The organism is Pseudonocardia tropica (assembly GCF_040105315.1).
In the GTDB taxonomy this organism is placed as follows: Bacteria; Actinomycetota; Actinomycetes; order Mycobacteriales; family Pseudonocardiaceae; genus Pseudonocardia; species Pseudonocardia alni.
The window spans coordinates 1-56,650 of record NZ_JBEDNP010000006.1; the positions used below are offsets into that span (position 1 = coordinate 1).

Genomic DNA, 56,650 nt, shown 5'->3' on the forward strand with positions numbered 1-56,650 from the left:
AACTCCGACTCGGACAACGCGCAGGTGTCGGCGCTGAGGGCCTGTTCGACGAGGAACCGGAGCAGGGTGAGGTCACCGGAGGGAAACCCGCCGCCGTGCACGCCGGTGGCGTGGGCGGGTGGCTCCTGGGTGGCGGTCACACCATCGACGATAATCGAACGTGTGTTCGATTGCTAGTTTCCGTTCGCTATCGCGAATTCGTGAACTGCAACGATGGTGCTCCGTGAGGTGGTGCGATGTCTCGGGACGGTCGGCGACCAGCGGACGTGCTCAGGGGCTGACGTCGGCCGGTGCTCCCCCGGACCGCGCCGGGCCCGACCACGGCGGCCGACCCGCGGTGATCGAATGCGACCGGGTCGCCGGGATCAGGCGGACATCGTCCGCGCCCGCGCCCCCTCCACGAGCCCCCGCACCATCACCGGTCCGAGGTCCCGGGACCGCCGCACGAGCCACGGCACCCCCTGCACCACCAGCCACGCCCCCCGCTGCCAGGCCGTCACCTCCCGCCCACCGGCGGCGGTGAGCCCGATCTCCCCCGGCACCGCGAACCCGGCGGCGCCGAGCAGCGCGGCGAACCCACGCGCCAGCAACCGGTGCCCGAGCTCGGACGGGTGCAACCGGTCCACGCTCCACGCCGCCGGGTCGTAGCTGCCGACGGTGTCGAGGTCGAGGATCCCGACGGCGGACCGTCCCGTCGTGGCGACCGCGTCGGCCACCGCCCCGTCGACGGCCCCGTTCAGGGCGGCGATCCGGGCGGCGAGCGCCCGCTGCAGCGGTCCCGGCAGCGGCCAGACGCGCGCGTGGTCGTGGAAGCGGAGCAGCAGCACGGTCGCACCGGCCCGCAGCAGCAGCTCGAGCGACTCGGCGCAGTCCCGCCGGATCGCGGCCGGGTCGAAGTCCGAGCGCAGGGTGTCGTTCATCCCGGCGCACAGTACGACGACGTCGGGCCCCGACGCCGCGGCCGCGGGCACCTGCCCGTGCCGTGCGTCGGCCATCCGCGCCCCGGTCCGGGCGTGGTTGTCCAGCCGGACCGAGCCGGGATGGGCGGGGTCGTCGAGGGCGTCGCGCAGCAGCGGCCCGAACCCACGCCAGCCACCGCCGGGCAGGGGGTCACCCAGCCCGACGGCGGTGGAGTCGCCCAGCAGCACGAGGTGCCGGACGGGCCGCCCGGTCGCGCGCGGTACGGCGACGGGACGGACGGGGCGCAGGACCGGATCGACGACGGACGGGCGCGCGGTCATCGGGGACACGCCGACACGATCACCGCCGCAGCCACCGTCTCCGTGTGCAACCGGTGACGGGTCCCGTACCGCCGTGGGAACTCTCGGGGCGGGGCCCTACCACTCGCCGCCGCGGAAGGCGGGGAACAGCGGCAGCGTCGACGACGCGTCCGGGAAGCGGGTGTCGAGCGCGGTCACCACGGCCTCGGCCAGCGCGGCCGTGCCGGGCCGGGCGGTCGCCTCCGCGGTGGCGCCGAGCCCCCGCCAGTAGTGCCGCAGCGCCGTGGAGGTCCGCGGGGACCGCCCGGCGTCGGGACCGATCGGCCCGTCGCGCTCGGGCACCCGCGGCAGCAGCAGCCAGGTCGACCACCACACCCACAGCACCTGGGCGTCGGCCAGGCGCGACTCCAGCAGCTCGGGGTCGTCCAGCTCGGGCCACACCGGCGCGACCTCGGCCCGCCAGGCGTCGAGCATGGCGCCGGCGACGGCGTCGGGCAGTGCGAAGCTCGACGAGCAGCCGGGGAACGGCACCCGCACGTAGGCGGCGTCGAGGACGACGTCGCGGAAGCAGCCCCACTCGAAGTCGACGAACCGCACCCCGCGGCTGGTGACCAGGTTGTTGTCCGGGCAGGTGTCGGACGGGCTGAACGCACGGAACCCGGTGCCGCCGAGCAGGCGCACCCCGCCCTGGGCCTCGAACAGCGCCATCTCCGGCACCTCGACGCCGAGGATCCCGGCCAGCAGCTCCGGCAGACCGGCCAGCGCGGCGCGGGCCTGGTCGGCGACCGGGTCCCGGCGCGCCTTCTCCCCCAGCCGGCGCAGCAGCGCCCCGAAGTCGCCCTCCCGGCCGGCGGTCGCGGCCTGCATCCGGCCCAGGCCGCGGGCCCAGCCGAGCAGGCAGGTCCGGGCGGCCTGGGGGTCCGGGCCGAACAGCTTGTCGGCCAGGGTCAGGCTGCGGCCGAGGTCCTCCAGTACGAGCAGCCGCTGCACCGGGTCGTGCGCGATGATCACAGGGCTGGGCCGGACGTCGCTCGGCAGCGCGGTGAACAGCTGGCAGGACGCGACCTCGTAGCGGAACGGGTCCGACGCCAGGTCCGTGCCGTCCTCGGGCGGCGCGTAGTGCTTCACGACGACGCTGCGCCGGTCGGAGAACGGGTTCTTCGCCATCCGGGCCCGGGCGACGACGGAACGGCCGCTGCCGCCCAGGTCCTCGGGCTCGAACAGCTCGACCTCCGAGCCCGCCCGCCGCGACAGCAACCGCGCGGCCCCGGCCACCGCCGCGACCGCGCCGGGAGTCGACTGCGGATCGGTCATCGAAGGGGACCCTACCCGTCGGAGAGCGCGCGGTCCGCGCCCCGACGACGCGATCCGCGACGGGCGAGCACCAGCACCGCGGCCGCCGCACCGATGGCGCCCACCAGGTTGACCCCCAGCTGCAGCACCGACTGGGCCGCCTCGCTCCAGCGTCCCTCGATCACCGCGACCGAGGCGTAGGCGGCTGCCGGGACGGTCGTCACCGAGATGAACACCCCGACCAGCGCCGACGAGCGCGCCGAGGTCAGCGACAGCATCCCGGCCGCCCCGGCGAGCACGGCGACGACCAGCGAGAACGGCCCCACCTCGTAGATGAAGTCCATCTGCTCGAGGTCGTCGAGCCCGGCGGAGGACAACCAGCCGAGCAGGTCGAACACCAGGGTCGCGACGGCGGTGACGGCCATCGCCAGCGGGAACCCGGCGGCGAGCGCGAGCGCACCGCGCGAGACCAGGTCGCGGCGGCGCAGCACCAGCCCGATCGCCATCGCCGCCATCGGGCCGAACTCCGGGCCCAGCACCATCGCCCCGACCACGGTGACCGGCGAGTCGGTGACCGCGCCGACGGCGGCGAGCAGGCAGGCGATGGTGAGGAAGGTCAGGAACGTCGCGGACAGCCGCGACTCCTCGCCGGTGCGCTGGATCAGCTCGTCCCAGACGACGGCGTCGGCCCCGTCCCCCGGCGCGGCCTCCTCGGCGGCGTCGGCCCGGTCGGACAGCACCGTGTCGAGCTGTTCGAGGGTGATGCCGCCGTCGTGGTCGACGCCGAGGTCGGCGAGCCGGCCCAGCAGGTCGTCGGCGCACTCCCGGGCGACATCGGCCTCGACCAGGTCACCGGCCGGGTGCACCGCCACCCCGGGGTGGACCACCAGGTGGGCCACCCCGGGTTCGGCGTCGAGGACGCTGCGGACCTCGACCGTCCGCCCGGGTGGGCAGACCACCCGCAGGTGCAGCACCTACGCGGCCGGGCCGGACTTCTCCGGGGCGCGCTCGGGCTTGGCGTCGACGCCCGCCTCCTTGCGCTGGGCGGCGGTGATCGGCGCCGGGGCCTGGGTCAGCGGGTCGAACCCGCCACCGGTCTTCGGGAACGCGATGACCTCGCGGATCGAGTCGACGCCGGCGAGCAGCGCGGTGATCCGGTCCCAGCCGAACGCGATCCCGCCGTGCGGCGGCGGGCCGAACGAGAAGGCGTCGAGCAGGAAGCCGAACTTCTCCTGCGCCTCCTCCGCGGACAGGCCCATGATCTCGAAGACGCGCTTCTGCACGTCGGCCGAGTGGATACGGATCGAGCCGCCGCCGATCTCGTTGCCGTTGCAGACGATGTCGTAGGCGTAGGCCAGGGCGTTGCCCGGGTCCTTCTCGAACGTGTCGATCCACTCCGGGGTCGGCGAGGTGAACGCGTGGTGCAGCGCGGTCCACGCACCGCCGCCGACAGCGACGTCGTCGGTGTCGGCGGCCGACTCGAACAGCGGCGCGTCGACGATCCAGACGAACGACCAGGCCGACTCGTCGATCGCACCGGTCCGCCGCGCGATCTCGCCGCGGGCGGCACCGAGCAGCGCGCGGGCCTCGGCGGGCTTGCCGGCGGCGAAGAAGATGCAGTCGCCGGGGTGCGCGCCGACGGCCTCGGCCAGCCCGGACCGCTCGGCCTCGGACAGGTTCTTGACGACGGGGCCACGCTCGTCGACCCGGCCGTCCTCACCGATCAGCACGTAGGCCAGCCCGCGGGCGCCGCGCTGCTTGGCCCACTCCTGCCAGCCGTCGAGCACCTTGCGGGGCTGCGACGCCCCGCCGGGCATGACGACGGCGCCGACGTAGGGGTTCTGGAAGACCCGGAACCCGGTGCCCGCGAAGTACGACGTGAGCTCGGTGAGCTCGATGTCGAAGCGCAGGTCGGGCTTGTCCGAGCCGTAGCGGGCCATCGCCTCGGCGTAGGGCATCCGGCGGATCGGGGCCTCGATCTCGTACCCGACGAGGCGCCACAGCGCGGTGAGGACCTTCTCGGCGAGCGCGATGACGTCGTCCTGCTCGACGAAGCTCATCTCGATGTCGAGCTGGGTGAACTCCGGCTGGCGGTCGGCGCGGAAGTCCTCGTCGCGGTAGCAGCGCGCGATCTGGTAGTACCGCTCCAGCCCGCCGACCATGAGCAGCTGCTTGAACAGCTGCGGGCTCTGCGGCAGCGCGTACCAGGAGCCGGGGCGCAGCCGGGCCGGGACGACGAAGTCGCGCGCGCCCTCCGGGGTGGACCGGGTCAGGGTCGGCGTCTCGACCTCGATGAAGTCCTCGGCGGCGAGCACGTCGCGGGCGGCCTTGTTCACGTCGCTGCGCAGCCTCATCGCCGCGGCGGGCCCGGAACGGCGCAGGTCCAGGTAGCGGTGGGAGAGCCGGATCTCCTCGCCGACGCCGGTGTGCTCGTCGATCGGGAACGGCAGCGGCGCGGACTCCGACAGCACGGTCAGCGCGGTGACCGTGACCTCGATGTCGCCGGTCGGCAGGTCGGAGTTCTCGTTGCCCGCGGGCCGGCGGACGACCTCGCCGACGACCTGGATGCAGAACTCGGAACGCAGCCGGTGGGCCCGCTCGGCCATCTCGCCCTCGCGGAACACGACCTGGGCCGATCCGGAGCGGTCCCGCAGGTCGATGAAGATCACGCCACCGTGATCGCGGCGGCGGGCCACCCATCCGGCGAGGGTCACGGTCTGGCCGGCGTTCTCGGCACGCAGCGTGCCGACGGGGTGGGTTCGCATCACGGCGGTCAAGGCTATCGGCACCCCCCGGGCCGCCTGCCACCAGGTTTCCGGCGGGTTCTCACAGCAGGCTCAGCTGCCCGTCCCCGGGCTCCGCAGCCCGCGGCGCCGCGACCGGCTGCCGGGTCCACCCCGGGTCGCGCGGGTTCGGTTCGGGCCGGTCCAGGCCGTGCCGGGCCAGCAGCGGGGCGACCCGCCGGGCCAGGGCACCGCGGTAGTCGCGGGTGGCGTAGGCCCCGCCGCGGTAGAGCCGCTCGTAACGCGGCAGCAGCGCGGGGTGGGTCCGCCCCAGCCAGGCCAGGAACCACTCCCGGGTCCCGGGACGCAGGTGCAGCGCGAGCACCGTGGCCCGGCTCGCCCCGGCGGCGGCGATCTCCGTCAGCAGGGCGTCGAGGGCCTCGGTGGAGTCGGTCAGCCACGGCAGCACCGGGGCCACCATGACCCCGCAGGGCAGGCCGGCGTCGGTGATCCGGCGGACCAGGTCGAGGCGGGCCCGCGGGCTCGGGGTGCCCGGCTCCAGGTGCGACTGCAGCTCCCGGTCCAGCAGCGCGATCGACACCCCGGTGCCGACGCGGACGTCGGCGTTCGCGGCCGCGAGCTGCGGCAGGTCCCGGCCCAGCACGGTGCCCTTGGTGAGGACGGAGAACGGTGTGCCGGAGCGGGCCAGCGCGGTGATCACCCCGGGCATCAGCCGGTAGCGGCCCTCCGCCCGCTGGTACGGGTCGGTGTTGGTGCCCATCGCGACGTGCTCGCGCCGCCACGACGGCCGGGCCAGCTCCCGTTCCAGCACCCGCGCGACGTTCACCTTGACCACGATCTGGGAGTCGAAGTCCGCGCCCGCGTCGAGGTCGAGGTAGGTGTGGGTGGTGCGGGCGAAGCAGTTGTGGCTGACCACCCCGGCGGCGACGAAGTCCCCCGTGCCGGTGGTGATGTCGACCATCGGGCGGAGGGTGCCGGTGTCGCGGACGGCCACCACCCGCGGCGCTCCCCCGGGCGGCTCCTCGACGCGGGCGCCACCGACGTCGCGCACCCGGGCCACGGCCGGGTCGGTCACCGCGACCAGCCGCAACTGCTCGGCGACCCCGCCCAGCACCCGCAGCGCCCGCACCCCGGGCCGGGCCGACGGCTCCGAGGCCACCCGGAACCCGAGCCGGCGCAGCGCGTCGACGCAGGCCCGGGCGAGCTCCTCGTCGCCGGGCACGATCCGCAGCACCCCGGCGGAGACCTCACCGCAGGCGTCGACGATCCCGCCGACGAACCCGGCCGACCAGCCGCGGGCGGGCCGCTGCGGCCACTCCGTCGGCGACGGGGCGGGCGCCGCGAGCACCCCGGCGGCCACGGGCACCGGCCGCGCGGTCAGCAGGTGGTGGGCGCGGGCGAGCGCCTCCAGCTCGACCCAGCCGGTCGGGAACGGCTCGGCCCGCACCCGGCCGCGCACCGCGTCGGCCCGGACCAGCCCGCACAGCCAGCCCTCGGCGTATCCGTCGGGCCGGGCCCCGCCCGGGACCGCGGCCGCACCGGGCCCGACCAGCGCCGTCCCCGGGCTCAGGTGCGGCCGGTCCGCGGAGGCCCGGCAGCGCCCCGGTCGCACGTGCGCCCAGCCGGAGGTGGTGAGGAAGCGGTGCTCGGCGGAGGTGACGAGCCGCGTGCCGTCGTCGAGGGTCACCTCCTGGGCGCGGCGCCGCGTCGACCAGCGCGCGAGCACCGGGGTGCGGACGAAGCGGCGCCGACCGCCGCCGTCGGTGACGGTGCCGACCACCTCGTCGCCCGGGCGCAGCTCCCCGATCGGCCGCGACCGGCCGTCGGCGGTGAGTACCGGGGTCTCCGGGACGAGGCAGTAGGTGCACGCGTGCGAGCAGCCGCGGTAGGGGTTGACCGTCCAGCCGAACGGCACCGGTGACGACGACGGCACCCGGTTCAGCACCGAGCGCGCCTCGACCTCGTGGAACACCGTGTCCGCGAACCCGGGCGTGCGCACCGAGCGCAGCAACCCCCGCATCCCCGGCAGTGCCGTCGCGTTCCCGACACCGTCCGCCCCGACCTGCTGTCCGTCCCATCGCACGGGTCGAGTCGAACACAAGTTCGAACGACGGGCAACCGGTCGTCGCCGGGCGGTCGCGTCCGGGCGAACGGCACCCCGCAAGTCGAAGATCGTTTGCGAGGATGCGGACGTGCCCCCGCCCCCGCCCGTCCCGCGCGACCCGTCCGCCCCCGACGGCGGGCGGCCCGCCGCCCCGCGGACGGGTGGGCGGCGGCGCGCCGAGGACCGGCCCCCGGGCGCCTCGGGCGGGCACCGGCTCCCGGGTGGCGAACCGGCGCGGCACCGGGCCCGCCACGCTCCGGCCCCGCGCCGTCCGCCCCCCGTGGAGCACCGCCCCGGGCCCGCACCGGCGGGCGGCGCGGCGACGGACCCGGCCGACGGCGCCGAGACCGGTCCGATCCCCCATCCCGGGCACCCGGGCGGCTGGGGCGACTGCCCCGGCCGGACCGACCTCGGCGCCACACCCGGCCCGGCGGCCCCGCCCGCCCCCGGCCGGGGACTCGGGCAGGGGCACGGTCACGGGCACGGGCACGGCGCCGCCTCCCCGGCCGGGCGACGGGTGCGCAGGCTGCTGGTCGCGCTGCTCGTGCCGTGCGTCCTCGCGACGCTCGCCGGGGTGGCCCTGCTGTGGCCGGGCGCGACCCCGGTCCCGGAGATCCCGCCCACCCAGCAGGTGCACGGCACCGTCACCGCGGTGCAGGTCGCGGACTGCTCCCCCGGCGCCGGGGACCGTCGCTGCACCGGGGTGACGGTCGCACTGTCCGACGGGCCGCGCGCCGGACGGGACCTGGTGCAGCTGGTGCCGAACGAGCCGTCGACGCCGCGGTTCGCGGTGGACGACCCGGTCACGCTGTCGTGGTCGGGCGCGAACCCCGACGACGCGGGCTCCTACCAGCTCGTGGACTTCCAGCGCGGCGCCCCGCTGGGGTGGCTGGCGGCGGCGTTCGCGCTGGCCGTCGTCGTGCTGGGGCGGCTGCGCGGGTTCGCGGCGCTGGTCAGCCTGGCGCTGAGCTTCGTCGTCCTGCTGTGGTTCGTGCTGCCGGCGATCCTGTCCGGCGGCTCCCCGCTCGCGGTCGCCGTCACCGGCGCCTGCCTGATCATGTTCGTGGTGCTGTACCTGACCCACGGGTTCACCGCGCGGACCTCGTGCGCGGTGCTCGGCACGCTGGCCTCGCTGGCCCTGATCGGGGTGCTCGGCTACCTGTTCACCGTCACCTCGCGGCTCACCGGGCTCGACGACACCACCGCCACCCTGATCGGCACGCTCGGCCCCGGCGTGCCGGTCGACCCGCGCGGGCTGGTGCTGGCCGGGCTGGTGATCGGCGCGCTCGGGGCCCTCGACGACGTCACCGTCACCCAGGCCTCCGCGGTGTGGGAGCTGGGCGCGGCGAACCCCGAGCTGGGGGTGCGCGAGCTGTTCGCGGCCGGGATGCGGATCGGGCGCGACCACGTCGCGTCCGCGGTGAACACCCTGGTGCTGGCCTACGCCGGCGCCGCGCTCCCGCTGCTGCTGCTGTTCACGGTGGCGGCGGGCGGCGTGACCCAGGTGCTCACCAGCCAGGACGTGGCGACCGAGATCGTGCGGACCCTGGTGGGCAGCATCGGGCTGGTCGCCGCCGTCCCGGTGACGACCGGGCTGGCCGCGCTGGTCGTCGGCCGGCGCTGAGTCCGGTCCGGCGACCTACCCGGCGGGCTGGAGCACGAGGTCGTAGCGGGCCTCGTACCAGGGGACCTCGCTGTGCCCGCCGTCCGGCGTGGGGCCGGGCCCGCGGCGGGTGAAGCCGACGACGAGCTCGCGCTTGACCCCGAACACGACGTCGGAGTCGAGGAACTCGGTGCCCTCCCGGAACAGGTGGGTGATCAGCGGCTCGTAGCCGGGCACGGCCAGCAGGAAGTGGATGTGCGCGGGCCGCATCGGGCTGATGTCGGTGCGCGAGACGAGGTCGCCGACGGGGCCGTCCATCGGGATGGCGTAGCCGAGCGGGGCGATGGTGCGCAGGCAGTAGCGGCCGTCGTCGCCGGTGGTGTACTTCGCGCGCAGCCGGGCCTCGTCGACGTCGAGCTGGGCCTCGTAGGTGCCGTCGGCGTCGGACTGCCAGACGTCGAGGACGGCTCCGGTCACCGGGGTGCCGTCGAGCGCGCGGACGCTGCCGTGCACGAACAGCGGGTCGCCGGGCAGCCCGTCGGACATGTCCTCGCCGGAGGCCTTCTCCGGGGAGCCGTCGATGTGGAACGGGCCCAGCACCGTCGCCGGGGTCGCGGCCGGGTCGAGCCGGTGGTTCTGCTGGACGACGAGCATCGACAGCCCGAGCACGTCGGAGGCGAGGATGAACTCCGCGCGCTTGTCGTCGGAGATCTGCCCGGTGGCGGTCAGCCAGCGCACCGCGGCCATCCACTCGTCCTCGGTGAGGCGGGTCTCGCGGGCGAAGTCGTGCAGGTGACGCACCAGGGCCGTCATCAGCTCGGCGGTGCGCGGGTCGTGCGCGGTCGCCCAGCGCGCGACGGCGGTGTCGGTGATCGTGTCCTCGGTGACGGTGGGCTGCGTCATCGCAGGTCTCCCTCGGGCTGGTACGGGTCGGGGTCGACGGACCGGTTGTGCAGGTCCACCGACAGGAAGATCTCGTTGGCGACGGGGTGGCGCAGCTCCTCGGCGAGCTGGCCGATCAGGCCCGCGGTGCGGGCGAGCAGGGCGAAGCCGCGCAGCAGCTCCAGCGGCAGCCCGAGGTCGGCGAGCGCGGCGCCGCAGACCCCGGCGCCGTTGAGCGGCAGGGTGCGGCCGAGGACCTGCGGGTGCACCCGGCCGATCGCGGCGAACAGGCTCAGGTGGTCGCCGAGCAGGCCCTCCTCGGCGGCGATCGCGAACAGCCGCGGGGTGCGGGGGTCGCCGTCCTTGTGGACGTGGTGCCCCAGGCCCGGCACGAACCGCCTCGCCGCCCGCTGGGCGGTGACGATCTCCAGCGCGACGGCGTCCCAGCCGTCGTCGGTGGTCGGGCGCTCGGCGGGCAGGTGGTCGTGCAGGAAGCGGCCGCAGTCCTCGGTGACGCCGAGGAAGCGCGACCCGCCACCGAGCAGCCCGGCGGCGAGCGCGCCCTGCACCGAGTCCGGCGCGGACAGGTGGGTGAGCCGGGTGACGATCGCGGTCGGGGTGAACCCGTGGTCGGCCAGCGCGGCCAGCACCGCCTCGAACACCCGGGTCTCGCCGGGGGTGGGCCGGCGCTGGGTGGCCAGCCAGAACGCGAGCTCGCCGAACCCGACCGAGCCCATGACGTCGTCGGCGAGGTCGTGGCCGAGCAGGGTGATGGTGTCCTTCGTCGAGGCACCCAGGGCGGTCGGGTAGGTCATGAGTCGAGCCACTTCCGCAGGTCGGCGCCGTGCTCGTCGAGCCGCGGCGGGGGGAGGCGGTAGACGGCCGGGGTGGCGGAGAACCGGACCGGGTGCCGGGTGGTGGGCACCGCGCGGTCGCCGTCCCCGACGGTGACGACGGGGTCGAGCCCGAAGCGCTCGGCCATCGCGAACCCGCCGTCGATGGTCTGGATCGGCCCGGACGGCACGCCGGCGGCGGTGAGCAGCTCGAACCACTCGACGGCGCCCTTCGTCGCGAGCCGCTCGACCAGCAGCGGGCGCAGCTCCTCCCGGTTGACCGTGCGGTCGGCGTTGCGGGCGAAGCGCGGGTCGTCGGCGAGGGCGGGGACCCCGAGCACGCCGCAGAGCCTGCGGAACTGGGCGTCGTTGCCCGCGGCGACGATCAGGTCGTCATCGGCGGTGGGCATCGGCTCGTAGGGGAACACCGAGGGGTGGGCGTTGCCCATCCGGTAGGGCACCGTCCCGCCCGCGACCCAGGCGGAGCTGTGGTTGACCAGCCCGGTCAGCGCGGAGGACAGCAGGTTGACCTCGACGTGCTGGCCGGTGCCGGTGCGGTCGCGGTGGCGCAGCGCGGCGAGGACGCCGATCGCGGCGTGGTTGCCCGCCATCACGTCGAACACCGAGATCCCGGCCCGGTACGGCGGCCCGTCCGGGTCCCCGGTCAGGCTCATCAGCCCGGACATCGCCTGCACCATGAGGTCGTAGCCGGGCACGTGCGCGCCCGCGCCGGAGCCGAACCCGGAGATCGAGGCGTAGACGACGCCCGGGTTGTCGGCGGCGACGGAGGCGTGGTCCAGCCCGAAGCGGGCCATCCCGCCGGGCCGCAGGTTCTCGATGACGACGTCGGCGCGGCGGGCGAGCTCGCGGGCCGCGGCGAGGTCGCCGGGGTCGCGCAGGTCGAGCGCGATCGACCGCTTCCCCCGGTTGATGCCGAGGTAGTAGGTGGCCTCGCCGTCGCGTTCGGGCGGGGTCCAGGTGCGGGTGTCGTCGCCCGCCGGTCCCTCGACCTTGACGACGTCGGCGCCCATGTCCGCCAGCAGCATCGTCGCGTACGGCCCGGCCAGGATCCGGGAGAAGTCGGCGACGAGCACGCCGTCGAGCGGCCCGCCGGTTCCGGGTTCCGCCATCGGTGTCCCTCCGCAGTGATCGCTGTGCGGACGAGTGTCCGCCAGACGATCGTGACCCCGGGCGCGGGCGGCGGTCAAGCCGTGGCCGACACCGTCACGTGCGGCGCGGAGGCGAGCCGGGCGAAGTCGGCGCTGATGTCGCCCGCGGCCTGCAGCAGCAGCGGCAGGTGGTGTTCGAGCAGGGTCTCCAGCGAGGTCTCCGCGGCGTGGCAGTTGACGTTGACCCCGGCGACGACCCGGCCCTCGCCGTCGCGCAGCGGGGCGGCGACCGAGCGGATGCCCGGGGCGAGCTGCTCGTCGGTCATCGCCCAGCCGCGGGCGCGGACCTCGCGCAGTTCGGCGTCGCGCTCGGCGGCCGCCGGGGCGTGCCGTGGGGTCAGCCCGGAGCGCGACGGCTCGGCCAGCACCCGCTCCAGCTCCTCGGGGGCCAGCGCGGCGAGCTGGACCTTCCCCAGCGACGTCGACGCGGCCGGGAACCGGGTGCCGATCTGCACCGACAGCGCGACGATCTTGGGTACCGCGACCCGCGCGACGTAGACGATGTCGCTGCCGTCGAGCTGGGCGATCGAGCACGACTCGTGGGTCCGCGCGACGAGGCGCTCCAGGTGCGGCCGGGCGACGTCCCACAGCCCGGTCGACCGGACGTAGGCGACACCCAGGTCCAGCACCCGCGGGGTGAGGGCGTAGCCGCGCTCGCCGGAACGGACGTAGCCGAGCTCGGTGAGGGTGAGCAGCACCCGGCGCACGGTCGGGCGGGCGAGCCCGGTCGCGCCGGCCAGGTCGGCGAGGGTCATCTCCGCCCGGCCGGGCCGGAAGGCGGTGATCACCTCGAGACCGCGGGCGAGCGCCTCGATGAAGTCCGGGCCGGTCCCGTCGCGTGCCATGGGCCCACGGTAGCCGGACACCCCCGCGACCCGGCCGTTGACAGCCCGAGAAGGGTGCGCGACAGTGGCCGCCGTCCGTGCGATGTCCGCACAGCGGACGTTTGTCCGCAAAGTCGAGGGGTGCGTCGATGAGCGTCGTCTTCCGCAACGGGACTGTCCTGACCGTGGATACGGGCCGGACGGTCCTGTCCGGCCACGACGTCCTGGTGACCGGTGACCGGATCGCCGCGGTCGGGGTCGGCCTGGAGGTGCCCGAGGGCACCGAGGAGATCGACGCGACCGGCGGGATCGTGATGCCCGGCATGGTCGACACCCACCGGCACATGTGGCAGACCTCGTTGCGCGGGTACGGCGCCGACTGGACGCTCACCCAGTACTTCGTCTGGAACTACCTGGAGTGGGGCAGGATCTTCCGCCCGGAGGACATCCACGCGGGGAACCTGCTCGCCGCACTGGAGGCCCTCGACGCGGGCGTCACCACCACCGTCGACTGGTCGCACGGGCTGCAGACCCCGCAGCACGCCGACGCCGCCGTCGACGCCCTGGCCTCCACCGCGGGCCGGTTCGTGCTCGCCTACGGCAACATCCACGACGCCCCCGCGAACTGGACCGCCGACCCCGGGTTCCGCGAGTTCGTGTCCCGGCGCATCACCCCCGGCGACGACATGCTCGGCTTCCAGCTCGCCTTCGACGTCACCGGTGACCCGGCGTTCCCCGAGCGCCCCGCGTTCGAGGTGGCCCGCGAGCTCGGCGTCGGCGTCACCACGCACGCCGGGGTGTGGGGCGCGACCGACGACGACGGCGTCCGGCTCATGCACGAGCACGGCTTCGCCGGCCCGGACACCGTCTACGTGCACGCCGCGACCCTGTCCGCGGACTCCTACCACCGGATCGCCGCCACCGGCGGCTCGGTGTCGGTGTCCACCGAGAGCGAGCAGAGCGCCGGGCAGGGCTACCCGCCCACCTGGGCGCTGCGCGAGCACGGGATCCCGGTGTCGCTGTCGATGGACACCTCCATGTGGTGGAGCGCGGACCTGTTCTCGGCGATGCGCACCACGCTGGGCGCCGACCGGTCCCGCGAGCACCTGGAGGCGCACGCGCGCGGGGACACCGTCACCCACTCGTCGCTGCGGGCCGAGCAGGTCGTGGAGTGGGCGACCCGGGGCGGGGCCCGCGCGATCGGGCGCGGGTCCGACCTCGGCTCGGTCGAGGTCGGCAGGAAGGCCGACCTGGTGCTGCTGCGCAACGACCACTCGCCGGTGTCGTTCCCGCTGCTCAACCCGCACGGTCACGTCGCGTTCCAGGCCCAGCGCGGCGACGTGCACACCGTCCTGGTGGACGGGCGCGTGGTGAAGCGCGACGGGCGCCTGGTCGACGTCGACCTCGCCGCCGCGCGGACCGCGGTCACCGCGACCGTCGAGCACCTGCGCGCCACGATGGGCGAGGCGGCCTGGCAGGCCGGGATGAACCCCGAGATCCCCGAGACCAAGGTCCTCGACAACCCCTACACCTACACCGACTACCGCAGCGCGGCCACGCACGGCGGCTGATCAGGCGGAGAGGCGGGCCACCAGGTGCGCCTCGCCGTTGCCCTCGCCGTGGGCGAGGACCTCGAGGCCGGCGAACGCGGCGGTCAGCTCACCGGGCACCGCCCGGAACGGGCCGCCCGCGTCGCCGACCTCGGACAGCACCGTGACCACCAGCAGCCCGCCCGGGGCGAGCGCGGCACGCAGCGCCGGGTAGAGCGCCGGGTCGCGGAACCGCTGGCAGACGACGACGTCGTAGCGGTCGTCGTCGCGGGGGAAGCCGGCGTCGAGGTCGGCCTCCACCCAGCGCACCCGGACGTCGTGGGCGGCGGCGAGCCCGGCGCCCGCGGCGAGCCCGGCCGGGGACACGTCGACGGCGACGACGTCGAGCCCCCGCATCGCCAGCCACACCGCGACCGCGCCGCGCCCGCAGGCCACGTCCAGCGCCCGGCCCGAGGACGGGAGCAGGTCCGTGCGTCCGCGCAGCGCGTCCGGCGGGAGCGGCGACCCGGCCCCCGCGGCGGTGTGCCGGGCGTCCCAGCGTTCGCGGTCCGAGGCCGCCACCGCGGCCTCAGCCCGCCAGGGCGGTCACGACGGCGTCGGTGACCGCGTCCAGCGGGACGTCCTGCTGCTCGCCGGAGACGAGGTCCTTGAGCCCGACGGTGCCGTTCTCCAGGTCCCGGTCCCCCAGGACCAGCGCGAACCGCGCGCCGGACCGGTCGGCGGACTTCATCGCGCCCTTGAGCCCCCGGCCGCCGTAGGCCAGGTCGACCCGCAGGCCCCGGGCCCGCAGCTGCGCGGCGACCACGACGAGGCGGCGCTGCGCGGCGTCGCCGAGGGACACCCCGAACACCTCGACCCGGGCCTCCGACCAGGGCTGCACACCCTCGGCCCGGCAGGCGAGCAGCGTGCGGTCGACGCCGATGCCGAACCCGACGCCGGACAGCTCCGGTCCGCCGAGGGTCGCCATCAGGCCGTCGTAGCGGCCGCCGCCGCCGATGCCCGACTGCGCGCCGAGGCCGTCGTGGACGAACTCGAAGGTGGTCTTGGTGTAGTAGTCCAGGCCGCGCACCATCCGCGGGTTGGACGTGTAGGCGACGCCGAGGTCGTCGAGGTGGGCCAGCACGCGGGCGTGGTGGTCGGCGGCGGCGTCGGACAGGTGGTCCATCAGCAGCGGCGCGTCGGCCATCGCGGCGCGGACCTCGGGGCGCTTGTCGTCGAGCACCCGCAGCGGGTTGATCTCCGCCCGGGCCCGGGTCGCCTCGTCGAGGTCGAGCCCGGCGAGGAAGTCCTGCAGCAGCGCGCGGTAGGCGGGGCGGCACTCGGCGTCGCCCAGCGAGGTGATCTCCAGCCGGTAGCCGGTCAGGCCGAGGGCCGTGAAGCCCTCGTCGGCGATCGCGATGACCTCGGCGTCCAGGCCTGCGTCGTCCACCCCGATCGCCTCCACACCGACCTGCTGGAGCTGCCGGTAGCGCCCGGCCTGGGGCCGCTCGTAGCGGAAGAACGGGCCGGCGTAGCGGAGCTTGACCGGCAGGCCCTGCTTGTCGAGGTTGTGCTCGATCACCGAACGGACCACGCCCGCGGTGCCCTCGGGGCGCAGCGTCACCGAGCGGTCGCCGCGGTCGGCGAAGGTGTACATCTCCTTGGAGACGACGTCGGTGGACTCCCCCACCCCGCGGGCGTAGAGGCCGGTGTCCTCGAACACCGGCAGCTCGATGTGGCCGTACCCGGCGCGCTCGGCGGCGGCGGCGAGGGTGTCCCGCACGTGCACGAACCCGGCCGAGGACGGCGGGAGGTACTCGGGGATGCCCTTCGGCGCGGCGAACGGCTCGGGCCTGCGGGCCCGGCCCACCTGCGGCTCGGTGGCGGTCACGGTTGCTGCACGTCCTCTCCGGGGATCATGTCGGGGGTCCTCCAGCCTAGAACCGGTGTCTCTCAGCTTTCTCCCCAGGTCGCCCCGATACCCTCACCGCGCGTACGAGTGATCAAGTCAGGGAGTTGGGCGGGACGTGGCGACGAACGAGCAGCGCCGGGAGGCGGCCAAGCGCAAGCTGGAGGCGCAGCAGGCCCACCGGGCGCAGCGGCAGCAGCAGCGCAAGCGGAACACGACGATCGCGGCCGTCGTGACGGTGCTGGTCGTGGTGCTGGCCGCGGTCGGGGTGTACGCGCTGACCTCGGCCTGGGGCGGTTCCGACGCCGCCGGGCAGAGCGCCGCGGCGCCGGCGCCCGCCGGGGACGGCCCGGACACCGCCGGTCGGCCGACCGTGCCGCTGCCCACGCGCCCGACGGCGCTGCCGGCGTCGGTGGACTGCACCTACCCGAAGTCCCCCGAGCCCGCCTCGAAGCCGGTGAACCCGCCGGCGGCCGGCTCCACCCCGGCCCAGGGGACGGTCACGGCGGACCTGCAGACCAGCGCGGGCCCGATCGACCTGACGCTGGACCGCGGCCTGGCGCCGTGCACGGTCAAGAGCTTCGAGAGCCTGGCGCAGCAGGGCTACTTCGACGGGACCTCCTGCCACCGGCTGACGACCAGCCCGGGCCTGCAGGTGCTCCAGTGCGGTGACCCGAGCGGCAGCGGGCGCGGCGGCCCCGGCTACTCCTTCGCCGACGAGGTGTTCCCCGGCCTCACCTACGGCCGCGGGCTGCTCGCGATGGCCAACGCCGGCCCCGACACCAACGGCAGCCAGTTCTTCATGATCTACGGCGACGCCCAGCTGCCGCCGAGCTACACCGTGTTCGGCTCCATCGGCTCCGAGGGCCTCGCGACGCTGGACAAGGTCGCCAAGGGCGGCGAGTCCGTCGGCTCCGGTGACGGCGTGCCGAGCATCCCGGTCGAGATCCAGCGCACCACCCTCGGCTGACCGGCTCCCCGGTCCGCCCCCGGGTGGGGCGGGCCGGGGTCAGGCCGCGCTGGTGACCCGGTAGACGTCGTAGACGCCCTCGATGTTGCGCACCGCATGGAGCAGGTGCCCGAGGTGCTTCGGGTCGCCCATCTCGAAGGAGAACCGGGAGATCGCGACGCGGTCGCGGGAGGTGGTCGTCGTCGCCGAGAGGATGTTGACCTTCTCGTCGGCCAGGACCTTCGTGACGTCGGACAGCAGCCGGTGCCGGTCGAGCGCCTCGACCTGGATCGCGACCAGGAACACCGACTCCGGCGACACCGACCAGGTCACGTCGACCAGCCGCTCCTCGCGCGCGGTGAGGTCCCCGGCATTGGTGCAGTCGGTGCGGTGCACGCTGATCCCGCCGCCGCGGGTGACGAACCCGAGGATCTCGTCGCCCGGCACCGGGGTGCAGCAGCGGGCGAGCTTGATGTAGAGGTCGCCGAGGGCCTGCCCGTCCTCGCCGCTGACGACGACACCGGCGTTGCCCGACGGACGCCGGTGGCGGACCGTCGACGGCGTCGCCCGCTCGGCGAGCTCCTCCTCGGCCTCCTCCTCGCCGCCGAACCACGCGACGAGACGCTGCACGACGTGCTGGGCGCTGGCCTGGTGCTCGCCGACGGCGGCGTAGAGCGCGGAGACGTCGGAGTAGTGCATCTCCCGGGCGAGCGCGGACATCGCGTCGCCGGAGATGAGCCGCTGCAGCGGCATCCCGGTGCGTCGGGCCTCCCGCGTGATGGCCTCCTTGCCCTCCTCGACGGCCTCCTCGCGGCGCTCCTTGGCGAACCACTGCTTGATCTTGGCCTTGGCCCGCGGGGACTTCGCGATCTGCAGCCAGTCCCGCGACGGCCCGGCGTCCTCGGCCTTGGAGGTGAAGATCTCCACGACGTCGCCGGAGGACAGCTGCCGCTCCAGGGCGACGAGCTTGCCGTTGACCCGGGAGCCGATGCAACGGTGCCCGACCTCGGTGTGCACGGCGTAGGCCAGGTCGATCGGGGTGGAGCCGGTGGGCAGGGTGACGACGTCGCCCTTCGGGGTGAAGACGAAGATCTCCCGCGCGGCGAGGTCGAAGCGCAGCGAGTCGAGGAACTCGCCGGGGTCGGCGGCCTCGCGCTGCCAGTCGAGCAGCTGGCGCATCCACGCCATCTCCTCGACCTCGACCTCCTTGTTGCCGCCGCCCTTGACCTCCTTGTACCGCCAGTGCGCGGCGATGCCGTACTCGGCGGTGCGGTGCATGGCGTGGGTGCGGATCTGCACCTCGAGGGGCTTGCCGTCCGGCCCGATCACCGTGGTGTGCAGCGACTGGTAGACGCCGAACCGGGGCTGGGCGATGTAGTCCTTGAACCGCCCGGGCATCGGCTGCCACAGCGCGTGCACCATGCCGATCGCGGCGTAGCAGTCGCGCACCTCGTCGACGAGCACCCGGACCCCGACGAGGTCGTGGATGTCGTCGAAGTCGCGGCCCTTGACGATCATCTTGCGGTAGATCGAGTAGTAGTGCTTCGGTCGGCCCTCGACCTTGGCCGGGATCCGCGCGGAGTCCAGCTGCGCGGACACCTCGTCGATGACCTGGCGCAGGTAGGTGTCGCGCGAGGGCGCCCGGTCGGCGACCAGCCGGACGATCTCCTGGTACTTCTTGGGCTGCAGGATCGCGAAGGACAGGTCCTCCAGCTCCAGCTTCACCGTGGCCATGCCGAGGCGGTGCGCGAGCGGGGCGAACACCTCGAGGGTCTCGTTGGCCTTCTTGACCTGCTTCTCCGGGCGCAGGAAGCGCATCGTGCGCATGTTGTGCAGCCGGTCGGACAGCTTGATGACCAGCACCCGCGGGTCCCGGGCCATCGCGACGACCATCTTGCGGATCGTCTCGGCCTCCGCGGCGGAGCCGAACTCGACCTTGTCGAGCTTGGTGACGCCGTCGACGAGGTGCGCGACCTCGTCGCCGAAGTCGGCGCGCAGCCGCTCCAGTGAGTAGTCGGTGTCCTCGACGGTGTCGTGCAGCAGGGCCGCGACCAGCGTCGTGGTGTCCATGCCCAGCTCGGCCAGGATCGTGGAGACGGCGAGCGGGTGGGTGATGTAGGGGTCCCCGGACTTGCGGGTCTGGCCGTCGTGCTTGTCCTCGGCGACGTCGTAGGCGCGCTGGAGCAGCACCAGGTCGGCCTTGGGGTGCAGCGAGCGGTGGACCGCGGCGAGCGGCTCCAGCACCGGGGTCACGATGGCGACGCGCTGCGGCGTCATCCGCCGGGCGATGCGGGCACGGACCCGGCGGGTCGCGGACGGGCGCGGCGGCTCGTCGTCGGGCGTCAGCGGGCGCGTGGCCGGATGGGCGCCGGTCCGGTCGACCTCGGTCACCGCACCTCCTGCTCGTGCTCGGTGGCGGGAAGGGTCCCGGGTCCGAGGATAGTCCGCGAATCGGGGCCCGTCGTGGTCAGGCGTTCAGCAGGGCGTCGATCCGCAGGTCACCCAGCTTCGCCCGGCCGTTCAGCGCGGCCAGCTCCAGCAGCGTGCCGAACCCGACGACCTCGGCCCCGGCGTCGGCCAGCAGGGCGCAGGCGGCCGCGGCGGTGCCGCCGGTGGCGAGCACGTCGTCGACCACGTAGACCCGCGTGCCCGGCTCGACGACCCCGGCCGGCAGCTCCAGGGTGGCGCTGCCGTACTCCAGGTCGTAGCTGCGCGACGCGGCGACCGCGGGCAGCTTGCCCGCCTTGCGGACCGGCACGGTACCGACCCCGGCGACGAGCGCGACGGCGGCGCCGAGCAGGAACCCGCGCGCCTCCACCCCGACCACCAGGTCCGCCTCGCCCGCGTTGGCGGCCAGCTCGGTGGTGACGGTCGCGAAGGACTCCCCGTGCGCCAGCACCGGGGTGATGTCACGGAACAGCACCCCGGGCTGCGGGTAGTCGGGTACCGAGCGGACCAGCTCGGCGACCCGGAGCAGGTCGTCCGCGGAGTCCCCGGTGATCCCGGGCCCGACCCGGATGCCGTCGACCTGTGCCCCGCTCATCCGCGACGCCGTCCGGTCTTGCCGGTCGGGCGGGCGCCGGGCCGCGGGGCGGCGGGTGCGGAGGAGCTCACGGCGGCGAGGGTATCGGTGGCCGGATCGTCCTCGACGTCCGAGGCCGTCCCGCCCCGGCCGGCCGCGCGGGCACGACGCGCCTCGACCCGGGCGGCCTGGTCGCGGACCCGCTTGTCGCGCAGCTTGATGTCCACCAGGACCGGGGTGGCCAGCAGCAGCGAGGAGACGACACCGGTGATCATGCCGACTAGCTGCACCAGTGCCAGGTCGGCCAGCGTGCCGACACCGAGCAGACCGACACCGATCACGAGCAGGCCGAGCACCGGCAGGATCGCGATGAGCGAGGTGTTCATCGACCGCATCAGCGTCTGGTTCAGCGCGAGGTTCGCGGCCTCGGCGTAGGTGCGCCGGGTCAACTTCAGCAGCCCGCGGGAGTTCTCCCGGACCTTGTCGAACACGACGACGGTGTCGTAGAGCGAGAACCCGAGGATGGTCAGCAGACCGATCACGGTGGCCGGGGTGACCTCCAGCCCGATGATCGAGTACACCCCGGCGGTCACGACGATGTCGTTGACGAGCGCGATCAGCGCCGCGGCGGCCATCGCCCGCTCGAAGTAGAACGCCAGGAACAGCGTGACCAGGACGATGAACACCGCCAGCGCGATCAGCGCCTGCGTGGTGACCTCGCCGCCCCAGGTGCCCGAGACCTGCGAGTCGCTGATCGAGGCGGCGCTCGGGGTGCCGTCCGCGCCGAGCGGCTGCAGCTGGGTGAACAGCGCCTCGCGCAGCGGCACGAGCTGCTCGGGGGTCAGCGGCTCGGACTGCAGCACGATCGACGCGGCGTCGCCGGACCCGACGGACTGGGTGACCTCGGGCGCGAAGCCGATCACGCCCTCGTAGACCCGGTCGACCTGCTGGGTGCTGATCGTGCCGTTCGCCCCGGTGGCGGGCAGCTGGATCTGCGAGCCGCCGGTGAAGTCGATCCCGAGGTTGAAGCCCCGGAAGACCAGCGACAGCACGCAGACGGCGATGAGCACGCCGAAGCCGATGTACCAGGTCTTCCGGCGGCCGATGATGTCGACGTTCGCGGTGCCGGTGGTGAGCCGGGTCCAGCCCGACAGCGACTCGGGGTTCGTCATGCGCCCGTTCCCTTCCCGGTGGTGGCCGCACGCCTGCCGACGGCCGGCTTCTCACGGCGGTGCCGCATCCCGATGCGGTCGACCGCGCCGAGCCCGGAGAGCCCGGGCCTGCCCAGCGACGTCGACCGGGAGATGAGCACGACCAGCGGGAAGGTCACGAGGAACACGACGACGAGGTCGAGGACCGTGGACATGCCCAGGGTGAACGCGAAACCGCGGACCTCGCCGACGGCCAGGATGTAGAGCACCGCGGCGGCGAGGAAGCTGACCGCGTCGGCGGTGAGGATCGTGCGCCGCGCCCGCTCCCAGGACCGCGGGACGGCCGAGCGGAACGTGCGGCCGTCCCGCATCTCGTCCTTGAGCCGTTCGAAGAAGATGACGAACGAGTCGGCCGTGATGCCGATGGCGATGATGAACCCGGCGACGCCCGCCAGGTCCAGGGTGAACCCGATCCAGCGCCCGAGCAGGATCAGCACCGCGTAGACGACCAGGCCGGACAGGGCCAGCGACAGGATCGTCAGGATGCCGAGCAGCCGGTAGTAGAACAGGCAGTAGGCGAACACCAGCGCCAGGCCGACGGCACCGGCGATGAGCCCGGCCTCCAGCGAGGCCAGCCCGAGGCTGGCGGAGACGGTCTGGGCGTTGCCGGAGTCGAACGACAGCGGCAGCGAGCCGTAACGCAATGTTCGAGCGAGGTCCTGGGCCCGCTCCTGACTAAACTGCCCGGAGATTTGGGTATTTCCATAGATTGGCTCATTGATTGTTGCCACCGAAGCGACTTCGGTATCGAGCGTGAACCCGACGGCCTTGCCACGATTCGTCGTGGTGTAGTCGGCCCAGATCTCCGTACCACGGGGCTTGAACGTCAGGTCCACGACGTAGCCGGCCCCCCGCTGATCCTGTGCGGCCTGCGCGGAGGCGATCTCGGTGCCCTCCAGGAAGGACGGGCCGAGCAGGTACTTGTTCTGCTTATCCTCGCTGCATGCGACCAGCGGCCTGGTCGGGTCGTCGTAGCCCTGCAGCGGGTCGGGGGCGTTGCAGTCCAGGGTCAACAGCGCCTGCAGCTGGGTGGCCTGGTCGGTGCTCTGCCGGGTCTCGCGGAGCTTCGTGACCTCGGCGGCGACGCGCGGGTCGTCCGGCGCGAGCCCGCCCGGGCTCGGCGTCGGGGACGGTACGGGTGTCGGCGGCGGGTCCTGCAGCGGCGAGACCTGCGCGACCGGCGCGACGGGACGGCTCTGCTCGCCCATGCCCTGCGGCTGCGCCGGGGCGGGGCTCGCGGGGGCCTTGCTCGCGGGAGCCTGGCCGGACTGCGCGTCCTGGCCCGGCGCGGGCTGCTGCCCGGCGGCCTGGTTCGCGGGAACGGGGCCCTGCAGCACCTCGCGGAAGCGCAGCTGCGCGGTCTGGCCCAGGGAACGGGCCTGCTCGCCGGCGTCGCCGGGGACGGTGATGACGATGTTGCTGCCGTCCAGCTGGACCTCGGCGCCGCTGACACCGAGCCCGTTGACGCGCTGCTCGATGATGTCCTGCGCCTGGATCAGCTGGTCACGCGGCGGCGGCTGCCCGTCGGTGGTGCGGGCGGTGAGCGTGACCCGGGTGCCACCCTGCAGGTCGATGCCCAGCTTCGGCGTGAGGTTGCCGCCCCCGGTGAGGAACACCAGGGCGTACAGCACCACGACGATGCCTGCGAAGGCCGTCAGGTAGCGCCAGGGGCGCAGGTGCTGCTGCCCCGACGACGTTGCCACGTGATCGTTCTCCTGATCCGACTCGTGCGGCGGCCGCGGCCGGCCTCACGGTCGGTCGCCGTCCCACCGGGCCGGTGCGGCAGAGCCGCGGCCGGGCCCGGTACGGACGCCGAGGCCGCCGGAACGGGCCGCCCGGCCCGTTCCCGACGTGCTCAGTGGATCGTCGGCTTGTTCTCCGACGCGTCCTTGTCGGCCGGCTCGGCGACGGTCTCCTCCGTCGCCTCGTCGGTCGCGACCTTCTCCCGGATCGCCGCACGCAGCCAGGTGGTGACCACGCCGTCGGCGATCTCGAGGTCGATCGTGTCCTCGTACGAGGCGTCGACGATGGTGCCCCGCAGCCCGGACGTGGTGACGACGACGTCGCCGTCCTCCAGCGCCTGCTGCATCGCCTGCGTCTCCGCCATCTGCCTGCGCTGCTTGCGACCGTTCAGGAACAACGGCACGAACAGCAGCAGGATGATGAGGAACGGCAGCAGGGAGAAGATGCTCGAGCCGCCACCGGCCTGCTGGGCGAGGATTGAAGTCATCGTGCGGGGTCTCCGTCTCGTCTCGTAATCGTGAGTGTGCCAGCCGGGACCGACACCGACGGCCGGCCCCCTCCCGGAGGCGGACCGCTCGTCGCAGTGCGACGGGCCGAACGGCGTCAACCGGGGTCCGTCGGCTGCCCGACACGCCCCGGAACGAGCCGGACGCCCGGATCGTTCCGGTACGCCCGCATCGGGACGCCCGCCGGGCACGCGGTGTCCGGAGGACTCCGCGCGGTGTGCGGACACCAGGGTGCCCGTGGTCCCGGCCGGGCGGTGCCCGATCCGTTCGGTCCGTCCGGATCCTCCCATGTGTGACGGCCCGCGCAGTCCGGTGCCCCGACGGCACCCCGGGTCAGAACAGCGGGTCGACCCGGTGCCCGGCCGGTGCGTCCGCGGGCGGCGTCAGCCCGAGGTGGGTCCAGGCCAGCGGGGTCGCGACCCGCCCGCGCGGGGTGCGGGCGATCATCCCGGCCCGCACCAGGTAGGGCTCGCAGACCTCCTCGACGGTCCCCGGCTCCTCCCCCACGGCGACGGCGAGGGTCGAGACGCCGACCGGGCCGCCGTGGAAGGAGCGGACCAGCGCGCCGAGCACCGCGCGGTCCAGGCGGTCCAGGCCGAGCTCGTCGACGTCGTAGACCGCCAGCGCGTCGCGGGCGACCTCCCGGGTGACCACGCCGTCCGCTCGGACCTCGGCGTAGTCACGGACGCGGCGCAGCAGCCGGTTCGCCACCCGCGGGGTGCCGCGGCAGCGCCCGGCGATCTCCGCCGCGCCATCGCGGCGCAGGTCGATGCCGAGGATCCCCGCGGCGCGGCGCAGCACGCGCTCCAGCTCGGGGACGTCGTAGAACTCCATCTGCCCGGTGAACCCGAACCGGTCGCGCAGCGGACCGGTCAGCGCCCCGGCGCGCGTCGTGGCCCCGACCAGGGTGAACGGGGCGACGTCGAGCGGGATCGAGGTCGCACCCGGCCCCTTGCCGACCACGACGTCGACCCGGAAGTCCTCCATCGCGAGGTAGAGCATCTCCTCGGCCGGGCGGGCGGTGCGGTGGATCTCGTCGATGAACAGCACGTCGCCGGGCACGAGATTGGACAGCATCGCGGCGAGGTCCCCGGCCCGCTCCAGCGCCGGGCCGGAGGTCAGCCGGATCGCGGCGCCCATCTCCTGGGCGATGATCATGGCGAGGCTGGTCTTGCCGAGGCCGGGCGGGCCGGACAGCAGGATGTGGTCCGGCGGGTCGCCGCGCCGCCGCGCGCCCTCCAGCACCAGCTGCAGCTGCTCGCGGACCCGTGGCTGCCCCACGAACTCCTCCAGCGAGCGGGGCCGCAGCGACGCCTCGACGTCGGTGTCCCCGGGCTGCGCCGCGGCGTCGACGGCGCGCTCGTCGAGATGACCGTCGACCGCGGCGTAGGGGTCGGGGTCGGTCACCGCGACCTGCCGAGGCTCGACAGCGCGGTGCGCAGCAGGTCCCGGGCGTCGGTGTCGGGGGCGTGGGCCAGCACCGCGTCCACGGCCTGCTCGGCCGGGCGCTGGGTGAAGCCGAGCCCGAGCAGCGCCTCGACGACCTGCTCGCGCACCCCGAGCACCGGCGCCGGCGCGGCCGCGACGGCGCCCGCGGGCACCGCGACGGGCGCGGTCACCTTGTCGCGCAGCTCCACGACCAGACGCTCGGCGCTCTTGCGCCCGACGCCGGGGATGCGGGTGAGCACGGCCAGGTCGCCGTCGGCGAGCGCCCGGCGCAGCGTGTCAGGCTCCAGCACCGCGATCGTCGCGAGCGCGAGCCGCGTCCCGATCCCGGACACCGTCTGCAGCAGCAGGAACAGCTCGCGTTCCTCGGCGTCGGCGAACCCGTAGAGGGTCAGGGAGTCCTCGCGCACCACCAGCGTGGTCGGCAGCCGGGCCTCCTCGCCGCGACGCAGCCCGCCCAGCGTGACGGGCGTGGCGTACACCGCGAGCCCGACCCCGCCGACCTCGACGACGGCGTGGTCCAGCCCGATCTCCAGCACCGGACCGCGCACTGAGTGGATCACCGCCAAGCCTCCTCGCGAACTACAGTTCGAGATGAGAGCCTATCGGCTACCACGCCTGCACGTACGGTCGACGCGCTCCCGGCGGCAGCTTCGGCACCCAGAGCAAGGCACCACCAGGGTGAGCCAAATACTTACGAGCTGCCACTAACATCGACGGCGCTAATCGATCTACATTCCGTGCAATTCAGCATATTCACAGCCGGTTCTCAATCACCTGATAATAGTCGCCGATGCAACCGTCGTCCTTCAATCCTTGCACAGGAGGACAGCCAGCAACACCATTCGGCACCCATCCAACCTGCTTGCAACTGAAGTAGTCGTTGTTGATCGGGAAGCTGACCGTCGTGTTTCGCGTATTCGCGTCTCTGTTGCACTCTGCTAATGAACGATATACCGGCAACGGCGCCGCCTGAGCCAATGGGGCCATCCCGAAGCTCATCGCCAGCACTGAGATCCCGACAATCACGATCCTCTGCATGGCTCGACTCCTTCGACTACACCTTCTTCGGCCAAGTGGCGCAATAACGTTAGCACCTAGCCGCTACAGCTATCAACACTCAGACAAGGAAAGACCACTACGTCGCATACTTGCCTTAGCGTTCCGAATGTCCGATTATCAGATGTCTTGCCCATCTCCCGCCCAGCCCGGCGCGTCGCATACTGGAGTGGGACTATACAAAACACAAGAATCGATATTAAGAGCCCTTCATGTCATGAATCCACAGCTGGCAGCTACGGGGCGCGTTCAGCGTACGAAAGCAGCCGGTCAGGGTCCGTCAGGAATGACTATCAGGGCGACCGTTGCCCCATCCCCGTGCTGATCGAAGTTCGGCTTCCGCTTGCGCTACGGCCCATTTATCAGCGGCGCTTGTCCGACCGCTTCCGCCAGCAGGCCGGCCCTGTTCGATGCGGGCGCGGTGCACCGCGGCCAGCTCCTCGGCGCGGGCCTGCGCCTGCGCCATCCGGTCGATCATCGGGGAGCGCCAGCAGTGGCAGATGGCCAGCGCGAGCGCGTCGGCGGCGTCGGCGGGCTTCGGGGGTGCGTCGAGGCCGAGCAACCGGGTGACCATCGCGGTGACCTGCGCCTTGCCCGCGCGGCCCTCCCCGGTGACGGCGGCCTTGACCTCGCTGGGGGTGTGGAAGGCGACCGGCAGCCCGGCCCGTGCGGCGACGAGCGCGACGACCCCGCTGACCTGCGCGGTGCCCATCACCGTGCGGACGTTGTTCTGGCTGAACACCCGCTCGACGGCGATCACGTCCGGGCGGTGCCGGTCGACCCAGCGCTCGACCTCGTCGGCGACGGTGAGCAGCCGCCGCTCCAGCGGCAGGCCGGGCTGGCTGCGGGCGACGCCGACGGCGACGAACCCGACGGTCCGGCCCGCACCGGCCTCGACGACGCCGATCCCGCACCGCGTCAGTCCGGGGTCGACCCCGAGCACCCGCACCGCGTCCCCCTCGCCTCGGATCCGCACGGCCGTTCGGGAACCGTACCGGTGGGGGCGGTCCCACCCGAGCGGGCACGCCGGACCGGCGGGTCCGGCCCGGACCGGCCGGACCGGGATGACAGGGTGCGCAGGTGACGTCGATCCTCCGGGTCCTCGCGTGGGTGTGGGCCGCGCTGCTGCTGGTCGTGCTGGTGGGGACCTTCCGCCCCGGGACCCCGGCGATCGGGCTCGCGGGGTCGTTCCTGTCCGGCGCGTACCCGCTGCACGTGGCCCTGGCCGCGGTGCTGGGGATCCTGCTCGGGCTGGCGGCGCGGGCCGCGGGTGCCCGGTTCACCGGTCTCGCGACGGCGGTGCTCGCCCTGGCGGCGGTCGTCGGGTCGGTCACGGTGCTGACCGCGCAGGGCCGGGCCGCGTCCGAGCAGGGCGTCCCGCTGGACTGGACGGCGACGCTGACCGAGCTGGGCCAGCCGGACGGGCGGCCGGACCGGTCGGTGGAGTTCTCCGCCGGCCGCACGCTGGACCTCTACCTGCCGACCGGCGCGGGTCCGCACCCGACGATGGTGTGGGTGCACGGCGGGTCGTGGACGAGCGGGGACCGCAGTGACCGGACCGCGCTGAACCGGTGGCTCGCCGAGCGCGGCTGGGCGGTCGCGGCGGTGGACTACCGGCTGCCGCCGCCCGAGCCCGTCGGCCGCGACCAGCAGCGCGACGTCGCGTGCGCCGTCGACTGGGTCCGCACGCACGCGGGCGAGGCGGGCCTGGACCCCGCGCGGCTGGTGCTGGCCGGGCAGTCCGCCGGCGCGACACTCGCGCTGTCGACCACCTCCGGGCTGCTCGACGGGACGCTGGCGTGCTCGGAGGCACCGGCCGCGTACGGCGGCACCGGCCCGGCCGACGCCCCGCCGCCGACGCCCGGCCCGCCGCCGGTCGGCGTGGTCGCCTACTACCCGCCGGTCGACCTGACGCTGGTCGACCCGGACGTGGCGCGCACCCTGTTCGGGGGCACCGCCGGCGAGGCACCGGGCCTGCTGCGGCTGCTCTCCCCCGCCGAGCAGGTCCGCCCCGGGCTCCCGCCGACCCTGCTTCTGCTCGGCTCCGCGGACCACTACGTCCTGCCCGACCGGGTCGCCGCCTACGACCGGGAGCTCCGCTCCGCGGGGGTCGACGGCAGGCTGGTCACCGTCCCCTACGCCGACCACGTCTTCGACCGGCCCTTCGGCAGCCCGGGCGCGCAGCTGACCCGGGAGGCCGTGATCCGGTTCCTGACCGGGCTGACCTGATGCGGGTCGAGGTCACCGCCCTGCTCGCCGCGTCCCGGTCGACGCGCTCGCCGCACCGGGCCGCGGCGGCACCGGCGCGCTGTTCGCCCTGGACTCCGGCGACGGGCCGGTCCGCTTCCGCGCGCACCGCGCCGCCGCGCCGTGCCGCTGGATGGACACCGAGATCGGCGACGGCGCGTGGACGGCGCTGCGCGGCCGGGGCGGTGTCCGCTGCGAGCCCCTCGACGACGGCGTGCTCCGCCTCGGACCGGCCGAGCTGACGGTCCTGGAACCGGCGGCAGCCGTACCGCCGGACGCCGGGCGCGGACCGTCCGGCGGGGTGTCCGCACCGTCCGCCGCGACGACGTAACAGCAGGTGGGAGCGTCGCGACCCTACCGGCGTCGGCCCCGGAGGAGGTGACGCCGATGCCCCTGGTCCCGCACCCCCGTCGCCCCGACGAGCCGCCGGCCGTCCCCCCGCGGGCGGGCGTCGTCGTCCACCGGGGTCTGCCCGGGGACCGGGCGACCTGGGCGCGCCGGGCCGGCCGGATCGGCGGGCTCCTGGTCGCCCTGGCCGACGCCGAGTCCGCCGGGCTGGAGCTGCCCGCGTCGCTGGCCGGGCGCCGGGCGCTGTGGGCGTGGTCGCGTTCCGCGGAACGCGCGGTCGCCGCGGCCGGGGACGCCGACGCGGTCGTCGTGATCCGCACCGACGACGCCGACGTCCTCGCCGCCGCCGGACGCGACCTGGCCGCGGTGCTGCGCCACGAACGCGACACCCGCCGCACCGCCACCCCCGGCGACGACACGGCCGGCGCTCCGGCCGCGACGGGCCCGGCCGGACGGCTCTGCGCGATCCTGCACGCCGCGGCCCGCCGGCAGGACGTCGCGGTGGAGCAGCTCGTCGCCGAGCTGGGCCGGGCCGCCCGCGTCCTCGCGCCGGGTCACCTGCGTCAGCCCTCCGGCGCCGGGTACGGCACCGGCGCCGCCCCCGCACCGGGAGCGGTCGCCGGCTGACCCCCGGGTCCGGGCCCCGGGGTCCGGGTCAGTGCGCTGCGGCGTCCCAGCTGCGACCGGACCCGACCGACACCTCCAGCGGCACGGACAGGTCGGCCGCGGCCGCCATCTCCCGGCGCACGAGTGCCTCCAGGGTCTCGCGCTCGCCGTCGGCGACCTCGAGTACGAGCTCGTCGTGCACCTGCAGCAGCATCCGGCTGCGCAGCCCCTCCGCCTGCAGTGCCCGGTACACCCCGAGCATCGCGACCTTGATGATGTCCGCCGCGCTGCCCTGGATCGGGGCGTTGAGCGCCATCCGCTCGGCCATCTCCCGACGCTGACGGTTGTCGCTGGTCAGGTCGGGCAGGTAGCGCCGCCGCCCCAGGATGGTGGCGGTGTAGCCGTCCTTGCGGGCCTGGTCGACGACACCCGCGAGATAGTCGCGCACCCCGCCGAACCCGGCGAAGTAGTCGTCCATCAGCCCCTTGGCCTCCTCGGTGGAGATCCGCAGCTGCCCGGACAGACCGTAGGCCGACAGCCCGTAGGCCAGGCCGTAGTTCATCGCCTTGATCTTGGCGCGCTGCTCGACCGACACCTCGGTCGCCGCGACGCCGAAGACCCGGGCCGCGGTCTCGGCGTGGAAGTCGTGCCGGGAGCGGAACGCCTCGATCAGCGCGGCGTCCTCGGACAGGTGCGCCATGATCCGCATCTCGATCTGGCTGTAGTCCGCGGTGAGCAGCTCCGCGTACGGCGCGCCGTCGGGCCCGGCCCCGACGACGAACGCGTCCCGGATCCGGCGCCCGGCGGCGGTGCGGATCGGCACGTTCTGCAGGTTGGGGTCGGTCGAGGACAGCCGCCCGGTCGCGGCGATCGTCTGCGAGTAGGTGGTGTGGATCCGGCCGTCCTCGGCGACGGACTTCATGAGCCCGTCGACGGTCACCTTGAGCCGGGTCGCGTCGCGGTGCTGCAGCAGGAACTGCAGGAACGGGTGCTCGGTCTGCTCGTAGAGGCTCGCCAGCGCGTCCGCGTCGGTGGTGTAGCCGGTCTTGGTGCGCTTGGTCCTGGGCATCTCCAGCTCGTCGAACAGGACGACCTGCAGCTGCTTGGGCGAGCCGAGGTTGATCTCCTTGCCGATCACCTCGTAGGCCTGCCGCGCGGCCTCGCGGACCTGGCCGCCGAAGTCGGACTCCAGGTCGGACAGGGTCTCGCCGTCGACGGCGATCCCGGCGGCCTCGCAGTCGGCCAGCACGAACGCCAGCGGCAGCTCCAGGTCGGCGAGCAGCTCGCTGCCGCCCCGCTCGGCGAGGTCGGCGTCGAGGGCGTCGGCGAGCTCGGCGATCGCCGAGGCCGCGAGCATCTCCTGTCCCGCGGCCCGGGCGTCCGCCTCCTCCTCGCCGCCGAGCAGTGACAGCTGCCCGTCGGCGGGCTCCTCGGTGCGCAGCTCGCGGCGCAGGTAGCGCAGCGCGAGGTCGGCGAGGTCGAACGTCCGCTGCCCGGGCTTGGCGAGGTACGCGGCGAGCGCGGTGTCGCTGGTCAGCCCGCCCAGGGTCCAGCCCCGCGCGCGCAGGGCGTGCAGCACCGGCTTCACGTCGTGTGCGGCCTTCGGCACGGAGGGGTCGGCGAGCCAGTCGCCCAGGGCCGCCTCGTCGTCCGGGGTGAGGCCGGTCAGCGCGAGGTAGCCGGCGGCCGGGACACCGGCGGTGGCGCCGGCGGCCCGCTGCTCGACGGTCGGCTCCCCCGCGGCGAGCGCGATCCCGTCGAGGTCGCGCCCGGCGATCGGGCCGGTGACCCCGGCGAAGCTCACCGCGACGCGACGCCCGTCGCGGGCGTGGGCGTCGAGCCAGGCCCGCACCGCGCCGGGTGCGACGACCTCGCCGGCGACCTCGAAGCCGGACTCGGCCTCGGGCTCGGCGGAGGACAGGGTGGAGAACAGGCGCTCGCGCAGCACCCGGAACTCCAGCTCGTCGAACAGGCGGTGCACCGCGTCGCGGTCCCACGGGCGCAGCTCGAGCTCGTCGGGGGCGGCGCCGAGGTCGACGTCGCGCACCAGCTCGGTGAGCTGGCGGTTGAGCAGCACGTTCGCCAGGTTGGCCCGCAGGTTGTCCCCGGCCTTGCCCTTGACCTCGTCGACCCGGTCGGTCAGCTCGGCGAGCGAGCCGAACTCCCGGACCCACTTGGCCGCGGTCTTCTCCCCCACCCCGGGGATGGAGGGCAGGTTGTCCGAGGGGTCGCCGCGCAGCGCCGCGAAGTCCGGGTACTGGGTCGGGGTGAGCCCGTAGCGCTTGTCGACCTCGGCCGGGTCGATCCGGCCGAGGTCGGACACGCCCCGCTTGGGGTACAGGACGGTGACGTCGTCGGTGACCAGCTGGAACGCGTCACGGTCGCCGGTGGTGATGAGCACCTGGTAGCCGTGCCCCTCGGCCTGGGTGGCGAGGGTGGCGATGAGGTCGTCGGCCTCGTACCCGTCGACGGCGAACACCGGGATGTTCAGCGCGGTCAGGACCTCCTTGATGAGGTCGATCTGGCCGCGGAAGTCGTCCGGCGTGGACGAGCGGTTCGCCTTGTACTCGGCGTAGCGCTCGGAGCGGAAGGTCGTACGCGACACGTCGAAGGCCACCGCGAGGTGGGTCGGCTCCTCGTCGCGCAGCAGGTTGATCAGCATCGAGGTGAAGCCGTAGACCGCGTTCGTGGTCTGCCCGGTACCGGTGCGGAAGTTCTCCGCGGGCAGCGCGAAGAACGCCCGGTAGGCCAGGGAGTGGCCGTCGAGCAGCAACAGGCGCGGCTTCGCCGGTGCCTTCTTCTTCGCCGAGGCCGACTTCTGGGTGCCCTGCGTCGCTGTGCTCATCGGCGGCGAGTCTAGAACCGACCCCCGACAGTGAACGCGGCCGCCGGTCGGCTCCCGGCCGGGCCCGGCGGCACACCGTCACCCGCGGGGCGGTCCCGGCGGCGTCGGTCGCCGGGCAGGACACCCGCCGGCGCCGGCACGTCCACCTGCGCGGGCGGGTACCCGGCGACGGCGGGCTCACCTCACCCGGTGGAGGCACCGACCCCGGGGACGACGGCGCGGCCGCCCCACCGGGGGGACGGCCGCACCGGGACGGGACCTGCCGCTCAGCCGACCTCGGCCATGACCTCGTCGGAGACGTCGAAGTTGGCGTAGACGTTCTGGACCTCGTCGGAGTCCTCGAGCGCCTCGATCAGCTTGAAGACCTTCTTCGCGCCGTCCGCGTCCAGCTCGACCTGCATCGACGGCACGAAGACCGCCTCCGCGGAGTCGTAGTCGATGTCGCTCTGCTGGAGCGCGGTCCGCACCGCGACGACGTCGGTCGGCTCGGAGACGACCTCCCAGCTCTCGCCGAGGTCGTTCACCTCCTCGGCACCGGCGTCGAGGACGGCCATCAGCACGTCGTCCTCGGACAGCTCGGCCTTCGGCAGCACCACGACGCCCTTGCGCTGGAACAGGTACGCCACCGACCCCGGGTCGGCCATGGTGCCGCCGTTGCGGGTCATCGCCGTCCGGACCTCGGTCGCGGCCCGGTTCCGGTTGTCGGACAGGCACTCGACCAGCACCGCGACCCCGTTCGGGCCGTAGCCCTCGTAGGTGATCGTCTGGTAGTCGGCGCCACCGGCGTCGGCACCCGAACCACGCTTGACCGCACGGTCGATGTTGTCGTTCGGGACCGAGCTCTTCTTCGCCTTCTGGATGGCGTCGTAGAGCGTCGGGTTGCCGTCGGGGTCACCGCCGCCGGTCCGGGCCGCGACCTCGATGTTCTTGATCAGCTTGGCGAACATCTTGCCGCGGCGGGCGTCGATCACGGCCTTCTTGTGCTTGGTCGTCGCCCACTTGGAGTGACCGCTCATCGGCTCGTCTGCCCACCTCTCGTGCTCGCACCGCGCACGCGACGCGCGGTGAGGGGCAGGTCCGACGCCCCGCAGCGCGAGCTGCGGTCGGGCCGACCTGCGGGAACCCGTCAATGCTACCGACGACGCGGCTCCGCGCCGGGTCGGGCCCGCGCACGCCCCACCCGTCACCGACTCATGCAAGATCGACTATGCTTCGCCACCGTGTCCCGCCGGGAACCCGGCGAGGACTACTCTGACAACCGTTATCGGCACCTCCACCGGGCGCCGGTCGCGAGAGGAGCGCACGTGTTCGGAGCAGTGGCAGGAAAGGCCGTCGGGCTCGTCGTGAGCGGGCTGGCCGGCGCGGTCGCCTACGACGGCGTCAAGAAGGTCGCGCGCTCCGGCGCCGTCCGCGAGGCCGCCGTCTCGGTGACCACCTGGGGCCTCAAGGGCGCCCGCGCCGCCGAGACCGGCGCCGAGAAGGCCCGGCTGGCGACCGCCGACATCGTCGCCGAGGCCCGTGGCCGGATCGGCGAGGAGGCCCCCGTCCCGGGCAACGGCCACGGGCACGGCCACGAGCACTGATCCCGGTCCTCCGGGCACGACGAGCGAGACGAGCGAGACGATGAGCACCGACACCGCCGGCCCGGACGCCACCGTCCTGAGCGACGCCGCCGGGCGCATCCGCTTCGCCGTCCCCGCGCTGCGCGGGCGGACCGCGCTGGCCGTGGCCGTCGAGGACGAGCTGGACCACGTCGGCGGGGTCCGCCAGGTGCACGCCTACCCGCGCACCGGCAACGTCGTCGTCTGGTACCGCCCCGGCTGCGACCGCGTCGAGCTCGTCGAGGCCGTCGGCAAGGGCCTGGGCGCCGAGCCGGAGGCCACCGCGGACCGCACGCCCCGCTCGGCCGACCAGCCGGGCGGCGAGCTGGCCCGGCTGGTCGTCGGCGGGGTCGCGCTGGCCGCGCTCGGCTTCCGCCGCTACGGGCTGCGCCGCCCGCCGCTGCTCGGCCCGGCCAGCCGCACCGTCGCCACCGGCGTCACGATCTTCACCGGTTACCCGTTCCTGCGCGGCGCGCTGCGCTCGCTGGCCGGCAGCCGGGGCGCGGGCACCGACGCGCTCGTCTCGGCGGCGACGGTCGCGAGCCTCGTGCTGCGCGAGAACGTCGTCGCGCTGACCGTGCTGTGGCTGCTCAACATCGGCGAGTACCTCCAGGACCTGACGCTGCGCCGCTCCCGGCGCGCGATCTCGGAGCTGCTGACCGGTGCCACCACCCGTACCTGGACCCGTACGGTCGCCCCCGACGGCGGCACCGTCGAGGTCGAGGTCGACATCGCCGACCTGTCGGTGGGCGACGAGGTCGTGGTGCACGAACGGATCGTGCTCCCCGTCGACGGCGAGGTCGTCGAGGGCGAGGGCGTCGTCGACCAGGCCGCGATCACCGGCGAGCAGCTGCCGGTCTCGGTCGCCCCGGGCGACACCCTGCACGCCGGGTCGGTACTGCTGCGCGGCCGGATCGTGGTCCGGGCGACGGCCGTCGGCCAGGACACCGCGATCGGCCGGATCATCGACCGGGTCGAGCAGGCCCAGGGCGACCGGGCCCCGATCCAGACCGTCGGGGAGAACTTCTCCCGCCGGTTCGTACCGGCCTCGTTCCTGCTCTCGGCGCTGACCCTGGTCGTCACCCGCGACGTGCGGCGCGCGATGACGATGCTGCTCATCGCCTGCCCGTGCGCGGTCGGCCTGTCCACCCCGACGGCGATCTCCGCGGCGATCGGCAACGGCGCGCGGCGCGGCATCCTCATCAAGGGCGGCGCGCACCTCGAGGCGGCCGGCCGGGTCGACGCGGTGGTGTTCGACAAGACCGGCACGCTCACCCAGGGCCGCCCGGTCGTCACCAACGTCATCTCCTTCCACGACGACTGGTCGCCCGAGCAGGTCCTGGCCTACGCCGCGTCGTCGGAGATCCACTCGCGGCACCCGCTGGCCCAGGCGGTCATCCGGTCCACCGAGGAGCGGCGGATCGAGATCCCGCCGCACGAGGAGTGCGAGGTCCTGCTCGGGCAGGGCATGCGGGTCCAGGCCGACGGCCGGGTGCTGCTCATCGGCTCGCGCGACCTGCTCCGCGCCCAGGGCGTGACGGTGCCGCGCAAGGCCGCGGACTGGGTGCGGCGGCTGCAGAAGGCCTCGGAGACGCCGCTGCTGCTGGCCGTCGACGGGTCGCTGGTCGGCCTGGTCTCGCTGCGCGACACCGTGCGGACCGAGGCCCGTGACGTGCTGGAGCGGCTGCGCGCGGACGGCGTCACCCGGATCGTCATGCTCACCGGCGACCACCCGCAGACCGCGAAGGCCGTCGCCGAGGAGCTCGGCATCACCGAGTACCGGGCCGAGGTCATGCCCGAGCAGAAGCAGGACGTGGTGCGGGCGCTGCAGGAGCAGGGCCACACCGTCGCGATGATCGGCGACGGCACGAACGACGCCCCGGCGCTGGCGCTGGCCGACATCGGGATCGCGATGGGCGTGGCCGGGACCGACGTGGCGGTCGAGACCGCGGACGTCGCCCTCGCCGCGGACGACCTGAACGCGCTGCTCGACCTGCGCGACCTGGGGCGGCGCTCGATCACCCTGATCCGGCAGAACTACGGCATGTCGATCGCGGTGAACGCGGCCGGGCTGCTGGTCTCCGCCGGCGGGGCGATGTCACCGGTGGTCGCGGCGATCCTGCACAACGCCTCCAGCGTCGCGGTCGTCGCGAACAGCTCCCGGCTGATCCGCTACCGGATCCCGGCGGGGGCGGCGACCACCGTCGTCGAGGGTGAGGTCGTCCGGTAGAAGGCGCGCGCCGCGGGGTGGAACAGCAGCACGACGGCGGCGACGACCTCGACCACGTGCAGCCCGCGCAGCGCCGCGGCGACGAGCTCGGGCCCGGTCGCGGACACCAGGAACAGCCCGACCGAGCCCCCGTCGGCGAGGGCGCGCAGCGGTTCGACGACCAGTGAGGCCGTCCCGAACACCCCGAGCACGCCCAGGACGGTCCACCGGTACACGCCGTGCCCGGAGCGCAGCTGCAGCACGAGAACGCCCAGTACCAGGTAGATCCCCGCACGGACGGCCAGTTCCCCGGCCGACGGCGGCACCGGTGCGGCCAGGCGGACCAGGGCCTCGGCGAGCCCGGCCAGGATGGCGCCGAGCCACAGCGCGACGCTGAGTCCCACCGCGGACGGCAGGGCGGGGCGCGACCCGGTGGGTACGACGGTGGTGGTCATGGTCCCAGGGTCCCCGCGCCGGGCCGGTCGGCCCACACGGCGCTCCCCCGGGTGGACCTGGGGTATCCCCCACCCCGGCGGGAGGGGTCAGCGGGCGGTGCGCACCATGTCGACGAACAGCGCGTGCACCCGCCGGTCCCCGGTCAGCTCGGGGTGGAACGAGGTCGCCAGCACCCGGCCCTGGCGGACCGCGACCGCGCGCCCGGCCGCCTCACCGGCGTCGGCGCCGGCACTGGTGACCTCCGGGACGGAGGCCAGCACCTCGACGTCGCCGCCGGTCTTCTCCACCCACGGGGCGCGGATGAACACCGCGTGCACCGGGCCACCGGTGAGCCCGGTGAACTCCAGGTCGGTCTCGAACGAGTCGACCTGGCGGCCGAAGGCGTTGCGCCGCACGACGACGTCGAGCCCGCCGAGCTGGTGCTGGTCGGGGCGGCCGTCGAGGATCTCCTCGGCCAGCAGGATCATGCCGGCGCACGAACCGTAGGCGGGCAGGCCGTCGCGGAGCCGGGCGCGCAGCGGCTCGAGCAGCTCGAAGGTGGCGAGCAGTGTGGACATGGTCGTCGACTCGCCGCCGGGCAGGACGATGCCGTCCACCGTGGCCAGCTCGGATGCACGGCGGACCGGTACGGCCTCGGCGCCCGCCGCGGTCAGCGCCGCCAGGTGCTCGCGGACGTTGCCCTGCAGGGCCAGCACGCCGATCCTCACCGCCATGCCCGCCAGCCTAGACCCGTGCGACCTGCGGTAACCGCCCGTCCGGGGGTGAGCCGCGGCACCGTACGGCGGTGCCGCGGCCCGGGGTGCGGGACGCATCCTGGGATGCCGCGCGGTGCCGGGCACGGCCCGTCCGGGGACACGGGGGTGGGCGTCATGGACATCGGAGCGACGGTGCGGGTCTTCCGGGCCGAACCGCTGGCCGCGCCGGGCGACCCGGCCCCGGACGGCCCGCCGACCGACGGGGCGGCGACCCCGGCCGTGCCGGTCCCGGACGGCATGCCGCCGAGGGCCCCCGACCGGGCCGGTGAACCGGTGTGCGCCGCGCGCTGACCACCCCGTCGGACGGCACCGCACCGGACGTCGCGGGCGTCGTCGTCGGCTGGCGGTGCTGGCGCGTCACGGGCCCCGCCGCCGCGCCGCGGCTGCGCTCCCCGGTGCACGTGGCCACCGAATGGCCGCCGGGCGGGGCCCTCGTCGCGCGCTGCGAGCTGCGCGGACACGAGGCACCGGACCCGGCCTGCACCTGCGGTCTGCACGCGGTCCGCGACCCGGCCCGGGTCGGCGGCGTCGGGTTCGGTCCCGGCACCGTGCTGGGCTGCGTCGCGCTGTGGGGTCTCGTCGTCGAGGGCGAGCACGGCTGGCGGGCCGGCGCCGCGGCACCGCTGGTGCTGTTCTGCGGGCCCGCGCTGGGCGAGCCGGAGCGCGGCGGGCTGGCGCGGACCTACCGGGTCGGGGTGCACCGGCTGCCGCTCCCGGTCGCGGCCACCGTCGAGCGGGGGCTCCCGGCCGCGGCGGCGGGCGGGGTCCGGGCCGCCGCGGTCACCGGCCGGGGCCTCGACGACGCCGCGGCCGCGTTCGTGGCGGCCGTACCCGAGCCGGACGCCCCGGCGCGCCCGGTGCGGGTGCCGCGACCCCGCCGGTTCGCGCTCGGGACGACGGCGGTGCTGGCCGTGCTCGCCGCGGCGGCGGCCTCCCCCGTCGAGCACGTCCCCGTGCCCGCGCCGCCCGGGGTGGTCGTCCCCCGGTGAGCCGGGTCAGCCCGCCTCGACCTCGCCGCGCTTCGCCTGCTTCGCGGCGGCACCGCGCAGCGCCTCGGCGACGGCCGGGGCCACGCTCGTGTCGAACACGCTCGGCACGATGAACGACGGGTTCGGCTCGGCGACGACGTCGGCGATCGCGGTGGCCGCGGCCAGCATCATCGCGTCGGTGATGTCGTGGGCCTGGGCGTCGAGCAGCCCGCGGAACACGCCGGGGAACGCGAGCACGTTGTTGATCTGGTTCGGGTAGTCCGACCGGCCGGTGGCGACGACGGCGGCGTGCTTCATCGCCAGCGTCGGGTCGACCTCGGGGTCCGGGTTGGCCAGCGCGAACACGATCGCGTCGTCGTTCATCGTCCGCAGCTCGTCCGCGCCGAACAGGTTCGGCGCGCTGACCCCGATGAACACGTCGGCACCGACGAGTGCGTCGGCCAGCGAGCCCTGCTTTCCGTCCTTGTTGGTCTGCGCGGCGATCGAGACGAGGTTGTCGTCCATCCCCTCGCGTCCGGTGTGGACGATGCCGTCCACGTCGACGGCGACCACGTCGGCGGTCTGCTCCGAGCCGAGCAGCCGGATGATCGCCGAGCCGGCCGCGCCGACCCCGCAGACGACGACGCGGATGTCGGAGAACTTCTTGCCGACCACGCGCAGCGCGTTGCGCAGCGCACCGAGGACGACGACGGCGGTGCCGTGCTGGTCGTCGTGGAAGACCGGGATGTCGAGCAGCTCGCGCAGCCGGCGCTCGATCTCGAAGCAGCGCGGCGCGGCGATGTCCTCGAGGTTGATGCCGCCGTAGCCGGGGGCGATCAGCTGGACGGTGCGGATGATCTCCTCGGTGTCCTGGGTGTCGAGACAGACCGGCCAGGCGTCGACGTTCGCGAACTGCTTGAACAGCGCCGCCTTGCCCTCCATCACCGGCATCGCCGCGGCGGCGCCGATGTTGCCCAGGCCGAGCACCGCGGACCCGTCGGTGACGACGGCGACGGTGTTGCGCTTGATCGTCAGGCGACGGGCGTCGGACGGGTTCTCCGCGATCGCCATCGACACCCGCGCGACACCCGGGGTGTAGGCGCGCGACAGGTCGTCACGGGTGCGGAGGTTCACCTTGGACCGCACCTCGATCTTGCCGCCGAGGTGGAGCAGGAAGGTCCGGTCCGAGACCTTGCGGACCGAGAAGCCCTCGAGCTGCTCGATGGCGGTCTTGATCTCCTCGACGTGCTCGGTGTTGCGGGCGTTGACCGAGATGTCGACGACGAGGCTCTCGGCGCGTGCCTCGACGACGTCGAAGGCCGTGACGACGCCACCGACCTGGCCGACGGCGGCGGTGAGGTCACCGGCCGAGGCGGGGTGGGCGGGGGCGTCGACGCGTGCGGTGATGGCGTAACCGGGACCGGGAATGGACACGGGCGGGGACAGTACCGCCGGGGGTGTGGTTACCGTGGCGTCAATGATGTGACGACGCGCGTCACCGCTCGTCGGCGTCGTCCGCGGGGATCCGCGGCAACGGCCCGGTGGGGGCGTCGGCGACGGCCATCTTCGCCGCCGAGTCGGTCGGGGCGTGCCCGCCGAGCGCGGCCAGCGCGGCGTCGTTGCCGACGTCGGCCCCGGCCCGCTCGGACAGCAGCCAGCGCACCTCCAGCAGGTCGCAGTAGGCCTGCACGGCGTCGCCGGCACCGCCGAGCGCGGCGTGCGCCCGCGCGGACCCGGGGTCGAGGCAGTGGTCGATCCAGCTGCGGGCCGCGGCGCGCTCGGTGACCGGGTGGCCGGTGCGTCGCTGCATCCAGTCGCGGTGGGCGTTGAGGTCGCCGAGCAGGATCCGGGCCTGGCCCTCCCCCACGCCGACGCCGGTCAGTCTGCGCAGCGTCTCGGAGTGGTAGTTGCGGTCGCCGACGGCGATGTGCAGCCGTGACCGGCCGTCGCCGACCGGGAGCAGGGACACCTCGTCGACGGCGAAGCCGAGGTCGTTGAGCTCGCGGATGGCGCCCTCGACGCGGTAGCGGTCGCCGAAGGCGAACACCGGTGAGGTGTGCAGGGCGTCCCACAGCTCCCGGTAGCGTTCGGGCAGGGCGGTCGCCTCGTCGATGAGCTGCGGGATCATCTCCGGCGGGCGTTCCAGCGAGGTCGCGAGGTCGATCATCCCGGCGGCGATGTTCTCGACCAGGATCGTCACGTCGTGCTCGCGCTGGCCGTCGGACAGCCCGTCCGGGTGCACCTCGCTGGTCTCGGCGTCGACGAGGAAGGCCTGCAGGGTCTGCCCGTCGCGGGTGAACAGGGTGTTGCCCAGCGAGCAGTCGCCCCAGAACACGCCGTGCCGGTGCAGCTCGACCAGCAGCGAGATCATCGCGTCGAACAGCCGGGCGCGGTGCCGCGGCCGGTTCGGCGGCAGCCGCAGGAACAACCTGCGGTACTGCCAGGACCCGTTCAGGTACCGGGTCACCAGGATCGCGGTCTCGTGTGCGGGCTGGTTCACCAGGCCGGCCGGGCGGACCGCGGGCAGGCACTCGTGCTCGAGGCGGCGCAGCACGTCGTACTCGCGACGGGCGATCCGCTCCGGCATGTCCTTGAGCGCCCACAGCGCACCGTCGGCCTCGACGAACCGGACGAGGTGCCGGCTCGGGCCGACCTCCATGTCGCGCAGCGGGACCCGCGTCTCGTCCCACCGTTCCAGCGGCTCGTTCCAGGGCAGCGCGATCAGCTCGGGGCCGGGGGCCCGCAGCACCAGCTCCGGCGGGGCGTCCATTCAGGACACCCCCCGCGCACCGCGGGCCGGTGGCGCGGTGGAGCCGCGGATGACCAGCCGGGTCGGCAGGGTCGAGAGCGGCTCGACCGGCTCGCCGGACAGCGTCGCCAGCGCCATCCGGGCCGCGACGGCGCCCTGCTCGGCCGCCGGCTGGGCCACGGTGGACAGGTCGGTCAGCGCGGCCAGCGGGTGGTCGTCGATGCCGATGACCGACACGTCGCCGGGCACCGCGAGCCCGGCCCGGCGCAGCGTGCCGACGGCGCCGAGGGCGACCTCGTCGGTGTGGGCGTAGACCGCCGTCGGCGGGTCGGACAGCCCGAGCAGCTCCCCCATCGCGCGCGCACCGCCCTCCGGGCTCCAGGGCACGCTGACCGTCAGGGCGGGGTCGTACTCCACGCCGGCGTCGGCGAGCGCCGCCCGGTAGGCGGCGGCACGCCCCTCGGGCTGGCCCGGGTCGAGCTCCGGGTCGGTGGTGACGATCATCCCGATCCTCCGGTGTCCGAGGTGGAGCAGGTGGTCGACGGCCTGGCGGCCGGCGACGCACTCGTCGATCGACACCGAGGGGTGGTTCCCGATCCGGGTGCCCGCCGACACGATGCCGACGCCGATCCGCTCCAGCCGGGCGCGCTCGGCGTCGTCGACCCCGAACCCCAGGAGCACGACGGCGTCGGCACGCCGGCGGGCGGGCAGCTCGGCGAAGAACGCGCGCCGGGCCGCGGCGTCCCCCAGGTGGTAGAGCAGCACGTCGCGCCCGGCCTCGCGCAGCACCTCGGACAGCCCCTCCAGCGCGGCCCCGAACCACCACCGCGACAGGTGCGGGACGACGACGGCGATCCGCCCCGTGGTGCCCCGCGCGAGCCCGGAGGCGTCCGGGCTGACGACGTACTCCAGGGCGCGCGCGGCCTCCCACACGCGGGCGCGGGTGGCCTCGGCGACATGGGGGTGATCGCTGAGCGCGCGTGACGCGGTGGCCGGTGAGACCTTGGCCAGCCGGGCCACGTCGGCCAGGTTGACCGGTTCGGGCACGACACATGTATGCCCAAAGCTGGAAGCGATTGCAAGAGCGGATGTTATCCGACTGCGCTGGACCAGCGCCTGTCGATCAGTAAGGATCGTCGCCTGCGCGCCCGAATGCTGTGAGCCTTGACACTCTCGAATGAAAGGCCCACAGTCTCGGTTGGAAACGCTTCCAACGTCGCCGGCGAGCGACGGGACACAGCAGCGGTATCGGACACGGGAGTTCGGAGTTGACCATGCGTCGCACACGGTGGAGGAGGATGATGGCCGCCGGTGCGGCCACCGTCGCCCTCGCGCTGCTGGCGGGCTGCGGAGGCGCACCCGCGGGCCCGCCGGTCCTCAACTGGTACATCAACCCCGACGACGGGGGGCAGGCGGAGATCGCCCAGCGCTGCTCGGCGGCGTCGAACGGGCGGTACCAGATCGCGGTGTCGGTGCTGCCCCGCCAGTCCGCGGAGCAGCGTCAACAGCTGATCCGCCGGCTCGCGGCGAACGACAGCTCGATCGACATCATGTCCATCGACCCGCCCTACATCCCCGAGTTCGCCGAGGCGAAGTTCCTGGCCCCGGTACCCGAGGAGGTCGCGCAGCGGACCACCGCCGGGATCGTGAACTCCGCGAAGGAGGGCGCGAGCTGGAACGGCAGGCTGGTCACGGTGCCCTTCTGGGCCAACACCCAGCTGCTCTGGTACCGCAGGTCGCAGGTCGCCGGCACCGGGCTGGACCTGTCGAAGCCGGTCACCTGGGACCAGGTCGTGCAGGCCGCGCAGTCGAAGAACTCGATCATCGCCGCCCAGGGCATCCGGGCCGAGTCGCTCACCGTCTGGCTGAACGCGCTGGTCGAGGGCGGCGGCGGGCAGATCATCACCAACGCCTCGCCGCAGGACCCGGAGGGCGTCCAGCTCGGCCTGGACTCCCCCGCCGCGACGAAGGCCGCCGAGATCATGAAGGCCGTCTCGGCCGTCGGCGGTCCCGGCTTCTCGACCAACTCCGAGGACGAGAACTCCAACGCCTTCCAGTCCGGCGAGGCGATGTTCCAGGTGAACTGGCCGTTCGTCTGGGGCAAGGTCAACAGCGCGGTCGAGGAGGGCACCGTCCCGCAGTCCACGCCGGACGACTTCGGCGCGGCGCTCTACCCGCAGACCGAGGCCGGCACGCCCTCGGCGCCGCCCTACGGCGGCATCAACCTCGGCGTCGGCGCGTTCAGCCCGCACGTCGACCTGGCCTACCAGGCCACCGAGTGCATCGTCTCGACCGAGAACCAGAAGCAGTACTTCCTCACCAACGGCAACCCGGCCGCCCGGATCTCGGTCTTCACCGACCCGGACGTGGTGGAGAAGTTCCCGATGGCCCCGGTGATCGCGACGTCGCTGCAGCAGGCCAAGCCGCGCCCGCAGACGGCGTACTACAGCGAGGTCTCCGAGTCGATCCAGCGCACCTACCACCCGACCGCGGGCATCGACCCGCCGACCGTCGGCCCCGCGACCGCCGCGCTGATCAAGGCGGTCCTCGCCAAGGAGGAGCTGCTGTGACCACGACGACCGAGCGGCCCGGCACCGGGACCGGGGCCTCCCCGGCCCCGCGCGGTGCCAGCGACCGCAGCCGGGCCGAGCAGAAGCTCGGCTGGTACCTCGCGGGCCCGGCGTTCGCCGTGATGCTGCTGGTGACGGCCTACCCGATCGTCCAGGCCGTCTACTACTCGCTGTTCGACTACCGGCTGACCGACCCGGACAACATCTCCTTCGTCGGCCTGAAGAACTACGCGGTCATCCTCACCGACCCGATCTGGTGGACCTCCTTCGGCGTCACGGTGTTCATCACCGTGGTCACCGTCGCGGTCGAGCTGGTACTGGGCTTCCTGCTCGCGCTGGTCATGATGAACGCGCTCAAGGCGATCCGGCCGGTGCTGCGCGCCGCGATCCTGATCCCCTACGCGGTCATCACCGTCGTGTCGGCGTTCGCCTGGCAGTACGCGTTCTCCCTCGACTCGGGCTTCGTGAACTCCTGGTTCGGCTGGCTGCCCGGGGTCGCGGCGGACACCGACTGGTTCGGCTCGACCGGCTCGTCGCTGTTCGTGATCTGCCTGGCCGAGATCTGGAAGACCACCCCGTTCATCTCGCTGCTGCTGCTCGCGGGTCTGGCCCAGGTGCCCGACGTGCTGCAGGAGGCCGCCCGCGTCGACGGCGCGTCCTGGTGGCAGCGGATGTGGAAGGTCACCCTCCCGAACATGAAGGCGGCGATCATGGTCGCCCTGCTGTTCCGGACCCTGGACGCCTTCCGGGTGTTCGACTCGGTGTTCGTGATGACGGCCGGGGCGAACAGCACCGAGACGGTGTCGTTCCTCGCCTACCGCCAGACCATCGCCCGGGTCGAGATCGGGCTCGGCTCCGCGGTGTCGGTGCTGCTGTTCCTGTCCGTCGTGATCATCTGCGTCGGCTTCATCAAGGGGTTCAAGGTCGACCTGTCCCAGGCCCGAGGGGAGAAGTGATGTCCACCCGCGAGCGAGTCCTCTGGATCGTGGCCGGCATCGCGATCGTCGTCTACGCCCTGTTCCCGGTGGGCTGGATCGTGTCGCTGTCGCTGAAGTCGAGCGACGACATCGCCAACAAGCAGTTCCTGCCGACCTCGGTGTCGTGGAGCAACTACGAGCAGATCCTCGTCGGCGACGCGGCCGGGCTGTTCCTGCCCGCGCTGCGCAACTCCTTCGGCATCTGCATCATCGCGACGTTCCTGGCGTGCGTGCTGTCGATGTTCGCCGCCTACGCGATCGCCCGGCTCGACTTCCGGGGCAAGCGGCTGATCCTGTCGACCGCGCTGGCGGTGGCGATCTTCCCGGTCATCTCGATCGTGACGCCGCTGTTCAACCTGTGGCGCCAGATCGGGCTCTACGACACCTGGCCCGGCCTGATCATCCCCTACCTGTCGCTGACCCTGCCGCTGTCGATCTGGACCATGTCGGCGTTCTTCCGCGAGATCCCGTGGGAGATGGAGCAGGCCGCACAGGTCGACGGCGCGACCACCTGGCAGGCGTTCCGCAAGGTGATCGTCCCGCTGGCGACGCCCGGGGTGTTCACCACCGCGATCCTGGCGTTCTTCATCGCCTGGAACGACTTCGCCTACGGCATCTCGCTGACCTCGACCGGCGCGTCCCGCCCGGTCCCGGCCGCGCTGGGCCTGTTCTCCGGGGCCTCGCAGTTCGAGTCGCCCAACGGCCCGATCGCCGCCGCCGCGGTGATCGTGACCATCCCCGTCGTCGTGCTCGTCCTGCTGTTCCAGCGGCGCATCGTCGCCGGGCTCACCAACGGCGCCGTCAAGGGTTGACACCCCGTACACAGAGAGAGGAACCGACCGGCCATGGCGTCGATCGAGATGAAGAACATCGTCAAGAAGTACGGGGACGGCTTCCCGGCCGTGAACGACGTGAGCATGGACATCGCCGACGGCGAGTTCATGATCCTCGTCGGCCCGTCCGGCTGCGGGAAGTCGACGCTGCTGCGGATGATCGTCGGCCTGGAGGACATCACCTCCGGCGACATGGTCATCGCCGGCAACCGCGTCAACGACAAGGCCCCGCGGGACCGCAACCTGTCGATGGTGTTCCAGAACTACGCGCTCTACCCGCACCTGTCGGTCTACGAGAACATCGCGTTCCCGCTGCGCCTGGCCAAGGCGCCCGAGGACGAGGTCAAGCAGAAGGTCGACACCGCGGCGAAGGTCCTGGAGCTGCAGGAGCACCTGCAGCGCAAGCCCGCCAACCTGTCCGGCGGTCAGCGCCAGCGGGTCGCGATGGGCCGCGCCATCGTCCGCGACGCCGACGCGTTCCTGTTCGACGAGCCGCTGTCCAACCTGGACGCGAAGCTGCGCGGGCAGATGCGCACCGAGATCGCCCGCCTGCAGCGCAGGCTGGGCATCACCACGGTGTACGTCACGCACGACCAGACCGAGGCGATGACCCTCGGCGACCGGGTCTGTGTGCTGCGCAAGGGCGTCATCCAGCAGGTCGCCTCGCCGCGGGAGCTCTACGAGCAGCCGGTCAACCTGTTCGTCGCCGGGTTCATCGGGTCGCCGCCGATGAACTTCCTGCCCGCGACCGTGGCCGGGAGCCGGCTGGAGACGCCGTTCGGCCCGATCGAGCTCGACGCCGCGCGCGCCGAGAGGATCGCCGGTCGCGAGCTGGTGCTGGTGGGCATCCGGCCGGAGTACTTCGAGGACGCGTCGCTGGTCGACGAGGCCAAGAAGCACGTCGGGTCCACCTTCACCGCGAAGGTCGACGTGACCGAGTGGCTGGGCGACTCGCAGTACGCCTACATCCCCTACGAGGCCCCGGCCGAGGTGGAGACCAAGCTCAAGGACCTCTCGCGCGAGCTCGACGCCGACCAGCTGCGCACGCAGGCGATCGTGTCGATCGACTCGACCAGCCGGATCCGGGAGGGCCGCGACGCAGAGTTCTGGCTGGACGCGCGGAAGATCCACGTGTTCGACCCGGAGTCGGGCGACAACCTCACCCGCGACCCCGAGGCCGGCGCCGAGCTGACCCGGATCGCGGCCGAGGACCGCGCCGAGCAGGTGGCGCAGGCCCGCGGCGAGGGCTGAACCGGTCCCGGTGTCGTTCCCGATTCGCCCCCGGTGTCGCCGCGGGGCGGGTCAGAGGGCGCGGACGTCGCGCCGGTACCGGGTCTCGGCGACCCCGGCCAGCGTCCGCGCCATCACCGCGAACACGAAGCGCTGCGACGGGTAGGCCGCCAGCCACCCCAGCCGACCGGCCATCCCGCGCGGGGTGAACCGCAGGGTCTGGGTGTACCGGCTGGTCAGCCGGTCGGTCGGGGTGACGGCGAGTTCGAGCCGGGCGTCGCCGGGGAGCCGGTCCGCGGCACGCAGCACCAGCCGCCGCCCCGGCTCGACGGTCTCGACGGTCCAGCGGCCCAGGGGCTCACCGGGGACGAGGCGGGGCGGGCCGTCGCCGTGCCTGCGCGGGACGACACCGGGCCCGCCGGCGAGGACGTCGAGGTGGCCGGTCAGCGTCGCGACGCCCGGGACGGTGTACCAGCCGTGCGGGCCACCGAGCGTCTCGATCACCGACCAGACGGCGCGGGCGGGGGCGGCGACGTCGTGGGAGTCGGTCGTCGCCCACTCCAGCGGACCGCTGCCGGGCGGGTCGGACGGGCCCGGCCCGGCCGCGCCGACGCCGTCGAGGGCGCGGCGGACCGCCGTGCGGTACGGGGTCCGCCCGCCGGGCGGGGTGCCGATGAGCGCGTCGAGGGCCGCGAGGTCGTCGGGGTCGGCCACCAGCTCGTGGCGCATCGACTCGACCAGCGGCTCGGCCAGGCCCCGGCCGACCGGGGTGAGCGCGGCGACGGCGCGGGCGGTGAGCCGCGGCGCGGACAGCGGGACGGGCACCGGGAACGGCCGCAGCAGCCCCGCCTCGGCGGCGAACTCGCTCATCAGGGACCGGTAGGTGTGCACGTCGGGGCCGCCGACGTCGAACGCCCGGTCCACCCCGGCGGGCAGGTCGAGGCAGCCGGCGAGGTCGTACAGCACGTCGTCCACGGCGATCGGCTGGATCCGGTTCCAGGCCCGGTCGGGCAGCGGCAGGACCAGCGGACCGCCCATCGCGGTCTCGGTGAGGTGCCGGATCATCTCGAAGCTGGCCGAGCCGGTGCCGACGACGATCCCGGCCCGCAGCACGGCGGCCGGGACCGGACCGGCGAGCAGGATGTCCCCGACCTCGCGGCGCGAGGACAGGTGCTGCGACACCCGCCGGGTGCCGGTCTCGGGCTGCAGCCCGCCCAGGTAGACGATGCGGCGCACGCCGGCCTCGGCGGCGCCGTCGGCCAGCGCGTGCGCGGCGGTACGGTCGCGGTCGGCGTAGCCGGGGCCGTCCATGGCGTGCACCAGGTGGACGACGGCATCGACGCCGGCGCAGGCCCGGCGCACGTCCGCGGGGTGCTGGGCGTCGCCGCGGACGGCGTCGACCGCCTCGCCCCACGGGTGCGCGGCCAGCTTGCCCGGGGTGCGGGCGAGCACCCGGACGTCGTGGCCGGCGGCGAGCAGGCGCGGGACGAGCCGGGAGCCGACGTAGCCGGTGGCGCCGAGGACGAGCACGTGCATGGGCTGATCCTCGCGGTCGTCGGCGCGCGGCGCGCGCCGGGGTGACGACCGGCTCAGGCGATCCCGGCCAGCCGCAGCCCGGCCGTCGTCGCCGCGGCGAGGACGACGACCAGCACGAACGGCACCCGGAGGACCAGCGCACCGGCGGCCACGGCGACCCCGGCCGGGCGGGCCCAGCCGGCGAACCCGGCCCCCTCGAACCAGGTACCGGTGGCGACGAGCGCGACGAGCAGCCCGACCGCGCCCAGCTCGACCAGTCGCACGGTGCGCGGGGACAGGACGACCCGGTCGTGCAGGACGAGCGGCAGCAACCGCATGAGGTAGGTCCCGCCGGCGAGGACGAGCAGCGCGGCGACGGTCACGACTCCTCCTCCGTCCGCCCGGCGGCGGTGACGCCGAGCAGCCCGGCCAGCACGGGAAGGCCCGCCGGCAGGAACGGGGCGCAGGCCAGCGAGACCGCGGCGGCGGCCGCACCGACCCGGCGGGCGTCGACCCGGCGCAGCATCGGGACGAGCATCGCCAGCATCGCCGCCGGGAAGGCGGCGTCGAGACCGAACGCGGCCGGGTCCGGCACGCTCGCACCGAGCACGAGACCGGCCGCGGTGCCGAGCTGCCAGCACACGTACTTCACGACGCCGAGGATCCGGAACGCGCGCCACCCCCGGCCGGGGACGTCCGTGCGGGCCAGCACGAACGCCGTCGACTCGTCGGTGACGACGTGTGCTGCGGGCACCCGCGCCCAGCCCCCGCCCAGGTGACGGGCCAGTGCCAGGCCGAACGGCAGGTGCCGCAGGTTGAGCACCAGCCCCGCGGCGACGGCGGCCCACACCCCTCCCCCGGCGGCCAGCACCCCGGTGACCAGCAGCTGGGCGCCGCCCGCGAACACGAGCAGCGACATCGCCGTCGTCATGGCCGGGGACAGCCCGGCGGCCGGCGCGAGCGCGCCGAAGGAGACCCCGACGACGGCGACGGCCACCGAGATGGTGACGGCGTCGCGGACGTCCCCGCGGGTCGTTCGCTGTATCGAACGCATGCCCGATACAGTGAACAACGATGCCTGTGTTCGTCAAGCCGAACGAGGAGACCGATGGACCGAACGCCTGGGCCGCCGCTCGCGACGATCGCGGCGGCCATCCGCCGGGAGCGGGAACGCCTCGGGATCTCCTCGGCCGAGCTGGCCCGCCGGGCGGGGATCGCGAAGTCGACGCTGTCGCAGCTGGAGGCGGGGACCGGTAACCCGAGCGTCGAGACGCTGTGGGCGATCGCCGTCGTCGCGGGGGTGCCGTTCAGTGCGCTGGTGGAGCCGCCGTCGTCGCCGGTGCGGGTGGTGCGCTTCGCCGACCGTCCCGCGATCCGGTCGGAGGAGGCCGCGTACACCGGCGCGCTGCTCTCGCCGTGCCCGCCGGGTGCCCGCCGCGACCTGCACCTCATCACCTGTGAGCCCGGGCCGGCGCGGACGGCGCACGCCCACTCGCCCGGCACCGTCGAGCACATGGTCGTGTCCACGGGCCGGTGGAGCGTCGGACCGGACGACGAGCAGATCGAGCTCGACCCGGGTGACCACGTCACCTTCCCCGCCGACCGGCCGCACAGCTACCGGGCGCTCACGCCGGGTGCCACCGCGGTGCTGGTGATGGAGTACCGCTGATCAGGTGCCGCTGGCGCCGCGGGTCGCCGAGCCGGGCTCGCGGTCCGGGCCGCCCTCGGTGATGCGGTGCAGCAGTCCGTCGAGGAGCCCCTCGTCACCGCCCGCGTCGCCGGAGCCGTCCCCGCCCTTCTCGGACTCGGGCAGGGCGTACTGGCGGACCCAGTCGACCTGCATCTCCGAGGGCTTCACCTCGCCGCCGCCCTGGGGGAACCAGTCGAGCTGGATCGTCAGGTGCATCGGCCCGGGGGGCAGGACCGAGGTGTCGTCGGTGTGCCACCACTGCCTGCCGTCGACGAAGGCGGTCACGCCCTTCGGTGTCCACTCGACCGCCCAGTTGTGCCACTGGGTCGCGTCGATGTCGACCGAGCCCTGGACCTGGGAGTTGTCCTCGCCGTAGTGCAGGAACAGGTTGGTCTTCTGCCGGGTGTGGTCGGTCATCTCCATGAAGTCGATCTCGCCCCCGACCGGGAAGTTCTCGGCGGTCGGCCAGAGCAGCAGCAGCGCGTTGTACGACGGGTCCGACGCGGGCGCCCGCACCCGGCCCTCCCAGCGGCCGTACTTCTGGCTGCTGTCGGACCAGGCCGTGCCGCCGGTGGTGCCGTCGGCGTCGCCGTCGATGGTGAGCAGGCCGTCCTTCACCGAGATCGCCGACGGGGAACGGGTCCCCTTGCCGGCGTGGCCGGGGCCGTCGTAGGAGCTCCAGCCCGTGAGGGCGTCGCCGTCGAAGTCGTCGACCTTGGTGGGCTCGCCCCAGTCGTGTGCGACGGCGGCGGTGGTCGCCGCGCCCGGGTAGGACGGGACCGCCGGGGCGGCCGGTGCCGCGCCGGCGGCGCAGTCCGCGGGGGCGGGGGTCGCGCGGGGGGCCGGCTCGCCGGCCGGGGTGGTCGCGGCACCACCGGGCGCCGTGCCCGGGGTCGCGTTCGCCGAGGTCGTGTCGGCGGGTGAGCCCGGGGCGCCGGCCTGGTCGCCGGCCGGACCGCCCTGGTCGCCGGCCGAACCGCGGTCGCCACCCGAGCTGTCCTGGTCGCCGCCCGAGCCCGGGTCACCGCCCGAGCTCGGGTCGTCCCCGGAACCCCGGTCACCGCCGGAACCCTGGTCGTCCCCGGAACCCTGGTCGTCCCCGGAACCCTGGTCGTCCCCGGAACCCTGGTCGCCGCCGGAGCCGGTGTCGTGACCCGGGGACGTGTCGTCGCCGGGCCCCGTGTCGCCGGTGCCGGAGCCGCCCGCACCCGATGCCGTGTCGCCGGAGTCCCCACCGGAACCCGTACCCTGGTCGGAGCCGGAACCGGAGCCGGAACCGGAGCCGCGGTCGCCACCCGAGCCGGACCCCGCGTCGTTCCCCGAGCCGCCCGACCCCGACGATCCCCCGTCGCCGCCGGAGCCGCCCCCGTCACCGGAGCCGGAACCGGAACCGCCGGAGCCGTCGCCGCCGCTCCCCGAGTCGCCGTCGTGCCCCGAGTCGCCGTCGTGCCCCGAGTCGCCGTCGTGCCCCGACCCGTCCCCGGAGGATCCGTGGTCGTCCGAGCCGTCCCCGGACGGGCCGTCCCCCTCGGGCCCGGCCGTCCCGGGGGCGGCGGAGGCGCCGGGCTTCCCCGACCCGGCGCCTCCGGCACCACCGGTGGCCGGACCACCCGAACCGGCTCCCCCACCTGGGGCGGTGCCCGTCGTGGGGCAGTCCGCGGTCGTCGTCGCACCCGGTCGACCGTCCCCGGTGTCCGCGAACGCCGTAGCCGGAAAGCTGATCAACATCGCGGCGGCGATCGCCACGACCCTCACAGAGCGTCCCATCAGGCTCCTCCGTAACAGTGGTCTCCTGATCCCCACGGAACGCTAGATGCCACAGAGTCACCATGAGCACCTGTGTCACCACATCGAGTAGGCAACCCCTCCACCGAGCGACCGCGGAACGTGGCCGGAACGGACACCCCACGCGTCCGAGGGACCGATCGGGTCACCGGACCGTGGCCCGCACCCGGTCCCGCCCCCGCCGCACGGGTTCCGGCGCCGCCGCACGGGTCCGGTCCTGTGCGGCGCCCACGGAACCTGTGCGGCGGCGGGGACAGGGCGCGGACGGAACGACGAGAGCCCCGTCCGGCGGTGTGCCGGACGGGGCTCTCGGGGCGGAGCGGGGGGTGTCTACCAGCCGCGGGCGGCGTAGCGCTGCTCGTCGGGGATGTCGGCGATGTTGATGCCGACCATGGCCTCACCGAGGCCGCGGGAGACCTTGGCGATCATCTCCGGGTCGTCGTGGAAGGTCGTGGCCTTCACGATCGCCGACGCACGCTGCGCCGGGTCGCCGGACTTGAAGATGCCGGAGCCGACGAACACGCCCTCGGCACCGAGCTGCATCATCATCGCGGCGTCGGCCGGGGTCGCGATACCACCGGCGGTGAACAGCACGACCGGCAGCTTCCCGGTGCGGGCCACCTCGGCGACGAGCTCGACCGGGGCGCGCAGCTCCTTGGCCGCGATGTAGAGCTCGGCGGCGTCGAGCGAGGCGAGCCGGCCGATCTCGGCGCGGATCGAGCGCATGTGCCGGGTGGCCTCGACGACGTTGCCGGTGCCGGCCTCGCCCTTCGAGCGGATCATGGCGGCGCCCTCGGAGATGCGGCGCAGGGCCTCACCGAGGTTGGTCGCACCGCAGACGAACGGGGCGGTGAAGCCCCACTTGTCGATGTGGTGGGCCTCGTCGGCCGGGGTCAGCACCTCGGACTCGTCGATGTAGTCGACGCCGAGGGACTGCAGGACCTGGGCCTCGACGAAGTGGCCGATGCGGGCCTTCGCCATGACCGGGATGGACACGGCCTCGACGATGCCGGTGATCATGTCCGGGTCCGACATGCGGGCCACGCCGCCGTTGGCACGGATGTCGGCCGGGACGCGCTCCAGGGCCATGACGGCGACGGCGCCGGCGTCCTCGGCGATCTTGGCCTGATCCGGGGTGACGACGTCCATGATCACGCCGCCCTTCAGCATCTCGGCCATCCCGCGCTTCACCCGCGCGGTGCCGTGCTGCGGGCCGGCGGTGTCGGGGGTGTTCTCAGCTGCGGACACGGGTGATCGGAGCTCCTCACATGACGGTCGGACTGCGTGGCGATTCTACGTGAGGTCGCGCAGGTGAACGCGGCGGTTCCGGATCGGCGATCTCGAAGTACACCGGCTCCGGTGCGGTGCCGTGCAGCCGCAGCATCCGCACCAGCCGCCGGGAGCGCAGGGCACGGGTGTCGCGGACGGCGTCGTTGTGCACCCGGCGGGCCAGCACGACCAGCACCTCGGCGTCGGCGAGGTCGCCGCAGGGCCCGGGCCGGCCCGGCCCCCGCCCGACGACGGCGAGCTGCCTGGTCAGGGCATTCTCCGCGGCCTCGCGAGCGGCGCGGCTCCCGGCCGGGTCCCGGCCGTCCGGGGCCGGAGCGGGCAGTGCCCGCGCGGCCTCGGCGGCCCGGCGCAGGTCCGGCGGTGCGGCGGGACCGAGGGCGTCGGCGACGGCGAGCGCGACCCGGGCCCGGGCGTCCAGCGCCGCGGCGAGCCCGGACCGGGCGGCGTCGACCCGCACGTGCAGCCGGTGCAGGCGCCGGACCCGTGTCACGCACCACAGGGTGAGAGCCGCCACCAGCAGCGCCGCGAGGACCACTCCCCCGGCGACGACGGCCGTACTCACCGCGCGCCCCCGCGCACCAGCGGCCGCGGTGCGCCGGCGATCGCGGCCCGGTACACGCGCAGCACGTCGGAGGCCACGACCGGCCAGTCGTAGCGCTGCACCCGGTCCCGTCCGGCGGCGGCGAGCCGGGCGCGGGCGGCGGCGTCGTCGAGCAGGCGGGTGAGCACGGCGGCCAGGGCGGCGTCGTCGCCGGGCGGGAACAGGGCACCGGCGCGGCCGTCGTCGAGGACGGCGCGGAAGGACTCGAGGTCCGCGGCCAGCACCGGGGCGCCCGCGGCCATGGCCTCGGTCAGCACCATCCCGAAGCTCTCCCCGCCGCGGTGCGGTGCGCAGAACATCGCGACCGAGCGCAGCGCAGCGGCCTTGGTCGCCTCGTCGACCGGCCCGAGCAGGTCGATCCGGCCCGCCAGACCCGGTCCCGCGGCGCGCCGCAGCCGGTCGCCGTCGCCGCGACCGACGACGAGCAGTCGCACGTCCGGGCGGTCGGCGACGACCCGGCGCAGTGCTGCCAGCAGCACCGGCATGCCCTTGCGGGGCTCGTCGAAGCGGCCGACGTAGCCGACGCGCACCGCGGGCGGCAGGTCCAGGGCCGGTCCGCGGGCGAACCGGGCGACGTCGACACCGTTGGGGATCTCCGTGGCGTCGCCGCCCAGGTGCTCGACCTGGACCCGGCGGGCGGTCGCCGACACCGCGATCCGCGCCGTCACCCGCTCCAGCAGGGGGCGTGCCACGGGTCCGAACGCGGCGAGGACCCGGGACCGCTCGGTGGAGGTGTGGAAGGTCGCGACGACCGGCCCGCGGGCGTCGAGCAGCGCCAGCGCCGACACCGACGGGGTCGTGGGTTCGTGCACGTGCAGCACGTCGAAGTCGTGCGCGGCGAGCCAGCGCCGGGTGCGGTGGCGGGTCAGCGGGCCGAACGCGACGCGGGCGACGGAGCCGTTGTAGGGGACGCCGACGGCCCGCCCTGCCGGGGTGACGAACTCGGGCGCGGTGCCGGTGGTCGGGGCCAGGACCTCGGCCGTGTGCCCGAGCGCGCGCAGCGCGGCGGCCAGGTCCAGGACGTGGCGCTGCACTCCCCCGGCGACGTCGAGGGAGTACGGGCAGACGATCCCGATCCTCATCGGGCGCCGACCGGCTGGAGCATGTGCCAGTCCCACGGACGGCGGGCGATCATGTCGCCGAACGCGTCGGCGAGGTGCTGGACGGCAGCGGGACCGGGCGGGACCGGCGCGCCGACCTCGACGCCCCAGGCGTCGTCGGTGAAGTAGGGGTAGGCCGGGTGCAGCGCGGCGCCGGTGAGCCGGGCGAGCCGGGCCGGGCCGGACGGCAGCCGGGCGGGCCCCCCGAGGAACGTCACGTCGGTCCCGGTGCCGGTCAGGTCGCGGTCGGCGACCAGGCAGACGACCCCGCCGCGGCGCAGCCGCCCGGTGAGCGCGCGGTGCGCGGCGCGGGGGTCGTCGGCGGTCACGACCTCGAACCCGAGCGCGCGCCGGTAGGCGAGGAACCGGCGGAACAGCGGCTCGGGGCGCAGCCGCTGCACGACGGTGGTCAGCGCCGGTTCGAGCCCGAGCCGGTCGAGCTCGCGCAGCAGGTAGAGCCCGGCGAGGTCCCAGTTGCCGGCGTGCGGGAGGGCGAACACGACCCCGCGCCCGGACCGGGTGACCGCCAGCGCACCGGCGACGCCGCGGGCGTGCGGGTGCATCGCGGCGTGCACCGTGGCCGGGTCGAGGCCGGGCAGCGCGAACGCCTCGCGCCAGTAGCGGGCGTAGCTGCGCATCCCGGCGTCGACCAGGGCGTCGAGCTCGGCGGGGGTCGCGTCGGGACGGGCCCGGCGCAGGTTGTGCCGCAGCCGTCGCACCCCGGGACCGTCGCGGCGCACCGCGAGCGCGGCGCCGGCGTCGAACACCCGTCCGACGACACCGGCCGGCAGCCGCCCCGCCACCCGCCAGCCCGCCGCGTACCCGGCGGCGCTCAGCGCGTCGGCGGTGCGCGTCCGCAGGTCAGGCACGCGGGGCCTCGCGGGAGCTGTGCCGCACCGCCAGGATCCGCTGGCCGAGGGTCACCGCCGTCCCGACCGCCAGCACGACGAGGGTGACGGTCAGCGCCCACGGCACCCCGACGCCGGACAGGAAGGCCCCGACCAGGCCGAGGATGAGCCGTTCGGCGCGCTCGACGAGGCCGCCCTCGGCGGTGAGCCCGACGGACTCGGCGCGGGCCTTGACGTAGGACACGATCTGACCGCCGACCAGGGCCACCAGCGCGGCGGCCCCGGCGAGGGGCTCGGCCCCGCCGGTCAGCGCCCACCAGGCGAGCCCGGCGAACAGGGCGCCGTCGACGATCCGGTCGCAGGTGGAGTCGAGCACCGCCCCGAACGGGGTGCCGTGCCCGCGGGCGCGGGCCATCGCACCGTCGATCAGGTCGGTCAGCACGAACAGGGTGACCAGCACCGCGCCGAGGGCCAGCCACCCGGTCGGCAGGAACGCCAACGAGCAGACCACGGCCCCGACGGTGCCGAGCACGGTCACGGTGTCCGGGCTGACACCGCGGTCGATCAGGGCCCGCCCGACGGGGTCGGAGAGCCGGTTGACGTGCGCGCGGGCGAACAGGTTCAGCATCGGCGGCTGCGTGCTCCCGTGCAGGACGGCGGCGGTGGGGGACGCTGCCAGCGTAGTCCGACACCGGGTCCGCCCGCCGTCGGCGCGGCCGGAGTCAGCGACGTGGCGGTTCCCACGCCTGCGCCAGCTGGTCGCGGGTCTCGGCGAGCAGCTGCGGGATCACCTTCGTCTGCCCGACGACGGCGATGAAGTTCGCGTCGCCGCCCCAGCGCGGGACGACGTGCTGGTGCAGGTGCTCGGCCAGCGACCCGCCCGCGACGTGGCCCAGGTTCAGGCCCACGTTGAACGCGTGCGGCGCCGCGACCTTCTTCATGGTCACGACGGCCTGCCGGGTGAACGCCATCAGCTCGCCCGCCTCGGAGTCGGTGAGGTCCTCCAGGTCCGCGACGTGCCGGTAGGGCAGCACCATCAGGTGCCCCGGGTTGTACGGGTGCAGGTTCAGCAGCGCGAACACCTCGTCGCCGCGCGCGACGACGAGGTTGTCCGCGTCCGGGTCGGCCGAGTCGCCCAGGGTGTCCCCCCGGGCGATCCGGCAGAACGGGCAGCCGGTGTCACCGGCGCCCTTGATGTAGGCGAGCCGGTGCGGGGTCCACAGCCGGGCGAAGCCGTCGGGCGTCCCGGTCCCCTCCTGCGGGACCCACTCCTGCTCCATGCGCCGATCCTAGGCGCCGGTCCCGAAGCTCTCCGCGGTCGGCGAGGTGTTCGTGCGCGAACGCACCCACTCGACGATCGAGGTGACCGCCTGCTCGACCG

The 56,650-nt window shown here is 74.2% G+C and carries 52 protein-coding genes and 1 pseudogene (1 of these 53 cut by a window edge); 15 read left to right on the forward strand and 38 right to left on the reverse strand.

What is annotated here, in order from left to right; all coding sequences use genetic code 11:
- Window positions 1–365: 365 nt before the first annotated feature.
- The 5 genes from WHI96_RS11590 to WHI96_RS11610 form a co-directional block, all read right to left on the reverse strand.
- Window positions 366–1,241, reverse strand: coding sequence for a GDSL-type esterase/lipase family protein (locus WHI96_RS11590; RefSeq protein ID WP_345653207.1), 876 nt, complete (start codon window positions 1,239–1,241; stop codon window positions 366–368).
- Between the two features lie 96 nt (window positions 1,242–1,337).
- Window positions 1,338–2,534, reverse strand: a complete 1,197-nt coding sequence (locus WHI96_RS11595) for a hypothetical protein (protein WP_345653199.1) — start codon at window positions 2,532–2,534, stop codon at window positions 1,338–1,340.
- An 11-nt stretch (window positions 2,535–2,545) separates the two neighbouring features.
- Entirely contained in the window at window positions 2,546–3,487 is a 942-nt protein-coding gene (locus WHI96_RS11600) for a DUF389 domain-containing protein (RefSeq protein ID WP_345653196.1), read from the reverse strand.
- Complete coding sequence (aspS, locus tag WHI96_RS11605) at window positions 3,488–5,281, reverse strand: aspartate--tRNA ligase (protein ID WP_345653193.1); 1,794 nt, start codon at window positions 5,279–5,281, stop codon at window positions 3,488–3,490.
- Between the two features lie 58 nt (window positions 5,282–5,339).
- Window positions 5,340–7,340, reverse strand: coding sequence for an intein-containing Rv2578c family radical SAM protein (locus tag WHI96_RS11610; protein WP_345653190.1), 2,001 nt, complete (start codon window positions 7,338–7,340; stop codon window positions 5,340–5,342).
- Window positions 7,341–7,449: 109 nt separating this feature from the next.
- On the opposite strand from WHI96_RS11610, the gene WHI96_RS11615 reads away from it, so the two are divergent.
- Window positions 7,450–8,985, forward strand: coding sequence for a YibE/F family protein (locus WHI96_RS11615; protein WP_345653187.1), 1,536 nt, complete (start codon window positions 7,450–7,452; stop codon window positions 8,983–8,985).
- Window positions 8,986–9,000: 15 nt separating this feature from the next.
- On the opposite strand, the gene WHI96_RS11620 is transcribed toward WHI96_RS11615, so the two are convergent.
- From WHI96_RS11620 to WHI96_RS11635, 4 genes are all read right to left on the reverse strand, one after another.
- A complete protein-coding gene (locus tag WHI96_RS11620; protein WP_345653184.1) occupies window positions 9,001–9,867 on the reverse strand; it encodes a dioxygenase family protein in 867 nt (288 codons plus the stop codon).
- On the reverse strand, window positions 9,864–10,661 hold the full coding sequence (locus tag WHI96_RS11625) for a citryl-CoA lyase (protein WP_345653181.1): 798 nt from the start codon (window positions 10,659–10,661) through the stop codon (window positions 9,864–9,866). The genes WHI96_RS11620 and WHI96_RS11625 overlap by 4 nt, the downstream gene beginning before the upstream one ends.
- A complete protein-coding gene (locus tag WHI96_RS11630) occupies window positions 10,658–11,809 on the reverse strand; it encodes a CaiB/BaiF CoA transferase family protein (protein ID WP_345653178.1) in 1,152 nt (383 codons plus the stop codon). Before WHI96_RS11630 ends, WHI96_RS11625 begins: the two co-directional genes overlap by 4 nt.
- Window positions 11,810–11,883: 74 nt before the next feature.
- Complete coding sequence (locus WHI96_RS11635; RefSeq protein ID WP_345653175.1) at window positions 11,884–12,693, reverse strand: IclR family transcriptional regulator domain-containing protein; 810 nt, start codon at window positions 12,691–12,693, stop codon at window positions 11,884–11,886.
- Window positions 12,694–12,821: 128 nt separating this feature from the next.
- On the opposite strand from WHI96_RS11635, the gene WHI96_RS11640 reads away from it, so the two are divergent.
- The gene (locus WHI96_RS11640; protein WP_345653172.1) at window positions 12,822–14,243 is read left to right on the forward strand and encodes an amidohydrolase family protein; all 1,422 of its coding nucleotides are present in this window, start codon (window positions 12,822–12,824) and stop codon (window positions 14,241–14,243) included.
- On the opposite strand, the gene WHI96_RS11645 is transcribed toward WHI96_RS11640, so the two are convergent.
- Both WHI96_RS11645 and hisS read right to left on the reverse strand, forming a co-directional pair.
- Window positions 14,244–14,783, reverse strand: coding sequence for a class I SAM-dependent methyltransferase (locus WHI96_RS11645; protein WP_345653169.1), 540 nt, complete (start codon window positions 14,781–14,783; stop codon window positions 14,244–14,246).
- Between the two features lie 7 nt (window positions 14,784–14,790).
- Window positions 14,791–16,092, reverse strand: coding sequence for a histidine--tRNA ligase (gene hisS, locus WHI96_RS11650; protein WP_345653167.1), 1,302 nt, complete (start codon window positions 16,090–16,092; stop codon window positions 14,791–14,793).
- A 136-nt stretch (window positions 16,093–16,228) separates the two neighbouring features.
- On the opposite strand from hisS, the gene WHI96_RS11655 reads away from it, so the two are divergent.
- On the forward strand, window positions 16,229–17,080 hold the full coding sequence (locus WHI96_RS11655; protein WP_345653164.1) for a peptidylprolyl isomerase: 852 nt from the start codon (window positions 16,229–16,231) through the stop codon (window positions 17,078–17,080).
- A 39-nt stretch (window positions 17,081–17,119) separates the two neighbouring features.
- On the opposite strand, the gene WHI96_RS11660 is transcribed toward WHI96_RS11655, so the two are convergent.
- The 9 genes and pseudogenes from WHI96_RS11660 to ruvC all read right to left on the reverse strand — a co-directional run.
- Complete coding sequence (locus WHI96_RS11660) at window positions 17,120–19,405, reverse strand: RelA/SpoT family protein (RefSeq protein ID WP_251782968.1); 2,286 nt, start codon at window positions 19,403–19,405, stop codon at window positions 17,120–17,122.
- Window positions 19,406–19,526: 121 nt separating this feature from the next.
- On the reverse strand, window positions 19,527–20,102 hold the full coding sequence (locus tag WHI96_RS11665) for an adenine phosphoribosyltransferase (RefSeq protein WP_208823688.1): 576 nt from the start codon (window positions 20,100–20,102) through the stop codon (window positions 19,527–19,529).
- Window positions 20,099–21,253 (reverse strand): protein translocase subunit SecF, encoded by a 1,155-nt coding sequence (secF, locus tag WHI96_RS11670; protein WP_251782353.1) that lies wholly within the window; start codon window positions 21,251–21,253, stop codon window positions 20,099–20,101. The genes WHI96_RS11665 and secF overlap by 4 nt, the downstream gene beginning before the upstream one ends.
- Window positions 21,250–22,995, reverse strand: coding sequence for a protein translocase subunit SecD (gene secD / locus WHI96_RS11675; protein WP_345653153.1), 1,746 nt, complete (start codon window positions 22,993–22,995; stop codon window positions 21,250–21,252). The genes secF and secD overlap by 4 nt, the downstream gene beginning before the upstream one ends.
- 152 nt (window positions 22,996–23,147) lie before the next feature.
- A complete protein-coding gene (gene yajC / locus WHI96_RS11680) occupies window positions 23,148–23,522 on the reverse strand; it encodes a preprotein translocase subunit YajC (protein WP_062395704.1) in 375 nt (124 codons plus the stop codon).
- Between the two features lie 352 nt (window positions 23,523–23,874).
- Window positions 23,875–24,948 (reverse strand): Holliday junction branch migration DNA helicase RuvB, encoded by a 1,074-nt coding sequence (gene ruvB / locus WHI96_RS11685; RefSeq protein WP_345653148.1) that lies wholly within the window; start codon window positions 24,946–24,948, stop codon window positions 23,875–23,877.
- Complete coding sequence (gene ruvA / locus WHI96_RS11690) at window positions 24,945–25,550, reverse strand: Holliday junction branch migration protein RuvA (protein WP_345653145.1); 606 nt, start codon at window positions 25,548–25,550, stop codon at window positions 24,945–24,947. Before ruvA ends, ruvB begins: the two co-directional genes overlap by 4 nt.
- A 193-nt stretch (window positions 25,551–25,743) precedes the next feature.
- Window positions 25,744–26,028 (reverse strand): hypothetical protein, encoded by a 285-nt coding sequence (locus tag WHI96_RS11695; protein ID WP_345653142.1) that lies wholly within the window; start codon window positions 26,026–26,028, stop codon window positions 25,744–25,746.
- 409 nt (window positions 26,029–26,437) lie between these two features.
- A pseudogene (gene ruvC / locus WHI96_RS11700) lies at window positions 26,438–26,995 on the reverse strand (crossover junction endodeoxyribonuclease RuvC); the annotation flags it as partial.
- Between the two features lie 131 nt (window positions 26,996–27,126).
- Here ruvC and WHI96_RS11705 point away from each other — a divergent pair.
- From WHI96_RS11705 to WHI96_RS11715, 3 genes are all read left to right on the forward strand, one after another.
- Window positions 27,127–28,275 (forward strand): alpha/beta hydrolase, encoded by a 1,149-nt coding sequence (locus WHI96_RS11705; RefSeq protein WP_345653139.1) that lies wholly within the window; start codon window positions 27,127–27,129, stop codon window positions 28,273–28,275.
- A gap of 151 nt (window positions 28,276–28,426) precedes the next feature.
- Window positions 28,427–28,624 (forward strand): hypothetical protein, encoded by a 198-nt coding sequence (locus tag WHI96_RS11710; RefSeq protein WP_345653136.1) that lies wholly within the window; start codon window positions 28,427–28,429, stop codon window positions 28,622–28,624.
- A gap of 56 nt (window positions 28,625–28,680) precedes the next feature.
- On the forward strand, window positions 28,681–29,268 hold the full coding sequence (locus WHI96_RS11715) for a hypothetical protein (RefSeq protein ID WP_345653133.1): 588 nt from the start codon (window positions 28,681–28,683) through the stop codon (window positions 29,266–29,268).
- A gap of 28 nt (window positions 29,269–29,296) precedes the next feature.
- Here the strand turns inward: WHI96_RS11715 and polA are convergent, their stop codons facing one another.
- Together polA and WHI96_RS11725 are read right to left on the reverse strand one after the other, a co-directional pair.
- Complete coding sequence (polA, locus tag WHI96_RS11720; protein WP_345653130.1) at window positions 29,297–32,092, reverse strand: DNA polymerase I; 2,796 nt, start codon at window positions 32,090–32,092, stop codon at window positions 29,297–29,299.
- A 266-nt stretch (window positions 32,093–32,358) separates the two neighbouring features.
- Complete coding sequence (locus tag WHI96_RS11725) at window positions 32,359–33,108, reverse strand: YebC/PmpR family DNA-binding transcriptional regulator (protein WP_345653127.1); 750 nt, start codon at window positions 33,106–33,108, stop codon at window positions 32,359–32,361.
- 288 nt (window positions 33,109–33,396) lie between these two features.
- Between WHI96_RS11725 and WHI96_RS11730 the strand changes: the two genes are divergently transcribed.
- Together WHI96_RS11730 and WHI96_RS11735 are read left to right on the forward strand one after the other, a co-directional pair.
- Window positions 33,397–33,675: a DUF1490 family protein gene (locus WHI96_RS11730; RefSeq protein ID WP_345653124.1), complete on the forward strand. Its 279-nt coding sequence runs from the start codon at window positions 33,397–33,399 to the stop codon at window positions 33,673–33,675.
- A gap of 40 nt (window positions 33,676–33,715) precedes the next feature.
- On the forward strand, window positions 33,716–35,923 hold the full coding sequence (locus tag WHI96_RS11735) for a heavy metal translocating P-type ATPase (protein ID WP_345653121.1): 2,208 nt from the start codon (window positions 33,716–33,718) through the stop codon (window positions 35,921–35,923).
- Here WHI96_RS11735 and WHI96_RS11740 read toward each other — a convergent pair.
- Both WHI96_RS11740 and pdxT read right to left on the reverse strand, forming a co-directional pair.
- Window positions 35,866–36,357: a hypothetical protein gene (locus tag WHI96_RS11740; protein ID WP_345653118.1), complete on the reverse strand. Its 492-nt coding sequence runs from the start codon at window positions 36,355–36,357 to the stop codon at window positions 35,866–35,868. The two genes, WHI96_RS11735 and WHI96_RS11740, sit on opposite strands and share 58 nt — an antisense overlap.
- Window positions 36,358–36,444: 87 nt before the next feature.
- Window positions 36,445–37,071, reverse strand: a complete 627-nt coding sequence (gene pdxT, locus WHI96_RS11745) for a pyridoxal 5'-phosphate synthase glutaminase subunit PdxT (protein ID WP_345653116.1) — start codon at window positions 37,069–37,071, stop codon at window positions 36,445–36,447.
- Between the two features lie 156 nt (window positions 37,072–37,227).
- On the opposite strand from pdxT, the gene WHI96_RS11750 reads away from it, so the two are divergent.
- On the forward strand, window positions 37,228–37,404 hold the full coding sequence (locus WHI96_RS11750; protein WP_345653113.1) for a hypothetical protein: 177 nt from the start codon (window positions 37,228–37,230) through the stop codon (window positions 37,402–37,404).
- Entirely contained in the window at window positions 37,389–38,102 is a 714-nt protein-coding gene (locus tag WHI96_RS11755) for a hypothetical protein (protein WP_345653110.1), read from the forward strand. The genes WHI96_RS11750 and WHI96_RS11755 overlap by 16 nt, the downstream gene beginning before the upstream one ends.
- A 6-nt stretch (window positions 38,103–38,108) precedes the next feature.
- Here the strand turns inward: WHI96_RS11755 and WHI96_RS11760 are convergent, their stop codons facing one another.
- The 3 genes from WHI96_RS11760 to WHI96_RS11770 all read right to left on the reverse strand — a co-directional run bounded on the left by WHI96_RS11760 (window position 38,109) and on the right by WHI96_RS11770 (window position 41,877).
- Window positions 38,109–39,515: an NAD-dependent malic enzyme gene (locus tag WHI96_RS11760; RefSeq protein ID WP_345653108.1), complete on the reverse strand. Its 1,407-nt coding sequence runs from the start codon at window positions 39,513–39,515 to the stop codon at window positions 38,109–38,111.
- A 61-nt stretch (window positions 39,516–39,576) separates the two neighbouring features.
- Complete coding sequence (locus tag WHI96_RS11765) at window positions 39,577–40,851, reverse strand: DUF4032 domain-containing protein (protein ID WP_345653105.1); 1,275 nt, start codon at window positions 40,849–40,851, stop codon at window positions 39,577–39,579.
- Window positions 40,852–41,877 (reverse strand): LacI family DNA-binding transcriptional regulator, encoded by a 1,026-nt coding sequence (locus WHI96_RS11770; RefSeq protein ID WP_345653102.1) that lies wholly within the window; start codon window positions 41,875–41,877, stop codon window positions 40,852–40,854.
- A gap of 251 nt (window positions 41,878–42,128) precedes the next feature.
- On the opposite strand from WHI96_RS11770, the gene WHI96_RS11775 reads away from it, so the two are divergent.
- Genes WHI96_RS11775 through WHI96_RS11790 form a run of 4 tightly spaced genes read left to right on the forward strand, consistent with a single transcriptional unit; the run spans window position 42,129 to window position 46,461 of the window.
- On the forward strand, window positions 42,129–43,400 hold the full coding sequence (locus WHI96_RS11775) for an extracellular solute-binding protein (protein ID WP_345653099.1): 1,272 nt from the start codon (window positions 42,129–42,131) through the stop codon (window positions 43,398–43,400).
- The gene (locus tag WHI96_RS11780) at window positions 43,397–44,356 is read left to right on the forward strand and encodes a carbohydrate ABC transporter permease (protein WP_345653097.1); all 960 of its coding nucleotides are present in this window, start codon (window positions 43,397–43,399) and stop codon (window positions 44,354–44,356) included. The genes WHI96_RS11775 and WHI96_RS11780 overlap by 4 nt, the downstream gene beginning before the upstream one ends.
- Window positions 44,356–45,189: a carbohydrate ABC transporter permease gene (locus WHI96_RS11785; RefSeq protein ID WP_308818981.1), complete on the forward strand. Its 834-nt coding sequence runs from the start codon at window positions 44,356–44,358 to the stop codon at window positions 45,187–45,189. The genes WHI96_RS11780 and WHI96_RS11785 overlap by 1 nt, the downstream gene beginning before the upstream one ends.
- 33 nt (window positions 45,190–45,222) lie before the next feature.
- Window positions 45,223–46,461 (forward strand): ABC transporter ATP-binding protein, encoded by a 1,239-nt coding sequence (locus WHI96_RS11790; protein ID WP_345653090.1) that lies wholly within the window; start codon window positions 45,223–45,225, stop codon window positions 46,459–46,461.
- A 51-nt stretch (window positions 46,462–46,512) separates the two neighbouring features.
- Here WHI96_RS11790 and WHI96_RS11795 read toward each other — a convergent pair whose 3' ends face one another.
- Genes WHI96_RS11795 through WHI96_RS11805 form a run of 3 tightly spaced genes read right to left on the reverse strand, consistent with a single transcriptional unit; the run spans window position 46,513 to window position 49,009 of the window.
- Window positions 46,513–47,976: a DUF2867 domain-containing protein gene (locus tag WHI96_RS11795; RefSeq protein ID WP_345653087.1), complete on the reverse strand. Its 1,464-nt coding sequence runs from the start codon at window positions 47,974–47,976 to the stop codon at window positions 46,513–46,515.
- Window positions 47,977–48,029: 53 nt separating this feature from the next.
- Entirely contained in the window at window positions 48,030–48,338 is a 309-nt protein-coding gene (locus tag WHI96_RS11800; protein ID WP_345653084.1) for an AzlD domain-containing protein, read from the reverse strand.
- The gene (locus tag WHI96_RS11805; protein ID WP_345653081.1) at window positions 48,335–49,009 is read right to left on the reverse strand and encodes an AzlC family ABC transporter permease; all 675 of its coding nucleotides are present in this window, start codon (window positions 49,007–49,009) and stop codon (window positions 48,335–48,337) included. Before WHI96_RS11805 ends, WHI96_RS11800 begins: the two co-directional genes overlap by 4 nt.
- Window positions 49,010–49,063: 54 nt before the next feature.
- On the opposite strand from WHI96_RS11805, the gene WHI96_RS11810 reads away from it, so the two are divergent.
- A complete protein-coding gene (locus WHI96_RS11810) occupies window positions 49,064–49,624 on the forward strand; it encodes a helix-turn-helix domain-containing protein (protein WP_226364951.1) in 561 nt (186 codons plus the stop codon).
- Here the strand turns inward: WHI96_RS11810 and WHI96_RS11815 are convergent, their stop codons facing one another.
- The 8 genes from WHI96_RS11815 to thrS all read right to left on the reverse strand — a co-directional run.
- Window positions 49,625–51,412 (reverse strand): glycoside hydrolase family 16 protein, encoded by a 1,788-nt coding sequence (locus tag WHI96_RS11815; RefSeq protein WP_345653074.1) that lies wholly within the window; start codon window positions 51,410–51,412, stop codon window positions 49,625–49,627.
- 348 nt (window positions 51,413–51,760) lie between these two features.
- Window positions 51,761–52,678, reverse strand: a complete 918-nt coding sequence (gene pdxS / locus WHI96_RS11820) for a pyridoxal 5'-phosphate synthase lyase subunit PdxS (RefSeq protein ID WP_345653072.1) — start codon at window positions 52,676–52,678, stop codon at window positions 51,761–51,763.
- Window positions 52,679–52,694: 16 nt separating this feature from the next.
- Window positions 52,695–53,282 carry an NUDIX hydrolase gene (locus WHI96_RS11825; protein WP_345653070.1) on the reverse strand — a complete coding sequence of 196 codons (588 nt, stop codon included), beginning with the start codon at window positions 53,280–53,282 and terminating at the stop codon, window positions 52,695–52,697.
- On the reverse strand, window positions 53,279–54,403 hold the full coding sequence (locus tag WHI96_RS11830; RefSeq protein ID WP_345653067.1) for a glycosyltransferase family 4 protein: 1,125 nt from the start codon (window positions 54,401–54,403) through the stop codon (window positions 53,279–53,281). Before WHI96_RS11830 ends, WHI96_RS11825 begins: the two co-directional genes overlap by 4 nt.
- On the reverse strand, window positions 54,400–55,290 hold the full coding sequence (locus tag WHI96_RS11835; RefSeq protein WP_345653064.1) for a phosphatidylinositol mannoside acyltransferase: 891 nt from the start codon (window positions 55,288–55,290) through the stop codon (window positions 54,400–54,402). The genes WHI96_RS11830 and WHI96_RS11835 overlap by 4 nt, the downstream gene beginning before the upstream one ends.
- Entirely contained in the window at window positions 55,283–55,897 is a 615-nt protein-coding gene (gene pgsA / locus WHI96_RS11840; protein ID WP_345653061.1) for a phosphatidylinositol phosphate synthase, read from the reverse strand. Before pgsA ends, WHI96_RS11835 begins: the two co-directional genes overlap by 8 nt.
- A gap of 94 nt (window positions 55,898–55,991) precedes the next feature.
- Complete coding sequence (locus tag WHI96_RS11845; protein WP_345653059.1) at window positions 55,992–56,549, reverse strand: HIT family protein; 558 nt, start codon at window positions 56,547–56,549, stop codon at window positions 55,992–55,994.
- A 9-nt stretch (window positions 56,550–56,558) separates the two neighbouring features.
- A protein-coding gene (gene thrS, locus WHI96_RS11850; protein WP_345653058.1) for a threonine--tRNA ligase crosses the window boundary here: on the reverse strand, window positions 56,559–56,650 show its final stretch. It continues 1,963 nt past the right edge of the window; the window shows 92 of its 2,055 coding nt (coding positions 1,964–2,055); its start codon lies beyond the right edge, outside the window; the stop codon is at window positions 56,559–56,561.

What these genes read in the sequence shown, in the direction of transcription:
- WHI96_RS11590 (WP_345653207.1), bottom strand. Translation starts at nt 1,241, where the DNA reads ATGACCGCGCGCCCGTCCGTCGTCGATCCGGTCCTGCGCCCCGTCCGT.
- WHI96_RS11630 (WP_345653178.1), bottom strand. Translation starts at nt 11,809, where the DNA reads ATGGCGGAACCCGGAACCGGCGGGCCGCTCGACGGCGTGCTCGTCGCC.
- pgsA (WP_345653061.1), bottom strand. Translation starts at nt 55,897, where the DNA reads ATGCTGAACCTGTTCGCCCGCGCGCACGTCAACCGGCTCTCCGACCCC.
- yajC (WP_062395704.1), bottom strand. Translation starts at nt 23,522, where the DNA reads ATGACTTCAATCCTCGCCCAGCAGGCCGGTGGCGGCTCGAGCATCTTC.
- WHI96_RS11640 (WP_345653172.1), top strand. Translation starts at nt 12,822, where the DNA reads ATGAGCGTCGTCTTCCGCAACGGGACTGTCCTGACCGTGGATACGGGC.
- WHI96_RS11830 (WP_345653067.1), bottom strand. Translation starts at nt 54,403, where the DNA reads ATGAGGATCGGGATCGTCTGCCCGTACTCCCTCGACGTCGCCGGGGGA.
- pdxT (WP_345653116.1), bottom strand. Translation starts at nt 37,071, where the DNA reads ATGGCGGTGAGGATCGGCGTGCTGGCCCTGCAGGGCAACGTCCGCGAG.
- WHI96_RS11735 (WP_345653121.1), top strand. Translation starts at nt 33,716, where the DNA reads ATGAGCACCGACACCGCCGGCCCGGACGCCACCGTCCTGAGCGACGCC.
- WHI96_RS11595 (WP_345653199.1), bottom strand. Translation starts at nt 2,534, where the DNA reads ATGACCGATCCGCAGTCGACTCCCGGCGCGGTCGCGGCGGTGGCCGGG.
- polA (WP_345653130.1), bottom strand. Translation starts at nt 32,092, where the DNA reads ATGAGCACAGCGACGCAGGGCACCCAGAAGTCGGCCTCGGCGAAGAAG.
- WHI96_RS11805 (WP_345653081.1), bottom strand. Translation starts at nt 49,009, where the DNA reads ATGCGTTCGATACAGCGAACGACCCGCGGGGACGTCCGCGACGCCGTC.
- WHI96_RS11620 (WP_345653184.1), bottom strand. Translation starts at nt 9,867, where the DNA reads ATGACGCAGCCCACCGTCACCGAGGACACGATCACCGACACCGCCGTC.
- WHI96_RS11785 (WP_308818981.1), top strand. Translation starts at nt 44,356, where the DNA reads ATGTCCACCCGCGAGCGAGTCCTCTGGATCGTGGCCGGCATCGCGATC.
- secF (WP_251782353.1), bottom strand. Translation starts at nt 21,253, where the DNA reads ATGACGAACCCCGAGTCGCTGTCGGGCTGGACCCGGCTCACCACCGGC.
- WHI96_RS11765 (WP_345653105.1), bottom strand. Translation starts at nt 40,851, where the DNA reads ATGGACGCCCCGCCGGAGCTGGTGCTGCGGGCCCCCGGCCCCGAGCTG.
- WHI96_RS11845 (WP_345653059.1), bottom strand. Translation starts at nt 56,549, where the DNA reads ATGGAGCAGGAGTGGGTCCCGCAGGAGGGGACCGGGACGCCCGACGGC.
- WHI96_RS11775 (WP_345653099.1), top strand. Translation starts at nt 42,129, where the DNA reads ATGATGGCCGCCGGTGCGGCCACCGTCGCCCTCGCGCTGCTGGCGGGC.
- WHI96_RS11810 (WP_226364951.1), top strand. Translation starts at nt 49,064, where the DNA reads ATGGACCGAACGCCTGGGCCGCCGCTCGCGACGATCGCGGCGGCCATC.
- WHI96_RS11740 (WP_345653118.1), bottom strand. Translation starts at nt 36,357, where the DNA reads ATGACCACCACCGTCGTACCCACCGGGTCGCGCCCCGCCCTGCCGTCC.
- WHI96_RS11795 (WP_345653087.1), bottom strand. Translation starts at nt 47,976, where the DNA reads ATGCACGTGCTCGTCCTCGGCGCCACCGGCTACGTCGGCTCCCGGCTC.
- WHI96_RS11695 (WP_345653142.1), bottom strand. Translation starts at nt 26,028, where the DNA reads ATGCAGAGGATCGTGATTGTCGGGATCTCAGTGCTGGCGATGAGCTTC.
- WHI96_RS11710 (WP_345653136.1), top strand. Translation starts at nt 28,427, where the DNA reads ATGGACACCGAGATCGGCGACGGCGCGTGGACGGCGCTGCGCGGCCGG.
- WHI96_RS11635 (WP_345653175.1), bottom strand. Translation starts at nt 12,693, where the DNA reads ATGGCACGCGACGGGACCGGCCCGGACTTCATCGAGGCGCTCGCCCGC.
- WHI96_RS11790 (WP_345653090.1), top strand. Translation starts at nt 45,223, where the DNA reads ATGGCGTCGATCGAGATGAAGAACATCGTCAAGAAGTACGGGGACGGC.
- WHI96_RS11815 (WP_345653074.1), bottom strand. Translation starts at nt 51,412, where the DNA reads ATGGGACGCTCTGTGAGGGTCGTGGCGATCGCCGCCGCGATGTTGATC.
- WHI96_RS11715 (WP_345653133.1), top strand. Translation starts at nt 28,681, where the DNA reads ATGCCCCTGGTCCCGCACCCCCGTCGCCCCGACGAGCCGCCGGCCGTC.
- WHI96_RS11665 (WP_208823688.1), bottom strand. Translation starts at nt 20,102, where the DNA reads ATGAGCGGGGCACAGGTCGACGGCATCCGGGTCGGGCCCGGGATCACC.
- WHI96_RS11625 (WP_345653181.1), bottom strand. Translation starts at nt 10,661, where the DNA reads ATGACCTACCCGACCGCCCTGGGTGCCTCGACGAAGGACACCATCACC.
- WHI96_RS11725 (WP_345653127.1), bottom strand. Translation starts at nt 33,108, where the DNA reads ATGAGCGGTCACTCCAAGTGGGCGACGACCAAGCACAAGAAGGCCGTG.
- WHI96_RS11750 (WP_345653113.1), top strand. Translation starts at nt 37,228, where the DNA reads ATGGACATCGGAGCGACGGTGCGGGTCTTCCGGGCCGAACCGCTGGCC.